The organism is Streptomyces sp. NPDC006551, assembly GCF_040611675.1.
Taxonomy (GTDB): domain Bacteria; phylum Actinomycetota; class Actinomycetes; order Streptomycetales; family Streptomycetaceae; genus Streptomyces.
This window is the reverse complement of the sequence record NZ_JBEXOT010000052.1, coordinates 1-43,837: the sequence shown is the minus strand read 5'-3', so window position 1 is coordinate 43,837 and position 43,837 is coordinate 1. Positions and strand designations below refer to the sequence as shown.

Sequence of the window (43,837 nt, the reverse complement as noted above, 5' to 3'; positions counted from 1 at the left end):
AACTCGCCGCCCGTTACAAGGCCGGAGTCCACATCGCCTCACTCATCCTCTGGCTCCGTGAACCCATCCAAGATCTTTTGTCAGACAGGACCTAGATGCGTGAGGCGCGGGGCTGGAGGTGCCTGGCAAGATGCGTGAAGTGCGGGGCCGAGGGGCGCCCGGGAGCGGTGGGTGACCGATGCCCGGCTTCGGTGGTCGAGGTGCGATGACGGTGGGGCGCGGGCACGATGACCGCATGCTGCTGGCACGACTCGCCGACGCCTCCCACCAGGTCGCCGCCACCTCCGCCCGTTCGCGGAAGATCGCGGTCCTGGCCGAGCTGTTCTCCGAGGCCGCGCCCGAGGAGAGCCCACTCGTCATCGCCTATCTCTCCGGGCGGCTCCCACAGGGCCGCATCGGAGTGGGCTGGAGCGTACTGAAGAACGCGCTCCCGCCCGCCGTACCACCCGCCGAGCGCCCCACCCTCACCCTCGCCGGCACCGACGCCGCCATGACCGCACTCGCCGCCGTCTCCGGGGCCGGGTCCCAGGCACGGCGGGCCGGCCTCGTCCACGAGCTGATGGCCGCCGCCACCCTGCCCGAGCAGGAGTTCCTGCTTCGGCTGCTGTCGGGGGAGGTGCGCCAGGGCGCCCTGGACGCCATCGCGCTGGAGGGCGTCGCGCGGGCCGCGAGCGTACCGTCCGCCGACCTCCGTCGCGCCGTGATGCTGGAAGGATCGCTGCCCCGCGTCGCGCAGGCGGTGCTCGCCGACGGCCCCGCCGCCCTGGACGCCTTCGCCCTGCGCGTCGGCAGCCCGGTCCAGCCGATGCTCGCCCACACCGCCGCGTCCGTCACCGAGGCCATCGCCGCCCTGGGGCCCTGTGTCGTCGAGGAGAAGCTCGACGGCATCCGTGTCCAGGTGCACCGCGAGGGCGACGAGGTGCGTGTCTTCACCCGCTCCCTGGACGACATCACCGCCCGCCTGCCCGAAGTCGTGGCCGTCGCCCACGAGACGTCCGCCGACTCCTTCATCCTGGACGGCGAGGTCATCGCGCTCGACCCGGCCACCGGGCGGCCCCTGCCCTTCCAGGACATCGCATCCCGGGTCGGCTCCCGCGTCGACGTGGCCACCGCCCGCGCCGCGCTGCCCGTGTCGCCCGTCTTCTTCGACGTTCTCGCCGCGGACGGTGAGGTCCTCATCGACCGGCCCGGCCTCGAACGCCACGCGGTCCTCGCCCGTCTGCTCCCCGAGCCCCTGAGGGTCCGCCGTACCGTCGTCGACGACCCCGCCTCGGCCGACCGGGTCGAGGCAGCCGAGGCCTTCTTCACCGACACCCTGGCCCGCGGCCACGAGGGAGTCCTGGTCAAGGCCCTCGACGCACCCTATGTGGCCGGCCGCCGCGGCCGTACCTGGCTGAAGGTCAAGCCCGTTCACACCCTCGACCTCGTCGTCCTCGCCGCCGAATGGGGCCATGGGCGCCGCACCGGACTGCTCTCCAACCTCCATCTCGGAGCCAGGGCCGCCGACGGAACGTTCGTGATGCTCGGTAAGACCTTCAAGGGCCTCACGGACGAGATGCTGCGCCGGCAGACGGAGATACTGCGTGAACTGGCCGTGGAGGACGACGGTTTCACCGTACGGGTCCGGCCCGAACTGGTCGTCGAGATCGCCTACGACGGCCTCCAGCGCTCCACGCGCTACCCGGCCGGAGTCACCCTGCGCTTCGCCCGGGTCCTCCGTCACCGTCCCGACAAGCCCGCTTCCCAGGCCGACACGATCGAGCAGGTCACCGGCGCCGCCTCGCCGGCCTGATCAGGACGTCAGTCGCGCGCGCCGCCGCCCCCGCCGCCCCGGGTGTTGCCGGAGTCGGGATCGGGGCCGGAGCCGCGGGAGCGGTCGCCCGAGCCACGGGAGCTGTTGGTGTACCGATGGCGGACCCACAGCGGCAGCAAATACCAGCACAGCAGGTACCACGCGACCAGTGCGCCCACCAGCCACGGAACGTAGTCGTCGTCCGTCGCCACCCGCAGGATCAGCAGCAGCGCCGAGGCCAGCGTCGCGAGCAGCAGAACCAGACCGATGAAGGTCAGCCGAGAAGCCCACGCCACGGCCTGCGGTTTGATCCGACGCCCCGCCACCAGCCGGTGGAACGACACGGGGCCGATGAGTGCGCCGGTCGCCGCCGCACCCAGCGACACGGTGACGATGTAGATCGTCCGGTCGGCGACCGTGAGCTCCGGGAAGCGGGCGGTGAAGACGACGGTGAGCAGGAAGCCGAAGAGGATCTGGACGCCCGTCTGGGCGACCCTGATCTCCTGGATGAGTTCGCCCCAGCGCCGGTCAGCGCGTTCCTCCGGCGTTTCGTGACGCCCTCTTATGAGACCGTCCTCGCCTTTTTGTCCTGAATCAGAACGGCTGGACACGGAACCTCCCGTTTTTCATCCCCGCGTTGCGGGTAACCGCCCGTAGCGACTCTCAATCGTGAGGAGGTCCGCGGAATGAGACCGGGTCGAGCCTCAGTCGTTCTGCTGCCTGTCGTCGCCGTGGCGCTGACGGGCGGCTGCTCTGTCCCGGAGGACCGCGTTCAGGCGGTCACCGACGCGGCCGAGAAGTTCGCGCGGGTGTCCACCGCGGACGACATGGCGGCCGCCTGCACTCTTCTGGCGCCCACGGTCCGCGAGGAGCTGGCCGACGACCCGGGCCCCACCTGCGCCGACGGGCTCGCCGAGGCGGATCTGCCGTTCGCCGGAGCGGTCCGCGCCACCGCCGTGTACGGCCGCCAGGCGCAGGTCACCCTCGACGGTGACACGTTCTTCCTCCGCTCTTCCCCCGACGGCTGGCTGGTCACGGCGGCGGGCTGCACCCCCCGCACCGACCGCCCCTACGACTGCGATGTGAAGGGGGATTGAGTCCGTCATGCGTGTGATGTTCGTGCTCTATCTGCTGGCTCTCGCCGGTGGCCTGGTCTATTTCTCCGTGATGGGGGCGACGCACGGATGAACCGGGCCACACGCTTCCTGCGCGACAACGGCATCTCCGTCGTCTTCGGTGTCGGGTTCCTGCTCGCACTGCTCGGTCAGGCGCTGGCCGGCCGCGCGGAGTTCAACGAGGAGCTCCGGGCGGAGGGAGCCTCGGCGATCGGCTTCGGCGAGTACCTCACCACCGCGCACTTCGCCGTCAACGTGACCGAGAACTGGCAGTCGGAGTACCTGCAGTTCTTCCTCTTCATCTTCCTGACCGTCTGGCTGCTGCAACGCGGATCCCCCGAGTCCAAGGAGCTGCACAAGGCAGGTACGGAGACCGACCGCGAGCAGCGGGCGGGTGACCACGCGCGCCCCGACTCCCCGCGGTGGGCAGCGGTCGGGGGAGTGCGCCAGGCGCTCTACTCGCGGTCCCTCGGCGCTCTGATGCTCGTGATCTTCATCGGCTCCTGGTTCGCCCAGTCGGTGTCCGGAGCGGCCGCGGAGAGCGAGGAGCGGCTCCGCTCCTTCCAGGACCCCGTGCCCTGGTCCGAGTACCTCGGGTCGCCCGATTTCTGGAGCCGTACGCTCCAGAACTGGCAGTCCGAACTGCTCGCCGTCGGATCGATGGCGATCTTCGCCGTCTTTCTGCGCCAGCGAGGCTCGCCCGAGTCCAAGCCGGTCGGGGCGTCGCACGGAGCAACCGGCGTCGAGGGCTGAGGCGCAGGTCCGGCCCCTGATGTCCCCGGCCCCGCGCCTCGCCAACCGCCGTGGAGCGGGTCTCGCGGGAAGCTGGGGTGCGAGGGATGCTGGAAGCGTGACACGACGAGCGGCCCGCTCGGGGCGCGAGGAGATGAGCGACGTGTACGACATGCACATCGACACCGACGTCACCGTGCAGCTGAGCGACTGCAACCGGGAGGACGCCCAGGCCGTCTTCGACGTCCTCGACAGCGTCTACGCACTCGAGGACATGACCGCGCCCGGGCCGGCGGCGTCCACCGCCCCGACGCCCACCGTCTGGATGGCCACCTTCGACACGGCCGGCGGACGGCGGGAGGAGGCGCGTCCCGTCCCGTTGAGCGCCATGGTCGGAGCGGTGCTGACCGGCGGCTACCACGCGGTCGACGAGGTGGAGAAGACCCTCGCCGCCAGCTTCGACATCCAGTCGCTGCAGTCCGTCTCCGGCGACCAGGAGACCGAGGCCCGACTGCTCCTGGCCTCCCGCTGACCTGTTGACCTGCGGGCCCCTTGACCTGCCGGGCCGCTTGGCCTGCCGGTCCTCTTACCCGCCGGCCGCCCCGGTCGGCGACCGCACACCCCGGGCGGAGCGGGCGGGCGCCGCCCGGGGCATTCGTGTGCCACGACTTCCCCATGTCACGACCACGCCCCACCCCCCTATGCACGCCGTGTATACACCCTGTGTAGAGTGCTCGGCGAGCCGCACGACACCGCCCCTGACCTGGCGGGAGCGGCTGACCGAGACCGATGACACGGGGAAGTGGGTTGCAGCATGTTCCGAACCAAGCCGGGCAGGCGCCGGGGGCCGGCCGTCGCGATTCTCGCGGCGGCCTCGCTGATGCTCACTCTCGGCGGCTGCGGGGTCGACGCGGTGACCCCCGGCGAAGCCCGGGGCAAGGCCGCCGACTCGGATGACAAGGGGGGCGCCGGGACGTCCGGCGGGGTCGACTGCGGGAAGGCGAAGTGCATCGCGCTGACCTTCGACGCGGGGCCGGGCAGGGACACCCCACGCCTGCTCGACGTGCTCAAGGAGAAGAAGGTCCCCGCCACCTTCTTCCTGCTCGGCAGGAAGCATGTCGACCGGTATCCCGAGGTCGTCAAGCGGATCGCGGACGAGGGGCATGAGGTCGCCAATCACACCTGGACCCACCGCATACTGACCGACCTGGAAGCCGACCAGGTCCGCGACGAGCTGTCCCGGACCCAGGAGGCGATACAGCGGATCACCGGCCGCAAGCCCACCCTGATGCGGCCGCCGCAGGGCCGTACCGACGACACGGTCTCCGAGGTGAGCCGCGAGCTGGGGCTCGCGCAGATCCTGTGGAGCGTCACGGCCAAGGACTACGACACCACCGATTCGGCGCTCATACATCAGCGCACGGTCGACGGCGCCGAGGGTGACGGCATCATCCTGCTGCACGACATCTACGACGGGACGGTTCCGGCTGTGCCCGGAATCATCGACGAGCTGAAGAGGCGGGGCTTCACGTTCGTGACCGTGCCCCAGCTCCTGGCGCCCGGCAAGGCCGAGCCGGGCGCCGTCTACCGTCCGTAGACCGAGCCGCGACAGCGGGTGAAAACGGGGTGATACGCCTCACAGCGGTCATCCGGAGTGAGGCGGAACGGGGTGCGGTGGTTTATCGTTCATCAATATGTGACTGCGAAGGGGCCCGGTCCCCAGGTCCCCCCCTCTGAGGTGACCGCCCTTCGCGGATCACGGCGATCGGCCCCGGTTGGAATCCCCCGTCCAACCGGGGCTTCGTCGTGTCCGGCAGCCGCGCTCACCGCCTCCGGCCTCTCCCCACCCCTCTCCGCAGGCGCTCGCAACGCCCCTGAACGGCGCACACTCCGGCGCTTTCGACCCCTTCGGGTGACCTCCGCATGCCCCCGACCCGCCCAGGGCAGTGATCGTCACAGGGTGTGACGACCGCGCTGTCGGACCCCGCTGACCAGGCACTTCTCAGGGGGGACCGTTCATGTTCCACAGGTCCGGGCGCGCCCGCGGCATGCTCGCGAGCACGGTCGCCGCGCTTCTGCTCGCCGGCTGCGCCACCGTCGCCGCCGAACCCTCGGTCCCCTCGGAACCCCAGGCGCAGGACGCCCTCCTCCGGACCGCGGAGCGCACCCTCGTCGAACGCTGCCTCCATGCCCAGGGCCTCACTCCGGTGACCCGGCCACGCACAGCCGCCGCCGACAGCCGGCTCCAGGCGGCCCTCTTCGGCGCCGGCCCCCGAGAGCTGTCCGTCACCCTCGCCACGGGCCAGACCGTCACCGCCCACAGCGACGGCTGCCTCGCCACGGCTCGTAGCGCCCTCTACGGCGAGCAGGTGCGCTGGTTCCGCGCCCAGGTGACCGTCGACAACCTGCGCACCGAGGCCCAGGCCCGTATGAAATCCGACCCCGCTCACCGCGCCGCACTGGACCGCTGGACCCGGTGCGCCGCCCCGCCCGGCCGCCCCCGCCCCGAACGGCCCGACCCTGCCGTCGCCGCCCGGTGCGAACGCGAGAGCGGTCTCGCCGACGTGCGGGCCCGGCTGGAACCCGCCGAGCTGGCGGAGGTGCGCGCCCTGCGCCGGGACCAGCTCACCGCCTACCGGCAGTTGCGCACCCGCGCACTGCAGCGGGCGGTCGAACTCTCCGCCCGCACCACCGCACAGAAAGGCAACCACGTTTCATGAAGCGACTCCTCACCACCACCGCGGCGGCTCTCCTCGCCCTCGCGGGCGGACTGGCCCTGACGGCCCCGGCGCAGGCGGCCGACTGCCCGAGCGGCCACTTCTGCGTCTGGCAGGACGCCGATTTCGGCGGCCAGAGGGCCAACTGGAGCGGCGACGACGGCTGGTGGGAGAACTGGATCGCCGACACCGACTCCTCCTGGGCCAACCACGGCATCTCCGGCCCCGGGGTCAAGGACCACGTCCGCGTCTACGAGAACGCCTGGCAGGGCGGCGCCATGACGATCTGCCTGGCCCCCGGCCAGGAGGTCGGCTACCAGGGTGCCGCCAACGACCGGGGAGACTCCCACACCTGGGCGATGGGCTGCTGAACCCGGCCCCCGGCCGACCCGCTCCGCCTCACCCGCGCCCGCACGCGGGAGCGGAGCGGGCCGGCCGGCCGGGCCGTCCGCGTCCCACCCCCGGTGCGAGCGGGGTGGGGCGTTTCCCGGGAGTTTCCCGGGAGCCGTGCTTCAGGACGTTCGTGCCCGGAGCGCCGCCAGCGCGCGGTCCGCGTGCGCGCTCATCCGCAGCTCACTGCGGACGACCTCGACGATCCGGCGGTCCTCGCCGATCACGAACGTGACGCGCTTGGTCGGTGCGAGCGAGAAGCCGCGCGTCACCCCGAACCGGTCGCGTATCGCGCCATCCGGGTCGGACAGCAACGGAAACCCGAGCGAGTGGCGGTCGGCGAACTCCTGCTGCCGCTCGACCAGATCGGCGCTGATGCCGACAGGCCGGGCCCCGACGGCCCGGAACTCGCCCGCCAGATCGCGGAAGTGGCAGGCCTCGGCCGTACAGCCCGGCGTGAGGGCGGCGGGATAGAAGAAGAGGACGACGGGGCCCTCGGTGAGCAGCCCGGTCAGCGAACGAGGCGCCCCCGTTTCGTCCGGAAGAGTGAAGTCCTCCACGATGTCACCGACGTTCATCAGCCCAGCCCCTTGTCCGCCACCGGTCCCTCCGGTCGCCGACCGGTGACGTTACCGCCGACCGGTGACCTCACCGCTGCCGCACGGACCGCCGCTCGTCCAGGATCGCCAGGACGCGCTCGCCCCAGCGCAGGTTCTCCTCCTCGAAGGAGCGGCCCCGCATCAGCGTGAGGTACGGACCGATCCGCTCGGCCTCACGCAGGTAGGTCTCCTCGTCCCGGCCGTCCAGCAGCCACTCCCGCGCCTTGTCGTACCGCGCGAGCTTGCCCCGCGCCCACTCCATCCGCTCCTCGACGAAACCACGGACCGCGTCCGTGTCCCCTTCGTCGCACGCCTGCACCTGCACCATCAGCTCGTCGCGGATGGCCGTGGGGCGGGGGGCCGTCGTCGTGTAGGCGACGAGATCCTCCCGGCCGGCATCGGTGAGCGTGAACATCCGCTTGTTGGGGCGGCGCTCCTGCTGCACGACTCGGGCGGCGATCAGACCGGCCTCGGAGAGCCGGTCCAGCTCCCGGTAGAGCTGCTGCGGGGTCGCCGCCCAGAAGTTGGCGACGGACACGTCGAAGAGCTTGGCCAGGTCGTATCCGGATGCCTCGCCCTCCAGGAGAGCGGCGAGAACGGCGTGCTTGAGGGACATCCGGACACGCTAGCAGCGTGTTGAATAGCGTCTTCCACACCTATTCAACGGGTGACTGTCGCTCCCCGGCCTCCGGGGTCGGCAGGCGGGGCGCGGTCCAGTCCGCGTGACGCAGGATCATCCGGACCGCCATGCCCGAAGGGGCCATCCGCAGAGCCGCGTTGCGCAGTGCCACAGCCGGCGGGCTGCTGAGCCGCTGGCCCATCCGACCGGCTCGGCGGGCCGCTGTGGCGACGGACGTGGCGCGCGGGCGGCGCTGGGCGTCGTAGGCGGCCAGCGCCGTGCCGGTGTCGGCGGCGTCCGCCAGAGCGGCGGCGAGGACGACGGCGTCCTCCAGGGCCTGGCAGGCGCCTTGGCCGAGGTTCGGCGTCATCGCGTGCGCCGCGTCGCCGAGCAGGGCGACGCGGCCGGTGACGAAGGACGGCAAAGGGGTGGCGAGTTCGTGGACGTCGTGGTGGAGAACGGCGTCCGGCCGGGTCGCGGCCAGGAGCCGGGCGACGGGCTCGTGCCAGCCCGCGAAGCGCCCGCGGAGCTCGGCGAGTGGATCGGCGTGCCGTACGCCGGCCGGAGCGTTGAGGACCGCGTGCCACTCGGCCCGGCCGTCGGCGAACGCGATGTGCCCGAACTCCGCCCCGCGTCCCCAGGTGATCTCGAAGTCCGTACGGAGGTCCAGCGGGCGGTCGGTGATCGCCCGGAACACCGTCGAGCCGCTGTAGGCCGGGCCCGGATGAGAGGGGAGGAGCAGACCCCGGACGCGGCTGTGGACACCGTCGGCGGCGACGACCAGGTCGGCGTCCATGGAAGCGCCGGTTCCGTCGGGCGCGCCGTTCAGCAGGACCCGTACACGGTCCGGGGCCGAACGATCGAGGCCGGTCACCTCGGCGCCGACGGTCAGGACGCCCGGCGGCAGCGCGCCGCGCAGCAGGCGGTGCAGCGCGGCACGCGGGATACCGACGATGGGGGTGCCGAGGGCGCGTTCGAGGGCGGCGCCGTCCATCCGGGCGAGCCAGGAGCCCCCCGGGGTCCGGGTGCCTCCGGTGTACTGGCCACGAGCGGCGGCCCGCACCGCGGCGCCGACGCCGAGGGCGTCGAGAGCCCGGATGCCGTTGGCGGCCAGGGAGATCCCGGCGCCCGCGTCCGCGAGGACCGGCGCCCGCTCCACCACCCGTACCTCCCAGCCGACGCGGCGGAGTCCGACGGCGGCGGCGAGCCCGCCGATGCCGGCGCCGACGACGACAGCGGTGTTCCCCATGGTCTCCTGCTCCCCTTCTCCGCCTTCTACAGATGTAGAAGAGTAGCGCCATGCTTCTACAGGTGTAGAAAGAGGGGGTGACCACCCCTCGCCGTACCCCGGACCGGGACGCCCCCGACCGCCGCACCCTTCTCGCCGACGCCGCACTCGGCGTCCTCGCCGACGCCGGCATGCGGGGGCTGACCCACCGGGCGGTGGATGCCGCCGCACGGCTGCCGACCGGCACCACCTCCGCGTACTACCGCACCCGCTCGGCCCTGCTGTCCGCGCTGGTCCGCCGCCTGGTCGAACTCGACCAGGCGGAGCTGATTGCGGCGGCGGAGCGAACCCCGGAACTCCGCTCGGCCGCCGAACTCGCCGACGGCATCGCGGCCCTCGCCGCCGCGCGCCTCACCGGCGAGGGCCGGCGCCGTTCGCTCGCCCGCTACGCCTGCGCGGTCGAGAGCGTGCGCGACCCGGAGCTCCGCGAAATCCTGGTCCCACGGGAGAACCCCGCCCGCGACGCGGTCCGCCGCTTCCTCACCGCCGAGGGCGTCGAGGACCCGGAGGGGCGGACGCTCACGCTGCTCGTGTGCGTGGACGGGCTGGTGCTCGACCGTGTGGTCAGGGGCGGGACGGTGACGGCGGAGGAGGTCGAGGGGCTGGTGACGGCGGCGCTGCGACCCGCCGGGACCGGGCTTCGTTAGAGCAGTACGCCCACGAGCGCGTCCACCCGCCGCGCTCGCCGACCCGACGTCAGCTAGGGGAGCAGAACCCGATGGACACCAACGCGTTCGTCTACACCACCTACATCCGCACCACCCCCGACGAGCTCTGGCAGGCCCTGACCGACCCCTCCGCCACGCGCCGGTACTGGGGCGTGGCCTTCGACACGGAGTGGACCGCCGGATCGCCGATGGTCTGGGACGAGGGCGGCCGCAAGACCGCCGACCCCGAGCAGATCGTCCTCGCGGCCGAGCCCGGCCGGCTCCTCTCGTACACCTGGCACACCTTCACGCCGGAGTGGGCGGAGGCGGTCGGGATCGGCGACGAGATGTACGCGAAGCTGGCCGAGGAGCGCCGCTCGAAGGTGACCTTCGCGATCGAACCGGCCGGGGACATCGTCAAGCTGACCGTCGTGCACGACGACCTGGAGCCCGACGGCACGATCCGCGACCTGATCGGCGAAGGGTGGCCGGCCCTGCTCTCCAGCCTGAAGAGCCTTCTGGAGACGGGCGAGGAGCTCCCGGAGCCGCCGCGCTGAACACGGCCGTACGCGCCATGGCGCCTTCTCCGGTGATCCGGGCGGAGGAGGCGCTCCGGCGACCGGGACGGCGACCGAGACGGCGCGCGGGGCGATGGAGGTGGGTCGCCGGAAGACTGGCCGGAATTCGCGGCGCTCTCTGGCTGAGAAGCGATCATCTCGGGAGGCGTGCCGGGCTAGCGTGCGCCCATGACCGCCACCCTGACCATCCTCACCGCGGGATACGTCGGCCCGCGCACCGCCTCCACCGTCAGCCTGCTGCGCGACGGTGACACCGTGGTCGTCGTCGACCCCGGCATGGTCGCCGACCGCAAGCTCATCCTCGGCCCCCTCGCCGAGGCCGGCCTCGCCCCCGAGCAGGTCACCGACGTGGTCTTCAGCCACCACCACCCCGACCACACCCTCAACGCCGCACTCTTCCCCGCGGCCCGCTACCACGACCACTGGGCCGTCTACCAGGACGACCTCTGGACCGTCCGCCCGGCCGACGGCTTCCGGATCTCGCCCTCGATCCGCCTCGCCGCCACGCCCGGCCACACCGTGGAGGACATCAGCACCCTCGCCGAGACCGCCGACGGACTGGTCGTGCTCACGCACCTCTGGTGGTCCGCCGACGGCCCCGTCGAGGACCCCTACGCCACAGACCCTGCCGCCCTGCACGCCTCCCGCCGAGCGATCCTCGACCTCTCCCCGGCACTCATCGTCCCGGGCCACGGCGAGGCGTTCGCCCCCACGGAGTCGACGCCCGGCTAGGGCCGGTCCTGCGGACCAGGGCCGGTTCACCCGTCACTCCGCCGCGCCGTTACGCCGAATGCCCGCTGCGGACGCGAGCGCGGCACCGCCCGACGAGACTGGCGCCCTGCCCACGACCCCACCCCGGAGGGAGCCGCGTGATGCCGGACGTCACCAAGGTCGATGTCGCGGACGGCACCCTCTACGTGGAGACGGAGCGCGTCGGCCCCGACGGCGACCTCGAAGGGCTCGCCGATCACGTCACCGATCTCTCCGGGGTCACCCGCGCCTTGTCCTCCTTCGCCGGCCAGCTCAGCGACGCCGTGCGCGCGGCGGCCCCCGACCGGGCGACCGTGGAGTTCGGCTGCCAGCTCGGCGTGGAGCCGGGAGGGCTGACCGCGATCATCGTGAAGGGCAGCACGAGCGCCAACATGCGGGTGACGCTGGAATGGTCGAAGTCCCCGCACTGAGCCCCTGGGTCGTGTCCGCAAGCCTCGCCTGGCCCGCGGCGTCCGGCACGCACTCCCCCGTAGCCCTTCGGGCACGGGAGGTGCCCCCCATGCCGCGTTGCCGAAATGCCCGAGCAGCTCCGCTGCGAGGGCATCCCGGCGCCTCGCGATCGCACGCACCGGACGCCGCGGGCCCCGCCCTTCGGGCGGACGGCGATACTTCGCGGACACTGCCGAGCGGAGGCGGCCGGCGCGCCCCCGCTTCACACCCGGCCGCCGCCCGCCGTGTCCGAGGAGAGCCGCTGCGCCGCGTAGATGGGGATCACCGACAGCACGACCAGCACCGCGGCCACCACGTTGACCACCGGTGCCTGCTGCGGCCGGGTCATGTTGTTGAAGATCCAGACCGGCAGCGTCTGCACCCCGGGGCCCGCCGTGAACGTGGTGACCACGATCTCGTCGAAGGAGAGCGCGAACGCCAGCAGACCCCCCGCGAGCAGCGCCGAGCGCAGCAGCGGGAACGTGATGTCCCGGAAGGTGCGGAAGGTGTGGGCGCCCAGGTCCATCGCCGCCTCCTCGTACGACGCCGGAAGCCGCCGCAGGCGCGCCACCACGTTGTTGAACACGACCACCACGCAGAAGGTGGCGTGGCCGACGATCACCGTGAAGAGGCCGAGCCCCACTCCCAGCGGCTCGAGGACCGTACCGAAGGCGGAGTTGAGCGCGATGCCCGTCACGATGCCGGGCAGCGCGATCGGCAGGACGACCGCGAAGGAGACCGCCTCGCGTCCGAAGAAGGAGTACCGCTGCACGGCGAAGGCGACCAGCGTGCCGAGGACGAGCGCGATCACGGTCGCCGCGGCCCCGGCCTTGACCGAGGTCCACAGCGCCTGACGGGCGCCCTCGTTCTCCCAGGCGGCCGTCCACCAGTCGAAGGTGACCCCGGGCGGCGGCCAGCCCGACGACCGGTCGGGGTTCAGGGAGTTCAGCAGGACGAGCAGCAGCGGGAGATAGATCACCGCGAAGCCGAGCCCGGCCGCGGTGCGCAGGGCGATCCGCGCGGGGCGGGAGAGATTCATCGGGCACGATCCTTCCGGCCGGTCACAGGCTGCGCAGCGCCCCGGTGCGCCGCATCGCGAGCAGGTACAGCACGATGACGGCCACCGGTACGGTGCCGAGCGCGGCGGCCAGCGGCAGATTCAGGGTGACGTTGGAGTAGACGAGATTGCCGATCAGCTGGGTCTTGCCGCCGACGATCTGGACGGTGATGTAGTCGCCGAGGCTGAGCGAGAACGTGAAGACCGACCCGGCCGCGACCGCGGGCCAGACCATCGGGAGCACCACGGAGCGCAGCGTCCGCCCGGCCCGCGCCCCGAGGTCGGCGGAGGCGTGCAGCACGCTGTCGGGCAGCTGTTCGAGCGCGGTGTGGATCGGCAGGATCATGTAGGGCAGCCAGAGGTAGGTCAGGACCAGCACCGTGGCCGTCAGGCCGTAGCCCGGTCCGCTCAGGCCGAGCGGCTTCAGCGCCCAGTCCAGCGGTCCGCCCTCGGAGAGGATGAGCCGCCAGGCGTACACCTTGACCAGGTAGCTGGCCCACAGCGGGGTCAGGACGGCCACCACGAGCAGCGGCCGGCGGCGCGGACTGGCGACCCTGGCCGTGTAGAAGGCCAGGGGGAAGGCGATCAGCGCGCAGAGCACGGTCACCGTCAGGGCGACACCGACGGTCCGCAGCGCCACCGTCCGGTAGACCGGCGAGGTGAGCAGCTCCTGGAAGTTCTGGGCCGTCCAGATCCGTACGACCTCGGAGGTGAAGGAGTCGGTGGTCCAGAACGCGGAGAGGAACAGGGCGGCCAGCGAGCCGAGATAGGCGAGCACCAGCCACAGCATCGGCGCGGTCAGCAGCACGGCGAGCCCGATCCGGGGCCGGCGGTGCAGGGCCCCGGCGAGCCGCCGGACGGATCCGGCGGCCCGCGCGGCGGGGGAGATCGAGGTCATGGGGAGAGGTCAGCCCTTGATCTCGTTCCATGCCTGGACCCACTTGGCGTACGGGACGCAACGCGTGCCCGTACGGCCGTCGAGGCACTGCTCGATGGGCGTGGTCCAGAAGTGCACCCGGTTCCAGTACGACTCGTCGGTGGCGTGGAAGGTCGTGCAGTGGTTCTTGTCGGCGGTCTGGGCGCAGGACCGGGCGTTGGCCGGGGCCTCGCCGAAGTACTCCGCGACCTGGGCGTTGGTCTTAGGGGAGATGATCCAGTCGAGCCACTTGTAGGCGCAGTTGGGGTGCTTGGCCTTCGCGGAGATCATCCAGGTGTCGGACCAGCCGGTGGAGCCCTCCTTGGGCAGGACGACCTCGATCTTCGCGCCCTCGGCCTTGGCGAGGTTGGCGATGACCTGCCAGCTGGTGCCGACGACCGAGTCACCGCTCTTGAAGGCGGAGATCTCCTTGAGGTAGTCGCTCCAGTACTCACCGATGTGCGCGTTCTGCGCCTTCAGGAGCGCGACCGACGCGTCGAACTGCTTCTGGTCGAGGGCGTAGGGGTTCTTGATGCCGAGTTCGGGCTTGGTCGCCATCAGATAGAGGGCGGCGTCGGCGAGGTAGATGGGGGAGTCGTACGCGGTGACCTTGCCGCTGTGCGCCGAGGCCCGGTCGAAGACGGCGGACCAGGAGTCGGGGGCCGGCTTGACCTTCTCGGTGTCGTACATGAGCAGGTTCGCGCCCCGGCCGTGCGGGATGCCGTAGGAGACGCCCTTGACCGAGTTCCACTCCTTGTTCTTCAACCCGGCGAAGACATCCGCGTAGTTGGGGACGAGAGCGGTGTTGACGGGGGCCGCGTCGCCGGAGGCGATGAGGCGCAGCGAGGCGTCGCCGGAGGCGGAGACGGCGTCGTACGCGCCGGTCTTCATCAGCGAGACCATCTCGTCGGAGGTGGCCGCGGTCTTGGTGTTGACCTGGCAGCCGGTCTGCTTCTCGAAGGCGCTGACCCAGTCGGCCTCGGGGTCGTTGGAGCCGTCCTCGACATAGCCGGCCCAGGCGATCAGATTGACCTGTCCCTCGGTGGCGCCGAGCGATTTCCGGGCCTTGAGCGCGGGCGGGTTGAGGCCGCCGGGCTTGCCGGAGGCGGCCGGATCGGTCGATCCGCAGGCCGTGACGAGCAGGAGCCCGGAGACGGCCGCGGCCGCCATGAGGGAGTGGTGCGGGCGCATGTGATTTCTCCGTACGTGAGGGTGTGGGAGCTCGCTGTACGCGCGGGGAGCGGCGTTACGGGGTGCCGCGGGGCCTACGGGGCGTCGGGGACGCGGACCGCGTGGCGCCGGTGCCACCGGAGTCCGATCCGGGCGCCCCTGAAGGAGGCGAGATCGGCGGAGGAGGTCTCCAGGTTCTGCTGGACGGCGGTGAGCCGGCCGCCGGCGTCCAGGTCGACCAGGAAGCGGGTGGCGTCGCCGAGGTAGACCACCTCGGCGACCGTTCCGGTGGCCGTGGAGTGGTCCGGTCCGGATTCGGACCCGGCGAGCCGCGTGGGGTCCTTGAGGATCCGGATCTTCTCCGGCCGGATGCTGTACGTGCCGGGGGCGCCGACCACCTTGCGCGCGGTGTCCCCGCTGAGCAGGTTGGACGTGCCGACGAAGCCGGCGACGAACGGGGTCGCGGGGCGCTCGTAGATCTCGGCCGGGGTGCCGACCTGTTCGATCCGGCCCTGGTGGAAGACGGCGATCCGGTCGCTCATCGTCAGGGCCTCCTCCTGGTCGTGGGTGACGAACACGAAGGTGATGCCGACCTGCCGCTGGATCGCTTTGAGCTCGACCTGCATCTGCTCGCGCAGCTTCAGGTCGAGGGCGCCCAGCGGTTCGTCGAGCAGCAGTACCCGCGGCCGGCCGACCAGGGCGCGGGCGAGAGCCACCCGCTGCCGCTGGCCGCCGGAGAGTTCGGCGGGTCGTCGCCTGCCGAGCCCCTCCAGCCGCACCTGGGCGAGCGCGGCCCGGGCCCGGACCAGACGTTCGGCTCTGGCCACCTTCCGTACCTTCAGGCCGTAGGCGACGTTCTGCTCGATCGTCATGTGCGGGAAGAGCGCGTAGTCCTGGAACACCGTGTGGACGTCCCGCTCGAACGGGGCGAGTCGGGTGACCTCGCGGCCGGCCAGCTCGACGGAGCCGGCGCTCGGGGCCTCGAATCCGGCGATCATGCGCAGCACGGTCGTCTTGCCGGAGCCAGAGGGCCCCAGCATCGAGAAGAACTCGCCGTCGGCGATCTCCAGATCCACCCCGGCCACGGCTTCGGTCCGGCCGTAGGTCTTGCGCAATCCCTGCAGCCGGATCGCCATTCCCTCCATGGGCGGGAACCCTTCTGGTGCGGTGAAGCGTTGGACGGGCATGAGTGCAAACATATGAAGTCATAGTTCAAATCTCAAGACCCCTTTAAGGTAAAGCCTGAGTCAGCGCTCGACGCACAAGGTGGTAAACCGTGAGACCAGAGGGCAGACGGGGCGAGAGCGACACGGTCGGCGCGGCCGGGGAGGCCGGGGCCCGCCGCGTCGTGTTCACACCCGTCGACACCCGGGCCAGGGTGGACGCGGTGGTCCGGCGGCTCGGCGACGCCATCGAGCTCGGACTCCTCGCCGACGGCGAGCAGTTGCCGGGCGAGACCGAACTCGCCGGACAGCTCGGCGTCTCCACCGTGACCTTGCGCGAGGCGCTCATGGCGCTGCGCCAGCAGGGGCTCGTCACCACCCGTCGCGGCAGGGGCGGCGGCAGCTTCGTCACCCTCCCCGAAGGACCGGCCGAAGAGCGGCTGCACGCCAGGCTCGCCGACTGGTCCACCGAGGAACTCCGCGACCTCGGCGACCACTGGGCGGCCGTCTCCGGCGCCGCGGCCCTACTCGCCGCGCAGCGCACCCAACCCGGTGACCTGCGACAACTCGCCCGGACCGTCGAGGATCTGACGCGGGCGGAGGACCCGGCCGCGCGCAGCCGCCTCTACGGACGCTTCCATGTCGAACTGGCCGCGGCCGCCCAGTCCGCACGCCTGACCCGCGAGGAGATCGCCCTCCAGACGGAGTTGGGCGCCCTGCTCTGCCTGGTCCTCGACGACAGCGCCTATGTCGAAAGCGTGGCGGATCGTCACCGCTCCGTAATCTCCGCCGTGCAGGATGAGAGCGACGAGCGGGCCAGAATGCTGGCCGAGAGCTGCGTACGGGAGTCGATGGGGCGGTTGATCGCCCTTCGGCTCGCCGCCCGCACCGACGCACCCGAGCCTCGTCCCGAGGAGGACACCCATGGGCAGGAGCACCGGGCTCGCGGGCCCCGCGGAGACCACCTCCGGCACGGAGGCCGCCGCTGACACGGAGGCCGCCTCCGACGACGTCACGGCCGGCACGCCGCACCCCGCGTCCGGTGCGGCGGCGCGGGCCGCGAGTGTCGCCGTCCGCGTCCGCGACACCCTCGAAGGCGTCTTCGCCGCCGTCGCCGAGACCCGCGCCGCCACCGCGGCCCTCCTGGCCTCGGTGGCCGACCGGGACAAGCCGTCGCCCGCCTCCGCCGACCTGGCGGCGCTCCGTCCCGGACTGCACGGCCGCCTCGCGGACCAGGAACTCGTCTCCGGCATCGGATTCGTGGCGGCGCCCGGTCTGCTCGCCGACGTACCGGCCTGGCTGGAGTGGTGGCAGCGCGGGCCGGAGGGATCCGTCCGGCCGCTCCTGCTCGACCTGGACCCGGAGCACTCCGCCTACTCCGACTACACCCACTGGGACTGGTACGCGCTGCCCCGCGAGACCGGACAGCGGGCCGTCGCCGGACCGTACGTCGACTACCTCTGCTCCGACGAGTACAGCCTCACTCTGTCCGCACCGGTCACGGTCGGGGGCACCTTCGTCGGCGTCGCCGCCGCGGACGTCTACCTGCGCCACTTCGAGGCGGCCGTCATGCCCGTGCTCCAGCGGCTGCCCGGACCGGCCCGGCTCGTCAACGCCCGCGGCCGCGTCGCCGCCTCCACCGACCCGGCGCACCTGGCCGGCTCGCTGACCAAGGGTCACGACTTCGCCGCCGTGCTCGCGGGACCCGGCACGCCCACCCGCGTGGGCGGGCTGAACCTGCTGCCCTGCGCCGGGATCCCGCTCGTCCTGGTGACGGCGGCGAACCCCGGCTCGCGATAGCCGGAGCCCGCCGCGCGGCCTGGGTGTATCGACCCTGCGGGTCAATACACCTAGCGGTACTCGACCGTCAGCGTCACCGGAGCGTCCCTGTTGACGAAGAGGTACGCGGTGGAGGCGGGGACCGACTCGAAACGCAGCCGCACCTGGGTGGTCCCGGTCCGGTCGAGGGCCGCGAGGGCCGCCGCCGACAGATCCGTCGACGTGGCGCTCCCCGACGAGAACGCGCCGATCTGCGCCCCGCCAGCCACCGTGGCCGCCGCCGACCAGTCCGACGCCTCGACCCCGCACGCCCCGAAGCAGCCCGTGCGGACGTCCACCAGGAGCCGGTTGCCCGCCGGCGAGGCCCAGGGATCGCCGGAACCGCTGCCGCGGTTCACGGTCAGACGTGCCCGGACGATCTCCTTGCCCGCCGGGATCCGCGAGGTGTCGAAGGAGAGCAGAGTCCGGTTCACCCGGCCGTCGGTCCCCCGGCCGAGCGCGAGACCGTAGCCGTCCTCCATCGTGCCCACCGTCGCCCCCGAACCGTCCGTCGCCGCCTTCACATAGCCGTCCTCGGCGTCCACGCTCTCCAGGGTGACGCGGCCGGTCTCGGGCTGTGGCGTGGAGCCGCCGCGCAGCGCCCGGACCATCGCCATGACCGTCTCGATCTGCTTGCCGCCGTGCCGCCCGTAGGCGGAGTCACCGAGGTAACCCCACCAGTTCCAGCACCCGTTGGGGTTCTCCAGCGTGGCCGTCGCGGCGGCCTGCGGGTACAGCACGATCATGTCGTTGGTGTCGGCGTACTCGTTGAGGTACGCCTTGTCGACGAATCGCGTTCCGAAGCCCTGGTACCCGTACCCCTGCTTGCAGCCGTGCAGGGACACCATGAGGGTGCAGGCGGCGCCGTCCGAGCAGGACTTGGGCACGTAGACGAAGCCGCGGTCGTCCAGGGAGAGCGCCGCCGCCGCGCCACCGGGGGCGTAGGCGTTCTGGTCGAACTGGATCAGCGTGCCGCCGGGGGAGGCGCTCGGGGCGTCGACGGAGCCCAGTAGATGGCCGAGGAGGTCCCGCTCGGCGTCGATCCCGCAATTGTTGATCCACGGACTCTGCGTGACCGTACAGGAGTTGGTGCCGAGGGGGCTGATCCAGGCGTGCCCGGCCGCCGTGGAGCGGTCGTACCGGACCCGCGCGCCGAACCGGCCGTAGTAGTCCGCCAGCGCGTCGGTCACCGGCCGCTTCACCGTGGAGTCGTTCGAGCCGCTGAAGACGTACACCGGGTCGCCCGCCAGCTGGGCCACCGGGTCGACGAGTCCCCGCGCCGACCAGTCCCGGGTGGTCTGCTCCAGCGTCGCGAGCTGGAGGTCCTGCGTGGTGTTCATGCAGGCGTTGAGAGCGGTGGAGAGCGAGTTCTGGGCGCAGTGGTACGGGCCCGAGGCGAAGGCCGCCGAGCCGCTGAACGTGCCCGAGTACGCCACGTGGAGCTGCGTGGCCATGTAGCCGCCGGACGACACCCCGGAGGTGTAGACGGCATCGACGTTGTACGGCCGCAGCTGACCGGGCACGGGTGAGGGCGCGGCGGACGCGGCGGGTGTCGTGGTGGGGAAGAGGGCGGCGGCAACGGCGAACAGCAGCAGCGCCGCCAGCCGGCGGACGGGGCGGGACGGTGGTCGCATGGGGGCTCCCGGGCGGCTCGTACGGAAGGGGGATGGCCGGGAGAGTAGGGGCGCGCCGGCCCCGGCTCCTATGGTCCCGGCCGCCACAACCGGCGGGCGGCGCTATGGCTCCCCGTCATCTGGCATCCGCCGCGCGACGGCCCCGTGCCGCCTGCGACGATGACGCCATGACCGACGACGTGACCGACGGACGGGACGGCCTGCTGGCCGAGGCGATACGGCTGCGGGAGCAGGGCCGTCAGGAGGAGGCGAGAGCCCGGCTGGTGGAACTCGCCACGCGGTACCCCGACGACGCCGAGGTGGCCTATCAGACCGCCTGGGCCCACGATGTCCTCGGCCTGGAGGCCGAAGCGGTCCCGTTCTACGAGCGGGCGCTCGCCACCACCGGCGCGGGCGCCCTGTCGACCGAGGACCGCCGCGGGGCGCTCCTGGGCCTCGGGAGCACGTACCGCGTCCTCGGCCGCTACGGGCAGGCCGTCGACACGCTCCGCCGCGGGGCCGAGGAGTTCCCCGACGACGGGGCGCTGCGCACCTTCCTGGCGATGGCCCTGTTCAACACGGGCGAGCACCACGAGTCCACGCGGCTGCTGCTGAACCTGGTGGCGGCGACCAGCGACGACGCACACGTGCGGCGTTACCGGCGGGCCATCGAGTCCTACGCGCGGGATCTGCACGAGACCGTGTGAGCGCCGGAAAGACCAGCCGACGCCTGGAACGCCGCCGACCCCTGGAACGCCGCATGACCCACGTCCACCACGACACCACCCCCGGGCCCACGGAGAGGGCGCCGAGCCCCTCTTCACCGTCGGCGGCGCCTACGAGGCGGAACGGCCCAGGGGCGGCGGACGGCGGGCGGTGGTTCACGACTCCCACCGCGGCCCCGCCGCGTCCAGCGCGGAGAGGGTCCGGTTCCGCGCCACATACACGCTGTCGCCGTGCGGGACCGGGCCGTGGAGTGTGCCCTCGGCGGTCGTGTGCTTCCAGAGAACCTTGCCCGATCGGCTGTTCAGGGCGTAGACCGTTGCCTTGTCCGTGCCGAAGAACAGCAGGCTCTCTTCCTCTCCTCCCCGCGAGAGCAAGGAGAGCCTTCCGGTGATCTGTCCGTCCGCGACGAACTTCCAGGTGGCGTCGCCGACCCCCGCCGCCGCGTACACCGCTTCCCCGTACCGGAAGATCACCGTCCCGTCCTGGACGATCGGCGGATCGCGGTCGACGACGACGCTGTCGTCGTCGGCGGTGAATTCCCACCCGCTGACGCCCGACGGATCGACCGGTTCGCACGCGACGCCGCGCCGCGTGTGGAAGTAGAGAAACTCATCCGCCTCGATGGCCGGGGAGGCCAAGTCGTCCGGCAGCTTGCGAAAACGGGAAGCCTTGCCCTCCGGTATGGACACGGTCCGGCGCCCCGTCCCGTCCCAGTCGCCGGCCAGGCCGTACAAGGCGACGGCGTCGCCCTCATCCCAGGCCAGGGACGTGTCAGGGGTGTCCGTCTCCAGGAGCACCACGCCGGCGGCGTTCATGACCGTGGCCTTGTCGAGGCTCCGCCCGTTACCGCTGACGACCACGAAATGACTGCCGCCCACCTGAGGGAGCAGCCTGGCCGTGTCGCCGGAAAACGTCCGCGTCCACAGGCGCTCGCCCGATTCCTGGCTGAGGCCGTGGAGGGTGTTGTCCTTGGTCAGCGCCAGGATGACATCCTGTTCGCCCCGCCGGATCCGGTCGACGGCGACGGGCAGCACGAGCGGATCCGCTTCCGATACCGTTCCCGCTCCCTCATAGACGCGGAGATCGACGGCCCACTCCAGCGCGTGGGAGTTCTGGCTCACCAAGACGATCCTGCCACGCGCGTCCCCGAACGCCACGGTGCTCCGGCCGGGCGCGGGCGGGGTGACGATCTCGGCGTCGTGCGTGTACGACCAGGACGGCTCCCGAAGCGCCATTCCACCGCTTCCGCTGCCGTCGCGGTCCAGTACGCGCATGATGGCCCAGGCGCCGCCGAGCAGCGCGGAGCAGCCGACTATGCCGGTGCCCAAGAGGGCGCGCCTGCTCATCCGCCGTGTCGGCGGGGCAGCGCGGACCGAGGAGGCGGGGGAGACCGGCCGCGCCGGGTCGATACGTGTAGGAGCCGGTTCAAGGGCCGGTCCAGGAGCCGGGTTCACGGAGGGCGCCGGATGCGCCGCCAGCGTCGGCGCCGCTGCCTGGAGCGCCCGCAGCCGCCCCCGCTGGCGCGTGATGTCCGCCGACACCGCCTCCGGAAGCCAGTTCCCTCCTTCGCCCTCGGCCTCGTTCACGGCGGCCAGCTCCTCCGCGGAGGGCCGGTGCCGGGGGTCCTTCGCCAACATCCGCCGGACGGTCTCCACCAGTCCCGGTGGCAGGCCCGCCAGGTCCGGCTCCTCATGGACCAAGCGGTACAGAAGCTCGTGGACCGCCCCGGTACCGAACGGTCCGCGTCCCGTCGCCGCGTATGCCACCACCGCGCCCAGCGAGAAGACGTCGCCCGTCGCCTCGACGGTCCGACCCACCGCCTGTTCGGGCGGCATGTATCCGGGCGAGCCGATCACCATGCCCGTACCGGTGAGCGCCGTCTCGTCGGCCGCGCGCGCGATGCCGAAGTCGATCAGCAAGGGTCCTTCGGGGGCGAGCAGCACATTGGTCGGCTTGACGTCCCGGTGGACCAGACCAGCCGCGTGCACCCTGACCAGGCCCCGCGCGAGGCCCCCGAGCAGGTGCCGTACGGAGTCCTCCGGCAGCGGCCCGTGGACGTCCACCGCGGCGCCGAGCGAAGGGCCGGAGACGTACTCGGTGGCCAGCCAGGGCAGGTCCCCGCCCGTATCGAAGTCGATCACCTCCACCATGCCGGGACCGCTCACCGCGCGACAGGCCCGCACCTCCCGGGCGAATCTCCGGCGGAACCCGGGGGCGTTCGCCATGTCCGCCCGTACCGTCTTCAGAGCGACGGCACGCCCCTCGACGGTGCGGGCGAGATACACCACGCCCATACCCCCCTCGCCGAGACGAGCGAGCAGCGGAAACGGACCGATCCTCGTGGGGTCCCCGGCACGCAGAGCCTCCACAACACCCCCCTGGGTCTTGCCCCTTGTGCATGCCGGACGGACCGGGCAGCACCCCTGCCGGGTATCCTGCCAGGCGTTCATCGCGTACGGCAGAGACCGGCCATGCGGACGTCCGGGGCGGCACCCGGCCCGGAAGGGGCGTCCTCGGGACTGCCCGGCGGATCAGGGCCGGAAGGGGCGTCCTCGGGACTGCCCGGCGGATCAGGGCCGGAAGGGGCGTCCTCGGGACTGCCCGGCGGATCAGGGCCGGAGGCCCTAGTCGTTGACGGCGGTCAGCAGGACGACCGCGTCCTCCAGGGCGGCGAGTCCGTGCCGCTCCTTGGGGATCATCTGCAGCTCGCCCGCCGACAGCTCCTCCGACCGGTCGGCGGCCGTCAGCTTCACCCGCCCGCGCAGCACCTGCAGGCTCGCGGCGGGCGGCGCGTTGTGCTCGTCGAGCACCGTTCCCGCCGTCAGGGCGATGACACTCTGCCGGAGCACTCCGTCGTGGACCACCAGATGGGCGCTCCTGCCATGCGCGTCGTTGTGCGCGTTGGCGAGATGCTCGTCGGCCAGGGCTGCGAGATCGTGCATCGTTTCTCCCTGCGGGGTGCGCGGGCTTCGCCTCCCAGCCTTGCGCGTGTCCCGGGGAACGCAACTCGGGGCCGCGCGCCGGGCGCCGACGAGGACGACTGCGGCCAGGACGACGAACCCCGCCGCCGCCAGGACCGCCGCGCCCCAGCCGTACGCCCCGTACAGCCACACCGCCGTGAGCGAACCGAGCGCACCGCCACCGAACGAGGACAGCATGAAGACGGTGTTCACCCGGGCCGCCACGTCCCGGCCGAGCCCGAAGATCCGCGCCTGGTTCGCCACCTGGGCGGCGCCGGTGCCGAGGACCAGCAGGTTGGCGCCGGCCACCAGAGCCACCGGGGAGCGCGAGCCGAATCCGACGAGCGTGAGCGAGACGGCGACGCACCCCAGGGACCAGGCGGTGACCGCCGAAGCGCCGTAGCGGTCCGTCAGCCCTCCCGCGTACGCCGACACCAGAGCCCCGGGCACACTCAGCAGGCCGAAGAGCCCCGCCACACCCGGTCCGAACCCCAGCGGCGGGGCCGCGAGATGAAAGGCGAGCGTGGCCCAGAAGACGCTGTACGCGGCGAACACGGTGGCCCCCGTCAGCGCCGAGACGCGTACCTCCCGATGCTCCGCGAACAACCGGGGCAGGGTCGCGAGCAGCCGGTGGTACGGCAGCCGGCCTCCCGCCCGCCCCGCCCGCCCCAGGGACTCGGGAAGGGCGCGCGGCAGGACGAACAGCAGCGCGGCGGTCGCCACCGCGGCGACCACATAGGCCGTACGCCAGCCGCCCCCGGCGTCGGACACCGCGCCCGAGACACCACGGGAGACGGTCGAGCCCAGCGTGAGGCCGAGGCCGATGGTTCCGACGACCCGGCCGCGCCGCTCCGGCCCGGCGAGCGACGCCGCCACGGGGGTGAGGATCTGCGGCAGGACGGTGGTCGTGGAGAGCGCGAGGGTGGCGAGCGTGAGGGTGAGTACGTTGGGCGCCGCCGCGGCGACGAACAGCCCCCCGCTGGTCAGCGCGAGCAGGACGGTGGTGAGACGGCGCAGCCGCGCGGTGTCGGCGAGCGGCACGATCAGCAGAATGCCGAGGGCGTAGCCGAGCTGCGCGGCCGAGGCGACGAGCCCCGCGGTGTTGCCGGAGACGCCCAGGCCCCCGGCGATGGCCGCGAGCAGCGGCTGCGGGAAGTAGATGTTGGCGACGGTGACCGCACCGGCCACCGTCAGGACGAGGACGTGCGCCCGAGGCGCAGGGCGCGCCGCGAGCGGCGGCACCTCGGCCCGTGGTACGGCGGCGATCGGGGAATCCATGGACTTCAGGCTCCCGTCCGCCGACCCCGCCGATCAAGGTGCGAGAATGCAACCGACGTTGAGCGAGACTCAACGATGGAGGGGCGGCCCGATGCTCGAACGGTACGAACTGGAGGCGTTCCTGACGCTCGCCGAGGAACTCCACTTCGGGCGCACCGCCGAGCGGCTCGGGGTCTCCACGGGACGCGTCAGCCAGACCGTCAAGAAGCTGGAGCGCCGCATCGGCACGCCCCTGTTCGAGCGGACCAGCCGCAGTGTCCGTCTCACCCCGGTGGGCCGTATGCTCCGCGACGACCTACGCCCGGCCCACCGGCGGATCCTGGCCGCCCTGGAGCGCGCCGTCGCCGCCGGCCGGGGGGTGCACGGCGCGCTCCGGATCGGCTTCGCCGCGCCCTGGAGCGGCGAGCTGCTCACCGCCGCTGCCGACGCGTTCCTCGCCCGGCATCCCGGCTGCGAGACCCACCTCCGTGAAGTCCAGCTCGATGGCGGCTTCCAGCTCCTGCACGACGGCGCGCTCGACCTGCTCCTCACCGCCTTCCCCGTCCGCGAACCCGGTCTCACCGCCGGCCCCGTCCTCTCGGCCGAACCCCGGGTCCTGCTCGTGCCCGCCGCCCATCCGCTGGCCCGCCGCGCGTCCGTCGGCCTCGACGACCTCGCCGGCGTGCCCCTGGTGACCCCTGCCGGCGCCAACCCCCGCTACTGGCTCGACGCCCACTATCCCCGCCGCACCCCCTCGGGCGCCCTCATCCCCCGAGGGCCGGTCGCCGCCTCCTGGCAGGAGGTCCTCTCCCATGTCGGCGCCGGCCGCGGGGTCTCCCCGGGCGCCGCGCGCGGCTCGCGCTACCACCCGCGCCTCGGCATCGCGTACGTTCCGCTGACGGACGCACCACCCGTCGAGTACGGCCTGGTATGGCCGACGGCCGCCGAGAACGGGCTGATCAGGGCCTTCGTCGAGACGGTACGGGAACGCCGCTGACGGACACCGGCCGCGCCGCTAACCGACGGTCAGGGTTCCGGCGAGATGGTCGTACGCCACCTGAGCGTGCAGCCGGACGCCGGTGACGAGGGTGTCGTCGTCGGCGTAGAAACGCGGATGGTGGTTGGTCACCAGTCCCCGACCGCCGGGTGTCGGCACCGGGTGGCCGTTCGCGTCCAGGGACGCGTCCTGGACGCCCAGCATCACGTACAGACCGCCGAACCGGTTCACGAACTCCGAGACGTCGTCGTACCCGAGCGTCGCTCCGGTCGGCACCGTCCGCTCCTCGCCCACCACCCGGCGGACGGTCGGCAGCGCGGCCGCGACCCACTCCGCGCTGTTGTGGACGGGCGGCACGGGCTGCAGATACTCCACGGTCGCCGTGGCGCCGTACGCCTCCGCCGAGTGCTCGGCGAGCCTGGTCAGCCGTCGCCGGACCTCGGCCATGTCCGACTCCACCGCACAGCGGACGGTGCCCCACAAGGTGACGGTCTGGCCGATGATGTTGAAGCGTCCGACGTCCTCGACGTGGCCGATGGAGACCGTGACCGGGTCGAAGGCCGACACCTGTCGGTAGAGCTGCCCGATGCCGGTCAGCACCGCGCCCGCCGCCGGCATCGGGTCGATGCCCTGCCACGGCGTGGATCCGTGGACCTGCTCGCCGCTGATCACGATCTTCACGAGGGCGGAGGCGCCGTACTGGTTGCCCACGCGGTAGCCCACGTACCCCTTCGGGTACGGCGTGACATGCATCCCGAACGCCATCGTCGGTACGGGATCGGTGAACGCGCCTTCCGCCACCATCGCCCGCGCCCCGCCCTCCTCGGTGACCGGCGGCCCCTCCTCGGCCGGCTGGAACACGAACAGCACCGTCCCCGGCAGCCGCTCCCGCACACCGGCCAGCACGGTGGCCGCCCCCAGCAGCATCGCGGTGTGGCAGTCGTGGCCGCAGGCGTGCGAGACGGGGAACGGGCCGCCCGGATACCCGGCGTCCACGGTCTGTGAGGCGAACTCCGCGCCGCACAGGTCCCGTACGGGCAGCGCGTCCATGTCCGCGCGCAGCGCCGCCACCCGTCCGCCGGGGACGCCGCCCCTGAGCACACCCACGACACCGTGCCCGGCGATCCCCGTACGGACCTCGTCCAGGCCCAGGGACCACAGATGGTCCGCGACCAGCGCCGCGGTCCCGACCTCCCTGTTGGAGAGCTCCGGGTTCCGGTGCAGATGCCGGCGCCAGGCGACGACCTGGGCCGCCGCCTTCTCGGCCCGCCGGTCCAGTTCGTCGTGGATCGCTGCGCTGCTCAAGGGGCCACGTCCTCTCGGTGTACGACCGTCCCTCCAGGGTGTCGTACGCCGCCCCGGTCACGCTCGCCGGAACGGAAACGCTCACGGCGGCGGAGGGAAGCGGGCACGGCCGAGGGCCGGAGGGAAGCGGGCACGGCCGAGGGCCGGAGGGATCAGGCGGCGGCCGTCATCGGCCTACCCCGCTCGATGATCGCCGTCGTGTCAAGGCCGGGGGGCAGCGTGCCGAAGGCGACGCCCCAGTCGCCGTCCAGGCGCGAGGCGCAGAACGCGTCCGCCACCGCCGGGTGACCGTGGCGGACGAGCAGCGACCCCTGCAGGACCAGCGCCATGTGCTCGACGAGACGGCGCGCGCGGTACTGGAGCGATGCGGGGTCGCCGAGGTCGGCCAGCTCCTTGCGCAGCCGCGCCGTGGCCGCGTCCAGCCGGCGGTCGGCGCCCGCCGCCCGGTCGACCTCGGCGAAGAACGCCTCGACAGCGTGCGGCTGCCGCCCCATCGCCCGCAGTACGTCGAGCGCGGCGACGTTGCCGGAGCCCTCCCAGATGGACGGCAGCGGCGACTCGCGGTAGAGCCGGGGGAGTCCCGAGTCCTCGACGTAGCCGTTGCCGCCCAGGCACTCCAGGGCCTCGGCCGCGTGCGCCGGAGCCCGCTTGCACACCCAGTACTTGGTCACCGCGAGGCCGATCCGGCGCAGCAGCTCCTCGTCCGCGTCACCCGCCGCCGCCCGGTCCACGGCCCCCGCCAGCCGCAGCCCCGCGATCGTCGCCGCCTCCGCCTCCACGGCCAGGTCGGCGAGGACGTTGGTCATCAGCGGCTGGTCGACCAGGCGCGCCCCGAACGCGCTGCGGTACGTGGCGTGGTGGACGGCCTGCACCAGCCCCTGGCGCATCCCCGAGGCCGAACTGATCGCGCAGTCCAGACGGGTCATGTTCACCATCCGGATGATGGTGGCCACGCCCCGGCCCTCCTCGCCCACGAGACGGCCGAGAGCACCCTCGTACTCGATCTCGGACGACGCGTTGGAACGGTTGCCGAGCTTGTCCTTGAGCCGCTGGAGGCGGATCGCGTTCCGTGAGCCGTCCGGCAGGACGCGCGGGACGAGGAAGCAGGACAGACCGCCGGGGGCCTGCGCCAGGGTGAGGAACACGTCCGACATCGGCGCCGAGGTGAACCACTTGTGACCGGTCAGCGCGTAGAAGCCGTCCTCGCCCGTCGGTACGGCACGTGTGGTGTTCGCCCGGACGTCCGAGCCGCCCTGCTTCTCGGTCATCGACATCCCGGCGATGATCCCGCGCTTCGAGGTCGGCTCGCGCAGCCCGAAGTCGTAGAAGGGAGAGGTGAGGAGGGGCTCGTACACCGCGGCCAGATCGGGCTGCGCCCGCAGGGCGGGCACCGCCGCGTACGTCATCGACACCGGGCACAGATGGCCCGGGTCGGCCTGCCCCCACACGAACACCTTCGCCGCACGCGCCACATGCGCCCCGGGGCGCTCGTCGCGCCAGGGTGTCCCGTGCAGCCCGTGCCGCACGGCCACCGTCATCAGCTCATGCCAGTACGGATGGAACTCCACCTCGTCGACACGGTGGCCGTAGCGGTCGTGCGTGTGCAGCACGGGAGAGTTCCGCTCGGCCGACCGGCCCCACTCCTGGGCCTGTTCACCACCGGCCAGCACACCCAGTTCGCGCACCTCCCCCTCGGCCCAGCCGGCACCCTCACGGCGCAGGCCCTCCAGCAGGGCCGGGTCGGCCGACACGTCGTATCCGGTGAGCGGCGGGACTTGGTTGGTGACCTCATGCGTGCTCGGCATCGGGAACTCCCAGGGCTCTCAGGGTGAAGGTGACCAGGGCGGGTACGGTGTCCGGCCCGACCGTTCCCGCCGCCAGCGGGCCGACGAGCGCCTCCGCTCCCGCTCCCACGAGCGCGGAGGCCGTCAACGTGGCGTCCTGGGGCGGGAGCCGGCCGGTGCGCACGCCCTCGGCGATCCGTTCGGCGAACACATCGCGAAACGCGCGCCGGAAGACCAGCCGTTCGGCGTCCACCGCCGGGTCCACGGGCTCGGCGAGCAGCGCGTACGCCAGGCGCGGCGACTTCAGGGCGCGGTTGGCGAACGTCTCGATGACGGCGACGACCCGCTCGGCGGCGTCCGCGTGTCCCGGCCGGCCGGCCGCCTCGGACACGGCGGCGACCTCACGCGAGACCACCGTCCGGAACACTTCGACGGCCAACTCCGCCTTGCCGGCGAAGTGACGGTAGACGCTGCCGGTGGCGATCCCGGCCCGCGCCGCCACGGCGGCCATGGTGCAGCCGGCGTAGCCGTGCTCGGCGAGCAGCCCGATGGCCGCGTCCACGACGGTGGCGCGCTGGGCGTCGAGACGGGCCTGGACGGCGGGCGTACGTCGGTACGGCATGGAAGAAGTGAAGCAGTGATTCATTGCTTCAACAAGGGGCGTGCGGCGTGGATACCGGGTCAGCCGGAGGGGGAGGGGCCCTCGGGCCGGCCGGGGCTGCCGGGGCGGCGACAGAGCGGACGGCGGCCGGCGCTCCCGGGGTGCCCCGGGCCGGCCCATCCGTGTCCGGCGCCGGAGCGGGTCGATAGGTTCGCCCCATGACTCTTCAGCGGGCCGCCGTCCATCATTCGTCCTCGACGTGGCGGCAGCCGCTGCCGGCCGCCGCCTCCGCGGCGCGCGGCGAGCTGGTGGGACAGATCGCCGAGGCGATCCTGGCCCGGGGCCCCGGGCGCCTGCTCGTGGGCGTCGACGGCCTCACGGCGGCGGGGAAGACCAGCTTCGGACACGAAGTGGCCGAGCGGATCGCGGCCACGGGCCGGCCCGTCCTGCGCGCGACGCTCGACGACTTCAAGAGGCCGTGGAAGGACAGGCACCTCTACGACCGGGAGTCGGGGGAGGGGTACTACCGCAACGCCTACGACTACGAGGCCGTCAGGGGGCTCTTGCTGGACCCGTGCCGCTCGTCCGAGGCGGAATCCTGCTCCCTGTGCGCCATCGACCCGCTGACCCAGCTCGACCACTCGGCCCGGCGGACCCCGCTCGCCCCGGACTCCGTGCTCGTCGTGGACGGGGTCTTCGCCTTCCGGCCGGAGATCGACGACTACTGGGACTACCGCGTGTGGCTCGACGTGGACGCCGAACTCTCCGTAAGCCGTGGGGCGCTGCGCGACCAGGACTGGGCCGGCTCCGACGCGGAGTCCCTCCACCGTGACCGGTACCTGGTGGCGCAGCGGATCTATCTCGACGAGGTCGCCCCGCTCCCGAGGGTGGACGCCGTCGTCGACAACGCGGACTTCGCCCGCCCCCGGCTGATCCCACGCTCCCGCGCGCCGAGGCCGCCGGTCACCGGACGTGACGCGTTCGACGCCCTCGTGGTCCGTACCGACTACACGGACGACAGCGCCTGGCGGGCCGTCAGGGCGGCCCTGGACGAGGACCCGGAGTCGGCCGCGCACGTCGTCGACGATCCGGCCTGGGCCGGGGCCGGCGTGGACGACGTGCTGACGGCGGTGGCCCACGACGACGAGCTGAGCGTCGTGTTCCTCGCCGACCGGGCGACGATGACGTCCGCGCACCGCGCGCTGCTCGCCGTGACCACGCTCACGCGGGCGGAGTGCGACGACGACGAGGAGTACGCGCGGCTGACCGCGTTCGGCGCCCGCTTCCGTACGGCCCCGGCGGGCGTCCACGGCATCCACGTCAACCTGTCCCTCGCCAACATGGGTTTCGAGGAGTACGCCGGGGCGGCGCACGACGACCCGGACGGGGTCTTCAGGACCTTCTAGAACGGTGCGTCCGGGCCGTGGGGCGGCCCGGACGCGCTGGTGCCGTCCGGGTGTCAGCCGACGAAGATCTCGGTGAGGGACCAGATCGCCAGGGCCGCCATGCACAGGCCGCCGATCCGCTGAACCGTCTTCAGGGGGACGCGCTTGGCGATGAAACGGCCCGCGACCAGGGCGAGGGCCGAGACGCTCATCAGGGCCGCGGCAGCGCCGATCGCGGTGGACCAGGTGCCGTCAGTGGCGGCGAGGTTGGCCGTGGTGATCTGGGTCAGATCGCCCCACTCACTGATGAACACGGCCATGAACGCGGTGGAGTAGACGGGCCAGAAGCCGGTCACGGTCCTGCCGCCCGCCTCGTCCTCCCCGTCGTCGTCCCCGCCGCGCAGCAGCATGAAGGCGCCCAAGGCGAAGAGCAGGGCGGAGATCAGCTGGACGATCCAGTCGGGCAGCAGGCCGATCAGGCTGCCGGCGCCGACGGCGAGGGCGACGTGCACGACGAACGCCGTCGAGGTGCCGAACCAGACGTACAGCGGACGCATCCGCGTGCCCATGGCGAGGGACGCGAACATCGTCTTGTCGGGAAGCTCGGCGAGGAAGATCAGCCCGAAGGCGGTGAGAATCGCCAAGGGGTCGAGGTGCATACCGGGGCTCTCTGCTCGGTCCGGGCCCGGGATCCGCACGGCACCGCGGTGGGCGACGGGAAGAACCACTCGGCCCGGCATGACGGACCACGCCCACGGTGTGCGGGCGTGGCGAATGCCTGGCCGAAGGTCTCGCCCGTCCGCGCTTCCGCACGGACCCGGCCACCGGGAACCCGGGGGTTCCAGTGTGTCGACGACCGGTTCGCGGGGCTACTCCCCTTCGCTGCCGACCAGTGTAGCGAAGGCTTTCGCCGACCTTGGCGGACGATCTTGGTAGACAGTGTCTACGGCCCCTGGTAGACAGTGTCTATGACCCGTGAACCCGAAGCCGAGGCCGGCCTGCGCGCCCGCCTGATCGAAGCCGGAGTGGACCTGGTGCACGCGGAAGGCGCCCAGGCCCTCTCCCTGCGCGAGATCGCCCGGCGAGCCGGGGTGTCCCACGGGGCACCCCGCCGCTACTTCCCGACCCACCTCGACCTGCTCTCCGCCATCGCTCGCCAGGGCTTCGCCGAACTCGCGGCCCGCGTCGCCGACGCGGCCGGCCCCGGACAGGGCCCGGACGACGACCCCCGCGCCCGGCTGCACGCCCTGGCCCGCGTCTATCTCGACTTCGCCCTGAACCGCCGTGGCATGTACGAGCTGATGTTCCGTCACGATCTGTTGGAGAGCGGTCGGCTCGGACTACGGGAGACGAGCCTGCCTCTCTTCGAGCTGCTGACCGGACTCGTCGCCCACGCCCGCCCGGCCGCCGACGACGCGGGCGCCGCCCAGCCGTCCGACGTCGCCGGCGCGCTCTGGGCGAATCTGCACGGCATCGCCCAGCTGTGGGGCTGGGGCAGTCTCCAGCTCGCCACCGGCACCCACGAGGTGGAGCCCCTGCTCCGGGCCGCCGTCGACGCGCACCTCGGGCCGGCGGAGCGCGTACGGTGACACCGCCACGCCACCGCACGCTCGCCTGCAGCGTCCTCGGCGCCGCCGTCGTCGCCCTCGACGGCACTCTGCTCACCCTCGCCCAGCCCGCACTCCAGCGCGATCTGCGCGCGGACATCGACCAGGTCCAGTGGACCAGTACGGCCTACCTCGTCGCCGTCGCGAGCCTCCTCGTCTTCGGGGGCAGGCTCGGCGACCGCTACGGCCACCGCCGGATCCTCGCCCTCGGCGCGCTCGGCTTCGCCGCCGCCTCGGCAGGCATCGCGGCGGCGCCCGGAATCGGCTGGGTCATCGGACTGCGCGTCGCCCAAGGAGCGTTCGGCGCGCTGCTGCAACCGGCCACCCTCGGCATGCTGCGCGCCGCCTTCCCACCCGACCGGCTGGCCATGCCGATCGCCCTGCGCACCAGCGCCATCGGACTCGCCGCCGCGACCGGCCCGCTCGTCGGCGGCGCGCTGGTGAGCGCGTACGGCTGGCGCGCCGTCTTCCTCCTCACCGCCGCCCCGGCCCTGGCCGTCGGGCTCCTCGCCCTCACCCTGCGGCTGCCGGACCCGCCGGCCGGCGCGCGCGCCCCGCGCGTCTCCCTGGACCTGCCCGGCGCCTGCCTGCTCGCCGTGACGCTCGCCTGTCTGGTCCATGTAATCGTCGTCGGCTCCGGCGGCCACCCCGCGGCGAGCGTGCTCGCGCTGGTCACGGCGTCGGCGGCCGGGACCGCCCTCATCCGGCACGAGCGGCGCACCGCCCACCCGCTCCTGCCCCCCGAGGTCCTCCGGTCGGCCCCCGTCCTCGCCGGACTCGGCGCGCTCCTCGCCGCCGCGGCGGCCCTGTCCGGAACGCTGTTCGTGACGACGTACCTCCTTCAGGACGTGCTCGAGCTCGACCCGCTGCGCACCGCGCTGTGGGTCCTGCCGCTCGCGGTCCTGATGGTGCTCGGCGCCCCCGTCGCAGCGCTGCTCCCGCGCCGCTTCGGCCCGCGCCGTACGACCGTGTCCGGAGCGGCCCTCCTGGCCCTCGGCGTCCTGTTGCTCTCCCGCCTCGGCGAGGGCGCGACGGCCGTCGCGACCGGCGGCTGCTTCGCCCTGGTCGGCGCCGGATTCAGTACGGTCATGGTCACCGCGACCGCCGTGCTGGTGCGCCGGGCGGACGTGGCCGACGCCGGGGTCGCCGGCGGGCTCCAGCAGACGGCCATGAACGTCGGCCCGGCGCTCGGCGTCGCCGTCGCGACGGCGCTGATGACGAGCGACCCGGGCGCGGGCCCCGGCCGGGAGGCCACCGCCCTGCTGGTCCTGGCGGCCGTCGCCGCACTCGGCGCGATGGTCGCGCTCGGACTGCCGGGACGGACGCGGGCCCGCGGAACCCGGAGCACCCGCAGCACCCGGGCTCGGCCCACCCCGCCGAGCCGGTGCGACGCCGCTGACCGGGCCGGGCCCGAACAGGCCAGGCCGACCGGCTAGGACTCGGCCCCCTCCCCGTTCAGCCGGGCTCGGGAAACGACTCGTAGAGGACCGTGTGGAAGCGGCCTTCCGTCTCCCGGCCGGTGGGGTCCGCCCCCAGGGCCCGCACCGCCTCCACCGCGAACCGCTGCTCACGCTCGTCGGTGAACAGCCGCTGCGGATAGGTCACCGACGGGTCGGCGACGGTCCGCAGCCCGTAGTCCGCCAGGCACGCGGCGATCGGCGCGTAATCCACCGTACGCAGCACGAACGCGCTCACCCGCAGCGGCCGCCGCGCCCACGTGAGCAGCGCGGCGAAGGTGCGCCGGGTGAGGTAGCTGCCGCCGCCGGTGAGAGTGATCAGCCCGACGTCGGCCATGGCCGCGCGCAGCCGGGGGCTCGGGGGCTCGTCCCCTTCGAGATTCTCCTCGAAGACGTCGTCCAGGAGTCCGGCCTCGCGTGCGTAGCGCAGCGCGTGGCCGGCGACGTCGAGCCCGAGGACGGGGACGGCGTCCGGGCGGCGCCGGGCGGCGTAGAACGCCTTGTCCCGTTCGGCGAGCTCGGCGCCGTTCAGCTCCCGCACGTCCGGACCGGTGTAGCGCGCGTACAGCTCGGCCAGGGTGAGGTCGTGGTTGAGGAGGGCGGCGTTGATCCCGTAAGAACAGCACAGATCGAGCACCACGCCGCCGTCCCGCTCGGCCGCCGCGCGGCGGAAGGCGGCCTGGGCCCGCTGCGGGATCTCGTACTCCAGCGGTGCGAGACGCCGGAAGTACGCGCGCGGGTCGGGCTCGTCGTAGACGTCGTCGAACCGCGCCTTGCCACCGCTCGCGCCGGGGTCGGACACCTGCACGTGTCTCGCCTCCTGCCCTTCGGCGGGCCCCTCCCTCCACTCCAGGATGGTCTCCTCCCCGCCGCGCTTCAACGGCTCACGGGCGGCACGGCTACGCGCCGAGGGCGTGTCCCGTCGTCGCGTCCACGTGGTCCGGGATCTCGTCGTGCCGGTCCCCGACCGAGAGCGTGCCGGTCGGCTCGAAGACCAGGATGGACGCGCCGACCGGTGCGTATGGGCGGTGCTCCACGCCCTTCGGCACGGTGAAGACCGAGCCGCGAGGGAGGGAGACCGTGCGCTCCGCCCCGTCCTCGCGCAGCGCGATGTGGAGTTCCCCGTCGAGGACGAGGAAGAACTCGTCGGTGTCGTCATGGGCGTGCCAGACGTGCTCGCCCGCCACCTTGGCGACGCGTACGTCGTAGTCGTTCACGCGCGTGACGATGCGGGGGCTCCACAGCTCCTCGAAGGAGGACAGGGCCCGGGCGAGGGCGATGGGGCCGTTCTTCGACTCACTGTTCAGGTCGCTCATGGGCTCATCCTGGGCCGTGACCGCGAGCCGCCGCGAGTGCTAGAAAGAGCACATGTCGCAACGATCCTCGCACGAGAGCAAGGAGGACGGGAGGCGCCTCCACCGGGTCGTCGTCATCGTCGACGCCAACTCCAACCCCTTCGAACTCGGCTGCGCGACGGAGATCTTCGGTCTGCGCCGGCCCGAGATCGGCCGCGAACTGTACGGTTTCCGGCTCTGCTCACCCGAGCCGCGGACCGTCATGCGTGACGGGTTCTTCACCCTCACGGGTGTCGCGGGACTCGACGCGGCCGACGAGGCGGACACGCTGATCGTGCCCAACCGCCCCGACGTCGAGGTCCCGCGCCGCCCCGCCGTGCTCGACGCGATCCGCCGCGCCCACGCGCGCGGCGCGCGCCTGGTCGGCTTCTGCAGCGGTGCCTTCACGCTGGCCGAGGCGGGGGTCCTCGACGGCCGCAGGGCGACCGCCCACTGGCAGTGGGCGGACTCCTTCCGCGCCCGCTTCCCCTCCGTACGGCTCGAACCGGACGTCCTCTTCGTCGACGACGGCGACATCCTCACCGCGGCGGGCAGCGCCGCCGCCCTCGATCTCGGACTGCACGTCGTGCGCCGCGACCACGGCGCCGAGGTGGCCAACGCGGTGAGCCGCCGACTGGTGTTCGCGGCCCACCGGGACGGCGGACAGCGCCAGTTCGTCGAGCGCCCGGTTCCCGACCTGCCGGACGAGTCCCTCGCCCCGCTGCTCGCCTGGGCGCAGGAACGCCTCGGCTCCCCGCTCGCGGTGGCCGACCTCGCCGCCCGTGCCTCCGTCAGCCCGGCGACGCTCCACCGCCGCTTCCGGGCCCAGCTCGGCACCACGCCGCTTGCCTGGCTCACCGGCGAGCGGGTGGCCCTGGCCTGCCGTCTGATCGAGCGCGGCGAGGCGCGCCTGGACGTCGTCGCCCGCACCAGCGGCCTCGGCACGGCGGCCAACCTCCGCGCCCTGATGCACCGAGAGACCGGACTCACCCCGTCCGCCTACCGCCGCCGCTTCGGCCCGGCCAACGGCTGATACCGAGGACGGCTCAGGAGCGGTACGGAACGTTCGCCGCGGCCCAGTCGGCGAGGGAGCGGGCGCAGTCGGCGACCGTATCGCGCCAGGTTCGGGCCGCCCCGTCACCCGCCTCGTCGCTGACGTGCTTGACGATGCGCAGCGGCACCCCGGCGAGGGCCGCGGCGGACGCCAGGGCGTAACCCTCCATGTCGACCAGCGGGGCGCGGACGGCGAGCCGGGCACGGGCGGTCTCGTCCGCGATGAACGCGTCACCGGTGGCAAGGACGACCTCGCCGCCGTCGGGGAGGGTCAGCGGCGCGCCGTAGGTCTCACCGGTCAGCGTGGCCAGCAGCTCCCCGTCGAGGTCGTGCTGCAGCACCGTGCCGACGACATGGGTACCCGTCCAGCCGGGACGCAGCGCGCCGGCCGTGCCCAGATTGACGACGCCGGAGGGCCGAGGACCCCGGCCGAGCGCCGTGGCGAGCGCGGTCGCCGCGTTCACCTTGCCCATGCCGGTCAGCAGGATCGGCAGATCCGTGTCGAGGAACTGCGCCTCCTCCTTGACGGCCAGGACGAGCAGCGGTCGGTCGGCCGTGATCTTTCCGATGAGTTCCATGGGGCCACGCTAGTTCGCGCCGCCCCCGCCCGTACACCCGGGAGCTACGCGCCGCACGGGCGTCAGCGGCACAGCGCGTCGACGGTCTCCTCGAAGCCGGGGAACGCGCGCGCGGCCGCGGCCTGTATCTCCGCCGCCGGGCGGCGGGACCCGGCGCCCGCGAACCGCTCGGCCACCGCGGCCAGTTCCGGACTCGGCCGGGGGACGCGGTGGCCGGGGTACGCGACGTCGATGGGGCCCCAGCCGTCGGCGAGGAACCACAGGAAGCCGGCCAGGTCCTCGGCGAGCACGCACATCTCGCCCTCGGAGCCGCAGAACACCACCGGCTGCTCGGCCACCGGCCGGCCCGGCCGGATGCGCCAGAACGCCACGTAGCCGCCGCTGCCGCTCTGGCCGATGACGCGGAAGGCGTCGCCGTCGAGCTCGGCGTTGCCCGTCCAGGCGCGAAACCAGTCGGTGGTCTCCTCGGCGGTCAGGAAGCCCTCGTACGGCGTGTAGTCGACGTCTTCGTCGCCGTCGTGGTCGAACGCGACGCCCGCCACGGCTGCGAGGGCGGGCGGAAAGCCATGGGTGTCGAGGGGAAGCACGCACGGAGCATAGCGACGGCCTCGGACAGTGCGGCGGGCAGTGGGGAAAGTGCCGCCCATGGATTCACGGAGTGTGACACCCTGCTGGTCCCGGGCGTGCGGCGCGTGATGGGGCACGGTCTGGACGCCGCCGTGGACATGAACGCCTACCGCTCGGCGCTGCGGGATGTGGCCTCGACCGACCTTCCCCCGCACCGCGTCCTGCGCCGGCTCGACGCGCTCGCCGACGAGGGCGGACGCCGCCCCGCGACCTGCCTGCTCATCCAGGTCGACCCGGCGCGCGGCGCGGCCACCTTCGCGAGCGCCGGCCACCTGCCGCCCGTCGTCTTCGCCGCCGACGGCTCCGCCGAGCCGATCGAACTCCACGTCGGCCCGCCGCTCGGCACCGGATTCGGCGGATACGAGTCGGTGACCCGCACGGTCACCACGTTCGACACGCTCCTGCTCTTCACCGACGGCCTGGTCGAGCGGCGCGGCGAGGACATCGATGTCTCCCTGGCCCGGCTCGCCGCGCTCCGCCTCCCGGCGGGCTCCGGCCCCGACGAGGTCGTGGAGGAGGTGCTGCGCCGCCTCGACGCCCGTAACGCGGAGGACGACGTGGCCGTCCTCGCCGCCCGCGTCCGCGAACGCCCGGCCCCGGCCTCCTAGGGGGTGTGTCGCCGATCGTGCCGGGACCCGGCTCGCCCGACGCTCCGGTGCTTCCGCGGACGCTGCGCGCCCGCCGCGCCCACCCGGCTCGTACGCCCCGGGATCCCCTCCCCACGATGCCGTCACCGTGACCACCGCCGCACCGCCGGTCACCGCTCCTGCGCATGTTTCACGCCGCGGCGGGATTCTTTCGGCAGGACGCTTGTGCGCGGCAGCCCGTCCCGGCACGCTCCTCGGTATGAACACAGCCAGGCACGCCAGTGAACGCCTGATGAGCTGGCCCTCGCTGATCGCCGACCCCGCCCTCTGCGGAGCCGAAACCGGTCTGCGGACCGAGACGCGCGAGATCGTCCACTTCCACGGGGAACACGAGGCGGACGTCCACCTCAGCCGCGCCATGATCGCGAAGCTGCGGCCCGCCCTCCTCGGATCCAGCGCCGTGCGGCTGCGTGCGGGATCGGGCTGGGTGACCGTCCGTCTGGAGATGGGATCGGACATCGATCTGCTGGCGACGCTGGTGAGCGCCGCGCTCCAGGCCTCCACCCACGGCCCGGACCCCGTGGACACCGTGCCGGACGGATGCACCCGCACCTGCCTCGCGTCCGGCCGTCGTTGACGTCGTACTCCGCGTACCCCCGTTCGGCGGCATGCCGGAGGGGTCCCGCCCCTCGGCGGGTACTCCCCGTGGCATGCCCCCCACCTCCGGTGCGCCGCACGACGGTGCCCCCGCCGAACACGGTCACTGGTTCCACCGCCTTCACCAGCGGGTCCTGACCTCGGCCGTCGGGCTCGCCTGGAGCCGGGGGCGGGAGATGGAGCTGATGCACCGCGCCATGGGCTTCGCGGCCCTCAGCCTCCTCACCCTCGTACCGCTTCTCATCGTCGTGGCCTCGGCCGACCTCGCCAGCGGCCAGGGCTTCGCCCGCTGGCTGATCCAGGGCCTCGGCGTCTCCGAGGTCTCCCAGGAAGAGGTCGAACGGATCTTCGGCAAGCCGGGGCAGGCGCTGCAACGGACCACCGCCTTCGGCCTCGCGGCCCTCGCCGCGTTCGGTGTCACCTTCGGCTCCGCCGTACAGACGGGGTACGAACGGGTGTGGGACCTGCCCACCGCCCGCTGGCACACCATGTGGCGCCATGTCGTCTGGCTCGCCGTCCTGGTCGCCTCCCTCCTCGTCTTCGTCGCCGCCCCGAAACCGTCGCACGCCTCCGCCGCCGTGACCGTCCTGGTCGCCGCGGCCGACGTCACCGGAGCCTTCCTCTTCTTCTGGTGGTCGCAGCGCTTCCTCCTCTGCGGCCGCATCCGCTGGCGCGCCCTGGCCCCCGGGGCCCTCTGCACCGCCCTGGGGCTGCTCGGGCTGCGTGTCTTCTCCCAGTTCGTCTTCTCCCCCCTGATCGCCTCCAACGCGGTGACCTACGGAGAGTTCGGCACGGTCCTCGTGCTGCAGTCCTGGCTCGTCGGCGTCGGCTTCGTCGTCTACGGAGCCGCGCTGGTCGGCCGGATGATCCATGAGCACCGGGTCGTCCGCCGGCTCGACCGCGAGCCTCTCGACCTCCCCTGACAGCGGGGCCGACGGCCGCTCACTGGTCCCGCCGGTGCACGGCCGTCACCGTCACCACCGCGGCCGCCGCCGCCCACGAGCCGTACACCAGCCATGCTCCGGAGAGCGACCACGGGTACGCCACCTCGTACGGTCCGGCCCGCACGAGCCGCTGCCACGCGTGGTACGGCAGGCCGTGCGCGAGGACGGCCGACCAGCGCCGGTCGTCGCCGATCACCATCGGCGACAGGAGCAGCACCACCACGTTCGCGACCATCGTCGCCGCGCTGTGCCGCAGGAGCGTGCCGATCGCCATGCCGACCAGCCCCGACACCGGCGCCAGCAGCGCCGACGCGACCACCAGGCGTACGGCGCCCGGCTCACCGATCGACAGTCCCGCGCCCCTCCCCGCCAGGACGGCCTGGGTCAGCCAGAACGAGGTGCCCGCCACGACCCCGCCGAAGAGCGCCATGACCGCCGCGACGACCAGCACCTTCGCCGCCATCACCGAACGGCGGGCGGGGACCGCGGCGAACGTCGTACGGATCATGCCGGTGCTGTACTCGCCGACGACCGTCACGGCGCCCATCGCGCCCGCGCACAGCATCAGGACCATGGCCCCGTTCCCCGTGAACGCGTCCCACAGCGCCATCTTCAATCGAATGAAGCCGGCCTGGTGCACCGCGTCGAACTCGGGCCAGTAGCGGTAGTCGTCATAGGCCGTCCCGACGTTGAACGCGACCACGGCCAGGGTGCCGAGCAGCAGGGACCAGCCGGTCGAGCGCAGCGACCGGAGCTTCAGCCACTCGGCCGCCACCAGGTCGACGAAGCGGGGGCGGGGCTCGGGCGAGCGTGACGCGCCGTGGGAAGTGGTGGTCGGTGCGAAGGCGGTCATCGGGCTTCTCCTGCCGGGTACTCGACGCTGTCGGCGGTCAGTTGCGTGAAGGCCTCCTCCAGTGAGGCGGTCCGGGTGGTCAGCTGGTGCAGCGGGACACGGTGGCGCAGGGCGAGTTCACCGATCCGCGGCGCGGCGAGCCCCGTCACGCTCAGCAGGCCGCCGCCCTCCTCCCGTACCGCCGCGCCCTCGGCGAGGAGTACGGCAGTCAGCGCGGCCGGGTCGGCGGCGTCCACCGTCACGCTCGGCCGGGTGCCCCGGGCGGAGAACTCCGCCAGGCTCTCCGCCGCGATCAGTTCACCCCGGCCGACCACGACGAGCCGGTCGGCGGTGTTCTCCATCTCGGACATCAGATGGCTGGAGACGAAGACCGTACGGCCCTCGCCCGCCAGCCGCCGGAACAGCCCCCGCACCCACTTCACGCCCTCCGGGTCGAGCCCGTTGAGCGGCTCGTCGAAGAGCAGCACCGGCGGATCGCCCAGCAGCGCGGCGGCGATCCCGAGCCGCTGCCGCATCCCGAGCGAGAAGCCACCGATCCTGCGCCGGGCCGCGCCCGCGAGACCCACCTCGTCGAGGACCTCGGCCACCCGGCTCCCAGGGATGCGGTTGCCCCGGGCGAGCACCGACAGGTGCGCCGCCGCCGTGCGCCCGCCGTGCGCGTCACCCGCGTCGAGCAGCGCCCCGACGTGCCGCAGCCCCCGGGGGCGGTCCCGGAAGGGGCGTCCGTCGACGGTGACACTGCCGCTGGTCGGAGCGTGCAGGCCGAGGATCATGCGGAGAGTGGTGCTCTTGCCGGCGCCGTTCGGGCCGAGGAACCCGGTGACCCGCCCGGGGCGCACGGTGAAGGTCAGCGCGTCGACCGCGGTGGTTCCGCCGTACCGCTTGGTGAGTTCGTTGACTTCGATCATGCGCTCCACGGTGCCGTGGGAGCCCCCGGGGCGTCGTCGGACCGGCGACGACACTCGGCGGGACACGCTGTCGACCGGGGCTGTACAACCCTGGTCCGATGACCACGGGACAGCCCGAACCTACGATCTGATCATGCATGCCGCCGCCCCTCTTCCCCGGCTCAAGCGCGTACCGTTCGGCGTCTGGCCGGTCGTCGCCTGGTGCGCGGGCACGGCGTTCACGTTCCTCACGCGGATGGAACTCCCCGGCCAGGACGGGCCCGCGGTGCGGGCGGGGGTGTTCTACCTCCGATGGGACGGTCTGACCCTGCTGGCGCTCGCCACCGGCCTGGTGGTGGCTGGAAGCCTGCTGATGCGCGAACGGGCCCTGACGGCGCTGGGGTTGCTCCTCGCCGCCGCCGCCCTGGGCACGCTCCCGCTCAGTGTCGGGGAGATCCCGCTGCCCCAGTTCCTGATGGTCGATGTGACGTTGTACTTCATCGCCGCCACCCGGCCACGGCGGACCGGTGTCATCGCCCTCACCCTCTCCCTCACCGTGCTCGCCGGCTATCTGACCACCCGTCTGGCGTTCGGCTGGAGCGTCGGTACGTCGGAGGAGCTGGCCGTGGCGCTGACCGCGGTCATCGCCTGGCTGATCGGCAACTCGGCGTACCAGGCCCGTGTCCACGCCGAGCGGACGCACGCGGAGGCCGCGGCGCGTGCCGTGAGCGACGAACGGCTGCGCATCGCCCGCGAGACGCACGACATGGTCGCCCACACCATCGGGGTCGTCGCCCTCCAGGCCGGCGCCGCCGTCCGGGTGATCGACACCAGGCCGGACGCCGCGCGCGAGGCGATGGTGGCGGTCGAGACCGCCGCCCGGGAGACGCTGTCAGGACTGCGGCGGATGCTCGGCGCCCTGCGGCGGCACGAGGACACGGGACGGGACGGGGACCGGGCCGGGCAGGGGGATGCCGGCGGTTCGCTCCGGCCCGTGGCCGGGCTCGCGGACGTCGAAACGCTGGCCGCCGCCACGACGGCCGCCGGCGTCCGCGTCGACGTGGAATGGCGCGGTGAGTCACGGCCGTTGCCCCCGGACATCGACCTCTCGGCCTTCCGGATCATCCAGGAGTCGGTCACCAACGTCGTCCGCCACGTGGGCGCGGGGTCATGCCGGGTGACGGTCGATCGCCGACGGGACGAACTGATCATCGAGGTCGTCGACGACGGGCCGGGCGACACTCGTACGGGCACCGAGGCCCGGGCACTTTCCGGCAGCGCTTCCGGGGCCGGCGGCGGTGCGAGTGCAGGTGCCCGTACCGGTGGTGGATACGGCCTCGCGGGCATGCGCGAGCGGGTCGCCCTGCTGCACGGCGAGTTCTCCGCAGCACCACGAGCCGAAGGCGGTTTCCGCGTCACCGCCCGCCTTCCCCTGCCGACAGGAGTCCGATGACCGACCACGCCGTACGCGTCGTCCTCACCGACGACCAGCCCCTGGTCCGCGCCGCTCTGCGGATGGTCATCGCCGAGGCACCCGGACTCGATGTCGTCGGGGAGGCCGGGAACGGCGCCGAAGCGGTCGCGCTCGCACAGAGCCTCCGCCCCGAGGTGATGGTGATGGACCTTCGTATGCCCGGCATGGACGGCATCGAGGCCACGCGCAGGATCATGGAGGACCCCGGCCCCACCCGGGTGCTCGTCCTGACCACCTTCGACGACGACGAGTACGTCTACGGTGCGCTGCGGGCCGGATCCTCCGGCTTCCTCGTCAAGGACATGGGCCTGGACGACATTCTCGCCGCGATCCGCGTCGTCGCCGCCGGGGACGCCCTGATCGCGCCGAGCGTCACCCGCCGCCTGATCAAGGACTTCGCCGGCCGCCCGGCGCCGGGCGCGCCGCGACAGGGGGACCTCGCCGCCATCACCGAGCGCGAACGCGAGGTGCTGACCCTCATCGGCAGCGGTCTGTCCAACACCGAGATCGCCGAGCGCCTGGTCATCAGTGTCGCCACCGCCAAGACCTACGTCACTCGGCTGCTGTCCAAACTGGACGCCCGTGACCGGGTGCAGTTGGTGATCATCGCGTACGAGACGGGGCTGGTGGCCGTGGGCTGACCTCGTGATCACACGATCCGGTGACGTGCTCGCGGGTCGGCCGACGCCGCCGCGCGGACCGCTTGTATGGGGGTGATCCACACGGTCCGTCCGTCGAGAGAGAGCTGCCCCATGGCGAACACCTGGCTGCCGCCCGCCGAGTACATCGCGACGCTGCCGAGAGCGACGGCGTACGCCTGCCTGTACTTCACCGACACCGACGGCCGGCCCTTCCAGCTGCGCGCGTCGTACCGGACCGAGCTGTGGCAGTGGCCGGGCGGAAACATGGACCCGGGGGAGACGCCGTGGGAGACCGCGGTGCGCGAATGCCACGAGGAGACGGGGATCGTCTTCCGGGGGAAGCCGAAGCTGCTCGGCACCCACTTCGTCTCCGACCGGGGCGAGGAGTGGCCGGCCAACCACATCGGTTTCATCTTCGACGGCGGGGTCCTGACGCCCGAACAGATCGACGCCGTCGTTCTCGACCCCGACGAGCACAGCGAGTTCAGCGTCCGTACCCTCGCCGAGTGGGAGCGGGAGATGACCCCCCGGAACTTCGCGCGCCTCGCCGAGATCGACCGGGCCCGCCGACTGGGCACGACCGTGTACGTGGAGACCGGCGCCGACGTCTGAACCGCGCGGGCGTCTGCGCGGGCGTCCGCGCCGGCGTCCGCGCCGGCGTCCGAACCGGCGGACGGGGCCGGCGGACGGGGCCGGCGGGCGGGGCCGG

General features: G+C 72.7%; 45 protein-coding genes and 1 pseudogene. 25 read left to right on the top strand and 21 right to left on the bottom strand.

Annotated elements, in window-relative coordinates:
* The first annotated feature begins 235 nt into the window (after nucleotides 1-235).
* Nucleotides 236-1,792 carry an ATP-dependent DNA ligase gene (locus tag ABZY12_RS30400; RefSeq protein WP_356895945.1) on the top strand — a complete coding sequence of 519 codons (1,557 nt, stop codon included), beginning with the start codon at nucleotides 236-238 and terminating at the stop codon, nucleotides 1,790-1,792.
* A gap of 8 nt (nucleotides 1,793-1,800) precedes the next feature.
* Here ABZY12_RS30400 and ABZY12_RS30395 read toward each other — a convergent pair whose 3' ends face one another.
* The gene (locus ABZY12_RS30395) at nucleotides 1,801-2,358 is read right to left on the bottom strand and encodes a DUF6328 family protein (protein ID WP_356895951.1); all 558 of its coding nucleotides are present in this window, start codon (nucleotides 2,356-2,358) and stop codon (nucleotides 1,801-1,803) included.
* Between the two features lie 120 nt (nucleotides 2,359-2,478).
* Between ABZY12_RS30395 and ABZY12_RS30390 the strand changes: the two genes are divergently transcribed.
* The 6 genes from ABZY12_RS30390 to ABZY12_RS30365 all read left to right on the top strand — a co-directional run bounded on the left by ABZY12_RS30390 (nucleotide 2,479) and on the right by ABZY12_RS30365 (nucleotide 6,727).
* On the top strand, nucleotides 2,479-2,889 hold the full coding sequence (locus ABZY12_RS30390; RefSeq protein WP_356895943.1) for a hypothetical protein: 411 nt from the start codon (nucleotides 2,479-2,481) through the stop codon (nucleotides 2,887-2,889).
* An 87-nt stretch (nucleotides 2,890-2,976) separates the two neighbouring features.
* Nucleotides 2,977-3,660: a DUF6766 family protein gene (locus ABZY12_RS30385; RefSeq protein WP_356895941.1), complete on the top strand. Its 684-nt coding sequence runs from the start codon at nucleotides 2,977-2,979 to the stop codon at nucleotides 3,658-3,660.
* 97 nt (nucleotides 3,661-3,757) lie between these two features.
* Entirely contained in the window at nucleotides 3,758-4,171 is a 414-nt protein-coding gene (locus tag ABZY12_RS30380; RefSeq protein WP_356895939.1) for a hypothetical protein, read from the top strand.
* 282 nt (nucleotides 4,172-4,453) lie between these two features.
* Nucleotides 4,454-5,236: a polysaccharide deacetylase family protein gene (locus ABZY12_RS30375; RefSeq protein WP_356895937.1), complete on the top strand. Its 783-nt coding sequence runs from the start codon at nucleotides 4,454-4,456 to the stop codon at nucleotides 5,234-5,236.
* A gap of 421 nt (nucleotides 5,237-5,657) precedes the next feature.
* Complete coding sequence (locus ABZY12_RS30370) at nucleotides 5,658-6,359, top strand: hypothetical protein (protein WP_356895935.1); 702 nt, start codon at nucleotides 5,658-5,660, stop codon at nucleotides 6,357-6,359.
* Nucleotides 6,356-6,727, top strand: coding sequence for a peptidase inhibitor family I36 protein (locus tag ABZY12_RS30365; RefSeq protein WP_356895933.1), 372 nt, complete (start codon nucleotides 6,356-6,358; stop codon nucleotides 6,725-6,727). Before ABZY12_RS30370 ends, ABZY12_RS30365 begins: the two co-directional genes overlap by 4 nt.
* A 141-nt stretch (nucleotides 6,728-6,868) precedes the next feature.
* Here ABZY12_RS30365 and ABZY12_RS30360 read toward each other — a convergent pair whose 3' ends face one another.
* The 3 genes from ABZY12_RS30360 to ABZY12_RS30350 form a co-directional block, all read right to left on the bottom strand.
* Nucleotides 6,869-7,324: a peroxiredoxin gene (locus ABZY12_RS30360; RefSeq protein WP_356895931.1), complete on the bottom strand. Its 456-nt coding sequence runs from the start codon at nucleotides 7,322-7,324 to the stop codon at nucleotides 6,869-6,871.
* A gap of 70 nt (nucleotides 7,325-7,394) precedes the next feature.
* Nucleotides 7,395-7,961 (bottom strand): PadR family transcriptional regulator, encoded by a 567-nt coding sequence (locus ABZY12_RS30355; protein ID WP_356895929.1) that lies wholly within the window; start codon nucleotides 7,959-7,961, stop codon nucleotides 7,395-7,397.
* 40 nt (nucleotides 7,962-8,001) lie between these two features.
* The gene (locus tag ABZY12_RS30350) at nucleotides 8,002-9,213 is read right to left on the bottom strand and encodes an FAD-dependent monooxygenase (protein WP_356895927.1); all 1,212 of its coding nucleotides are present in this window, start codon (nucleotides 9,211-9,213) and stop codon (nucleotides 8,002-8,004) included.
* 170 nt (nucleotides 9,214-9,383) lie between these two features.
* Here ABZY12_RS30350 and ABZY12_RS30345 point away from each other — a divergent pair, with 170 nt between their 5' ends.
* The 4 genes from ABZY12_RS30345 (at nucleotide 9,384) to ABZY12_RS30330 (ending at nucleotide 11,658) form a co-directional block, all read left to right on the top strand.
* Nucleotides 9,384-9,899: a TetR family transcriptional regulator C-terminal domain-containing protein gene (locus tag ABZY12_RS30345; protein WP_356895949.1), complete on the top strand. Its 516-nt coding sequence runs from the start codon at nucleotides 9,384-9,386 to the stop codon at nucleotides 9,897-9,899.
* A 71-nt stretch (nucleotides 9,900-9,970) separates the two neighbouring features.
* Complete coding sequence (locus ABZY12_RS30340; protein ID WP_356895925.1) at nucleotides 9,971-10,456, top strand: SRPBCC family protein; 486 nt, start codon at nucleotides 9,971-9,973, stop codon at nucleotides 10,454-10,456.
* Nucleotides 10,457-10,645: 189 nt separating this feature from the next.
* Nucleotides 10,646-11,209 (top strand): MBL fold metallo-hydrolase, encoded by a 564-nt coding sequence (locus tag ABZY12_RS30335; protein ID WP_356895923.1) that lies wholly within the window; start codon nucleotides 10,646-10,648, stop codon nucleotides 11,207-11,209.
* Nucleotides 11,210-11,349: 140 nt separating this feature from the next.
* The gene (locus ABZY12_RS30330) at nucleotides 11,350-11,658 is read left to right on the top strand and encodes a CU044_2847 family protein (protein WP_356895921.1); all 309 of its coding nucleotides are present in this window, start codon (nucleotides 11,350-11,352) and stop codon (nucleotides 11,656-11,658) included.
* 242 nt (nucleotides 11,659-11,900) lie between these two features.
* On the opposite strand, the gene ABZY12_RS30325 is transcribed toward ABZY12_RS30330, so the two are convergent.
* The 4 genes from ABZY12_RS30325 to ABZY12_RS30310 all read right to left on the bottom strand — a co-directional run bounded on the left by ABZY12_RS30325 (nucleotide 11,901) and on the right by ABZY12_RS30310 (nucleotide 15,965).
* Nucleotides 11,901-12,716, bottom strand: a complete 816-nt coding sequence (locus tag ABZY12_RS30325) for an ABC transporter permease (protein WP_356895919.1) — start codon at nucleotides 12,714-12,716, stop codon at nucleotides 11,901-11,903.
* A gap of 22 nt (nucleotides 12,717-12,738) precedes the next feature.
* A complete protein-coding gene (locus ABZY12_RS30320; protein ID WP_356895917.1) occupies nucleotides 12,739-13,632 on the bottom strand; it encodes an ABC transporter permease in 894 nt (297 codons plus the stop codon).
* A gap of 9 nt (nucleotides 13,633-13,641) precedes the next feature.
* Nucleotides 13,642-14,841 (bottom strand): ABC transporter substrate-binding protein, encoded by a 1,200-nt coding sequence (locus tag ABZY12_RS30315; protein ID WP_356895916.1) that lies wholly within the window; start codon nucleotides 14,839-14,841, stop codon nucleotides 13,642-13,644.
* A gap of 74 nt (nucleotides 14,842-14,915) precedes the next feature.
* Nucleotides 14,916-15,965: an ABC transporter ATP-binding protein gene (locus tag ABZY12_RS30310; protein WP_356895947.1), complete on the bottom strand. Its 1,050-nt coding sequence runs from the start codon at nucleotides 15,963-15,965 to the stop codon at nucleotides 14,916-14,918.
* A 131-nt stretch (nucleotides 15,966-16,096) separates the two neighbouring features.
* On the opposite strand from ABZY12_RS30310, the gene ABZY12_RS30305 reads away from it, so the two are divergent.
* Together ABZY12_RS30305 and ABZY12_RS30300 are read left to right on the top strand one after the other, a co-directional pair.
* The gene (locus ABZY12_RS30305; RefSeq protein WP_356895914.1) at nucleotides 16,097-16,972 is read left to right on the top strand and encodes a GntR family transcriptional regulator; all 876 of its coding nucleotides are present in this window, start codon (nucleotides 16,097-16,099) and stop codon (nucleotides 16,970-16,972) included.
* Nucleotides 16,908-17,783 (top strand): cache domain-containing protein, encoded by an 876-nt coding sequence (locus ABZY12_RS30300; RefSeq protein WP_356895912.1) that lies wholly within the window; start codon nucleotides 16,908-16,910, stop codon nucleotides 17,781-17,783. Before ABZY12_RS30305 ends, ABZY12_RS30300 begins: the two co-directional genes overlap by 65 nt.
* A gap of 50 nt (nucleotides 17,784-17,833) precedes the next feature.
* Here the strand turns inward: ABZY12_RS30300 and ABZY12_RS30295 are convergent, their stop codons facing one another.
* Complete coding sequence (locus tag ABZY12_RS30295; RefSeq protein WP_356895910.1) at nucleotides 17,834-19,435, bottom strand: PHB depolymerase family esterase; 1,602 nt, start codon at nucleotides 19,433-19,435, stop codon at nucleotides 17,834-17,836.
* A gap of 167 nt (nucleotides 19,436-19,602) precedes the next feature.
* On the opposite strand from ABZY12_RS30295, the gene ABZY12_RS30290 reads away from it, so the two are divergent.
* The gene (locus ABZY12_RS30290; RefSeq protein ID WP_356895908.1) at nucleotides 19,603-20,121 is read left to right on the top strand and encodes a tetratricopeptide repeat protein; all 519 of its coding nucleotides are present in this window, start codon (nucleotides 19,603-19,605) and stop codon (nucleotides 20,119-20,121) included.
* A 174-nt stretch (nucleotides 20,122-20,295) separates the two neighbouring features.
* On the opposite strand, the gene ABZY12_RS30285 is transcribed toward ABZY12_RS30290, so the two are convergent.
* Nucleotides 20,296-22,509 carry a protein kinase gene (locus tag ABZY12_RS30285; RefSeq protein ID WP_356895906.1) on the bottom strand — a complete coding sequence of 738 codons (2,214 nt, stop codon included), beginning with the start codon at nucleotides 22,507-22,509 and terminating at the stop codon, nucleotides 20,296-20,298.
* A 255-nt stretch (nucleotides 22,510-22,764) separates the two neighbouring features.
* Nucleotides 22,765-24,378, bottom strand: coding sequence for an MFS transporter (locus ABZY12_RS30280; protein ID WP_356895904.1), 1,614 nt, complete (start codon nucleotides 24,376-24,378; stop codon nucleotides 22,765-22,767).
* Between the two features lie 91 nt (nucleotides 24,379-24,469).
* Here ABZY12_RS30280 and ABZY12_RS30275 point away from each other — a divergent pair, with 91 nt between their 5' ends.
* Entirely contained in the window at nucleotides 24,470-25,354 is an 885-nt protein-coding gene (locus ABZY12_RS30275; protein ID WP_356895902.1) for a LysR family transcriptional regulator, read from the top strand.
* 18 nt (nucleotides 25,355-25,372) lie between these two features.
* On the opposite strand, the gene ABZY12_RS30270 is transcribed toward ABZY12_RS30275, so the two are convergent.
* The 3 genes from ABZY12_RS30270 to ABZY12_RS30260 form a co-directional block, all read right to left on the bottom strand.
* Nucleotides 25,373-26,659 (bottom strand): amidohydrolase, encoded by a 1,287-nt coding sequence (locus tag ABZY12_RS30270; protein WP_356895900.1) that lies wholly within the window; start codon nucleotides 26,657-26,659, stop codon nucleotides 25,373-25,375.
* Nucleotides 26,660-26,811: 152 nt separating this feature from the next.
* A complete protein-coding gene (locus tag ABZY12_RS30265) occupies nucleotides 26,812-28,464 on the bottom strand; it encodes an acyl-CoA dehydrogenase family protein (RefSeq protein ID WP_356895898.1) in 1,653 nt (550 codons plus the stop codon).
* Nucleotides 28,448-29,065 carry a TetR/AcrR family transcriptional regulator gene (locus tag ABZY12_RS30260; RefSeq protein ID WP_356895896.1) on the bottom strand — a complete coding sequence of 206 codons (618 nt, stop codon included), beginning with the start codon at nucleotides 29,063-29,065 and terminating at the stop codon, nucleotides 28,448-28,450. Before ABZY12_RS30260 ends, ABZY12_RS30265 begins: the two co-directional genes overlap by 17 nt.
* 197 nt (nucleotides 29,066-29,262) lie before the next feature.
* Here ABZY12_RS30260 and ABZY12_RS30255 point away from each other — a divergent pair, with 197 nt between their 5' ends.
* A complete protein-coding gene (locus tag ABZY12_RS30255; RefSeq protein ID WP_356895895.1) occupies nucleotides 29,263-30,450 on the top strand; it encodes a hypothetical protein in 1,188 nt (395 codons plus the stop codon).
* Nucleotides 30,451-30,503: 53 nt separating this feature from the next.
* Here the strand turns inward: ABZY12_RS30255 and ABZY12_RS30250 are convergent, their stop codons facing one another.
* Entirely contained in the window at nucleotides 30,504-31,088 is a 585-nt protein-coding gene (locus tag ABZY12_RS30250) for a TMEM165/GDT1 family protein (protein WP_356895893.1), read from the bottom strand.
* 309 nt (nucleotides 31,089-31,397) lie between these two features.
* Between ABZY12_RS30250 and ABZY12_RS30245 the strand changes: the two genes are divergently transcribed.
* Complete coding sequence (locus ABZY12_RS30245; protein WP_356895891.1) at nucleotides 31,398-32,018, top strand: TetR/AcrR family transcriptional regulator; 621 nt, start codon at nucleotides 31,398-31,400, stop codon at nucleotides 32,016-32,018.
* The gene (locus tag ABZY12_RS30240; RefSeq protein WP_356895889.1) at nucleotides 32,015-33,472 is read left to right on the top strand and encodes an MFS transporter; all 1,458 of its coding nucleotides are present in this window, start codon (nucleotides 32,015-32,017) and stop codon (nucleotides 33,470-33,472) included. The genes ABZY12_RS30245 and ABZY12_RS30240 overlap by 4 nt, the downstream gene beginning before the upstream one ends.
* A gap of 19 nt (nucleotides 33,473-33,491) precedes the next feature.
* Here the strand turns inward: ABZY12_RS30240 and ABZY12_RS30235 are convergent, their stop codons facing one another.
* Both ABZY12_RS30235 and ABZY12_RS30230 read right to left on the bottom strand, forming a co-directional pair.
* Complete coding sequence (locus tag ABZY12_RS30235) at nucleotides 33,492-34,301, bottom strand: hypothetical protein (RefSeq protein ID WP_356895887.1); 810 nt, start codon at nucleotides 34,299-34,301, stop codon at nucleotides 33,492-33,494.
* Between the two features lie 91 nt (nucleotides 34,302-34,392).
* A complete protein-coding gene (locus tag ABZY12_RS30230) occupies nucleotides 34,393-34,809 on the bottom strand; it encodes a cupin domain-containing protein (RefSeq protein ID WP_356895885.1) in 417 nt (138 codons plus the stop codon).
* Between the two features lie 52 nt (nucleotides 34,810-34,861).
* Here ABZY12_RS30230 and ABZY12_RS30225 point away from each other — a divergent pair, with 52 nt between their 5' ends.
* Complete coding sequence (locus ABZY12_RS30225) at nucleotides 34,862-35,860, top strand: helix-turn-helix domain-containing protein (RefSeq protein ID WP_356895883.1); 999 nt, start codon at nucleotides 34,862-34,864, stop codon at nucleotides 35,858-35,860.
* A gap of 13 nt (nucleotides 35,861-35,873) precedes the next feature.
* Here the strand turns inward: ABZY12_RS30225 and ABZY12_RS30220 are convergent, their stop codons facing one another.
* Nucleotides 35,874-36,458, bottom strand: a complete 585-nt coding sequence (locus ABZY12_RS30220) for a nucleosidase (RefSeq protein WP_356895881.1) — start codon at nucleotides 36,456-36,458, stop codon at nucleotides 35,874-35,876.
* 62 nt (nucleotides 36,459-36,520) lie between these two features.
* On the bottom strand, nucleotides 36,521-37,045 hold the full coding sequence (locus ABZY12_RS30215; protein ID WP_356895879.1) for an SMI1/KNR4 family protein: 525 nt from the start codon (nucleotides 37,043-37,045) through the stop codon (nucleotides 36,521-36,523).
* Between the two features lie 78 nt (nucleotides 37,046-37,123).
* Between ABZY12_RS30215 and ABZY12_RS30210 the strand changes: the two are divergent.
* From ABZY12_RS30210 to ABZY12_RS30200, 3 genes and pseudogenes are all read left to right on the top strand, one after another.
* Nucleotides 37,124-37,693: pseudogene (locus ABZY12_RS30210) on the top strand (PP2C family protein-serine/threonine phosphatase); the annotation flags it as partial.
* A 238-nt stretch (nucleotides 37,694-37,931) separates the two neighbouring features.
* Nucleotides 37,932-38,309 (top strand): luciferase family protein, encoded by a 378-nt coding sequence (locus ABZY12_RS30205; RefSeq protein ID WP_356895877.1) that lies wholly within the window; start codon nucleotides 37,932-37,934, stop codon nucleotides 38,307-38,309.
* A 73-nt stretch (nucleotides 38,310-38,382) separates the two neighbouring features.
* On the top strand, nucleotides 38,383-39,252 hold the full coding sequence (locus tag ABZY12_RS30200) for a YhjD/YihY/BrkB family envelope integrity protein (protein ID WP_356895875.1): 870 nt from the start codon (nucleotides 38,383-38,385) through the stop codon (nucleotides 39,250-39,252).
* A gap of 19 nt (nucleotides 39,253-39,271) precedes the next feature.
* Here ABZY12_RS30200 and ABZY12_RS30195 read toward each other — a convergent pair whose 3' ends face one another.
* Both ABZY12_RS30195 and ABZY12_RS30190 read right to left on the bottom strand, forming a co-directional pair.
* Nucleotides 39,272-40,126, bottom strand: a complete 855-nt coding sequence (locus ABZY12_RS30195; RefSeq protein ID WP_356895873.1) for an ABC transporter permease — start codon at nucleotides 40,124-40,126, stop codon at nucleotides 39,272-39,274.
* Entirely contained in the window at nucleotides 40,123-41,034 is a 912-nt protein-coding gene (locus ABZY12_RS30190) for an ATP-binding cassette domain-containing protein (protein WP_356895871.1), read from the bottom strand. The genes ABZY12_RS30195 and ABZY12_RS30190 overlap by 4 nt, the downstream gene beginning before the upstream one ends.
* 133 nt (nucleotides 41,035-41,167) lie before the next feature.
* On the opposite strand from ABZY12_RS30190, the gene ABZY12_RS30185 reads away from it, so the two are divergent.
* From ABZY12_RS30185 to ABZY12_RS30175, 3 genes are all read left to right on the top strand, one after another.
* Nucleotides 41,168-42,466 carry a histidine kinase gene (locus ABZY12_RS30185; protein WP_356895870.1) on the top strand — a complete coding sequence of 433 codons (1,299 nt, stop codon included), beginning with the start codon at nucleotides 41,168-41,170 and terminating at the stop codon, nucleotides 42,464-42,466.
* A complete protein-coding gene (locus tag ABZY12_RS30180; RefSeq protein ID WP_356895868.1) occupies nucleotides 42,463-43,128 on the top strand; it encodes a response regulator transcription factor in 666 nt (221 codons plus the stop codon). The genes ABZY12_RS30185 and ABZY12_RS30180 overlap by 4 nt, the downstream gene beginning before the upstream one ends.
* 111 nt (nucleotides 43,129-43,239) lie before the next feature.
* Nucleotides 43,240-43,740, top strand: a complete 501-nt coding sequence (locus ABZY12_RS30175; protein ID WP_356895866.1) for an NUDIX domain-containing protein — start codon at nucleotides 43,240-43,242, stop codon at nucleotides 43,738-43,740.
* The last annotated feature ends 97 nt before the right edge of the window (nucleotides 43,741-43,837 follow it).

What these genes read in the sequence shown, in the direction of transcription:
- ABZY12_RS30180 (WP_356895868.1), top strand. Translation starts at nt 42,463, where the DNA reads ATGACCGACCACGCCGTACGCGTCGTCCTCACCGACGACCAGCCCCTG.
- ABZY12_RS30280 (WP_356895904.1), bottom strand. Translation starts at nt 24,378, where the DNA reads ATGGATTCCCCGATCGCCGCCGTACCACGGGCCGAGGTGCCGCCGCTC.
- ABZY12_RS30335 (WP_356895923.1), top strand. Translation starts at nt 10,646, where the DNA reads ATGACCGCCACCCTGACCATCCTCACCGCGGGATACGTCGGCCCGCGC.
- ABZY12_RS30290 (WP_356895908.1), top strand. Translation starts at nt 19,603, where the DNA reads ATGACCGACGACGTGACCGACGGACGGGACGGCCTGCTGGCCGAGGCG.
- ABZY12_RS30360 (WP_356895931.1), bottom strand. Translation starts at nt 7,324, where the DNA reads ATGAACGTCGGTGACATCGTGGAGGACTTCACTCTTCCGGACGAAACG.
- ABZY12_RS30320 (WP_356895917.1), bottom strand. Translation starts at nt 13,632, where the DNA reads ATGACCTCGATCTCCCCCGCCGCGCGGGCCGCCGGATCCGTCCGGCGG.
- ABZY12_RS30310 (WP_356895947.1), bottom strand. Translation starts at nt 15,965, where the DNA reads ATGGAGGGAATGGCGATCCGGCTGCAGGGATTGCGCAAGACCTACGGC.
- ABZY12_RS30330 (WP_356895921.1), top strand. Translation starts at nt 11,350, where the DNA reads ATGCCGGACGTCACCAAGGTCGATGTCGCGGACGGCACCCTCTACGTG.
- ABZY12_RS30195 (WP_356895873.1), bottom strand. Translation starts at nt 40,126, where the DNA reads ATGACCGCCTTCGCACCGACCACCACTTCCCACGGCGCGTCACGCTCG.
- ABZY12_RS30205 (WP_356895877.1), top strand. Translation starts at nt 37,932, where the DNA reads ATGAACACAGCCAGGCACGCCAGTGAACGCCTGATGAGCTGGCCCTCG.
- ABZY12_RS30185 (WP_356895870.1), top strand. Translation starts at nt 41,168, where the DNA reads ATGCATGCCGCCGCCCCTCTTCCCCGGCTCAAGCGCGTACCGTTCGGC.
- ABZY12_RS30295 (WP_356895910.1), bottom strand. Translation starts at nt 19,435, where the DNA reads ATGCGACCACCGTCCCGCCCCGTCCGCCGGCTGGCGGCGCTGCTGCTG.
- ABZY12_RS30345 (WP_356895949.1), top strand. Translation starts at nt 9,384, where the DNA reads ATGCGGGGGCTGACCCACCGGGCGGTGGATGCCGCCGCACGGCTGCCG.
- ABZY12_RS30325 (WP_356895919.1), bottom strand. Translation starts at nt 12,716, where the DNA reads ATGAATCTCTCCCGCCCCGCGCGGATCGCCCTGCGCACCGCGGCCGGG.
- ABZY12_RS30350 (WP_356895927.1), bottom strand. Translation starts at nt 9,213, where the DNA reads ATGGGGAACACCGCTGTCGTCGTCGGCGCCGGCATCGGCGGGCTCGCC.
- ABZY12_RS30230 (WP_356895885.1), bottom strand. Translation starts at nt 34,809, where the DNA reads ATGAGCGACCTGAACAGTGAGTCGAAGAACGGCCCCATCGCCCTCGCC.
- ABZY12_RS30175 (WP_356895866.1), top strand. Translation starts at nt 43,240, where the DNA reads ATGGCGAACACCTGGCTGCCGCCCGCCGAGTACATCGCGACGCTGCCG.
- ABZY12_RS30385 (WP_356895941.1), top strand. Translation starts at nt 2,977, where the DNA reads ATGAACCGGGCCACACGCTTCCTGCGCGACAACGGCATCTCCGTCGTC.
- ABZY12_RS30390 (WP_356895943.1), top strand. Translation starts at nt 2,479, where the DNA reads ATGAGACCGGGTCGAGCCTCAGTCGTTCTGCTGCCTGTCGTCGCCGTG.
- ABZY12_RS30250 (WP_356895893.1), bottom strand. Translation starts at nt 31,088, where the DNA reads ATGCACCTCGACCCCTTGGCGATTCTCACCGCCTTCGGGCTGATCTTC.
- ABZY12_RS30340 (WP_356895925.1), top strand. Translation starts at nt 9,971, where the DNA reads ATGGACACCAACGCGTTCGTCTACACCACCTACATCCGCACCACCCCC.
- ABZY12_RS30375 (WP_356895937.1), top strand. Translation starts at nt 4,454, where the DNA reads ATGTTCCGAACCAAGCCGGGCAGGCGCCGGGGGCCGGCCGTCGCGATT.
- ABZY12_RS30260 (WP_356895896.1), bottom strand. Translation starts at nt 29,065, where the DNA reads ATGCCGTACCGACGTACGCCCGCCGTCCAGGCCCGTCTCGACGCCCAG.
- ABZY12_RS30190 (WP_356895871.1), bottom strand. Translation starts at nt 41,034, where the DNA reads ATGATCGAAGTCAACGAACTCACCAAGCGGTACGGCGGAACCACCGCG.
- ABZY12_RS30400 (WP_356895945.1), top strand. Translation starts at nt 236, where the DNA reads ATGCTGCTGGCACGACTCGCCGACGCCTCCCACCAGGTCGCCGCCACC.
- ABZY12_RS30275 (WP_356895902.1), top strand. Translation starts at nt 24,470, where the DNA reads ATGCTCGAACGGTACGAACTGGAGGCGTTCCTGACGCTCGCCGAGGAA.
- ABZY12_RS30265 (WP_356895898.1), bottom strand. Translation starts at nt 28,464, where the DNA reads ATGCCGAGCACGCATGAGGTCACCAACCAAGTCCCGCCGCTCACCGGA.
- ABZY12_RS30300 (WP_356895912.1), top strand. Translation starts at nt 16,908, where the DNA reads ATGGGCAGGAGCACCGGGCTCGCGGGCCCCGCGGAGACCACCTCCGGC.
- ABZY12_RS30255 (WP_356895895.1), top strand. Translation starts at nt 29,263, where the DNA reads ATGACTCTTCAGCGGGCCGCCGTCCATCATTCGTCCTCGACGTGGCGG.
- ABZY12_RS30200 (WP_356895875.1), top strand. Translation starts at nt 38,383, where the DNA reads ATGCCCCCCACCTCCGGTGCGCCGCACGACGGTGCCCCCGCCGAACAC.
- ABZY12_RS30245 (WP_356895891.1), top strand. Translation starts at nt 31,398, where the DNA reads ATGACCCGTGAACCCGAAGCCGAGGCCGGCCTGCGCGCCCGCCTGATC.
- ABZY12_RS30315 (WP_356895916.1), bottom strand. Translation starts at nt 14,841, where the DNA reads ATGCGCCCGCACCACTCCCTCATGGCGGCCGCGGCCGTCTCCGGGCTC.
- ABZY12_RS30225 (WP_356895883.1), top strand. Translation starts at nt 34,862, where the DNA reads ATGTCGCAACGATCCTCGCACGAGAGCAAGGAGGACGGGAGGCGCCTC.
- ABZY12_RS30365 (WP_356895933.1), top strand. Translation starts at nt 6,356, where the DNA reads ATGAAGCGACTCCTCACCACCACCGCGGCGGCTCTCCTCGCCCTCGCG.
- ABZY12_RS30355 (WP_356895929.1), bottom strand. Translation starts at nt 7,961, where the DNA reads ATGTCCCTCAAGCACGCCGTTCTCGCCGCTCTCCTGGAGGGCGAGGCA.
- ABZY12_RS30220 (WP_356895881.1), bottom strand. Translation starts at nt 36,458, where the DNA reads ATGGAACTCATCGGAAAGATCACGGCCGACCGACCGCTGCTCGTCCTG.
- ABZY12_RS30370 (WP_356895935.1), top strand. Translation starts at nt 5,658, where the DNA reads ATGTTCCACAGGTCCGGGCGCGCCCGCGGCATGCTCGCGAGCACGGTC.